This is a genomic window from Nocardioides sp. (assembly GCF_041393715.1).
GTDB lineage: Bacteria > Actinomycetota > Actinomycetes > Propionibacteriales > Nocardioidaceae > Nocardioides.
On sequence record NZ_JAWKJQ010000007.1, the window covers coordinates 169697 to 226272 of the forward strand.

The window sequence follows — 56576 nt, forward strand, 5'->3', positions numbered from 1 at the left end:
TGCTCTGCTGTGGGGGCTGCAGTTCGCGTTCCTCAACCCGACGATCGGGCTGCTCCTGGTGGTGCTGTACGACGCCACGCCGGGGCAGGTCGGCTGGTCGCTGATGGCCTACAACGTCAGCGGGTTCCTCTCGACGCTGGTGGTGCCGGTGCGGGCCGACCGGCGCGGCGACTATCTGCGGCCGATGCTGTGGTGTGGCGTGCTCACGGTCGCCCTGGTGACGGCGCTGGCCGCGGCCACCACGCTGCCGATGGCGGTCGTCGCGCTGGTCGCTCTGGGTGGTCCGGCGGGTGTCGGCATCGGTCTGCTGTTCGCCCACCAACGTCACGTCGGGGCGTCCGACCGTGAGGTGATGCGCACCCGCGCGATGTTCTCGTTCGCCTGGGTGGCCGGTCCGCCGCTGGCCGCGTTCATCGTCGGGTTCGCCGGCAACCGGGCCATCCTGGCGACGGTCGCGCTGGTGGCGCTGCTGACCATCGGCACGACGACGGTGATGATCCGGCAGCGGACCCGGGCCGGTCTGCCGCTGCAGCCGGCGGCGAGCGGTGAGCGGATGCTGGAGGTCGTGGCCCGTCCGCAGATCCTCGTGCTGGTGGCGGCGTTCGTGCTGCTGCAGTCGGCCAACTTCGCCGCGGTCTCGATCACCACGCTCTATGTCACCGCGCACCTCGGCCTCGACCCGCTCTGGGGAGGCGCGGCGCTCGGCACCGCCGCCGCGCTGGAGATCCCGGCGCTGCTGCTGCTCGGGCGGCTGACCGAACGGGTCCGCGGCAGCCGCCTGGTCATGGGGGCGGCGGTCGCCGGGCTCGGCTACAACGTGGCGATGGCGCTGCTCACCGGCCCGGTGGCGCTGCTCGCCGTCCAGCTGCTCAACGCGGCCTTCGTCGCCGGGGTGGCCGGGGTGGGGCTGACGCTCTTCCAGCGGGTGGTCCCGCGGCCCGGCCTGGCCTCGGGTCTGTTCATGAACACCACCCGGATCGGTGCGATCCTCTCCGGCGCCCTGATCGCGGTCGCCGGCCTGCCGGGCCTGGGCTACCCGTCGGTCTTCGTCGCCAGCGCCCTGGTCACCGCGGCGGGCGGCGGCCTGGTGGTGCTCGCGGTGCGGGTCCGCTGAGCCGCGTCCGTCGCTCGTCCGCGGCCCGGCGCCGGCTGGTCGCGGGATGGCTACTGGTGCGTACGACGCACCGGGTGCGCCGTACGCACCAGTAGACCTCGTCGTACGCACCAGTAGACATCGACACCCGACGACGCCCGGACTCAACCAGCCGCGCGAGGGGTGGGAGCATCGACGCCATGGACCCCGAGGGCTACCAGCTCGACGATGACCCCGGTCGGGTGGACGTCGAGGCGCTGTGGGAGTTCCTCTCGACGCAGGCCTACTGGGCCCGCTGGCGCAGCCGGGCCGATGTCGAGGCCCAGCTGGCCTCGGCCTGGCGGGTGGTCGGTGCCTACGACGAGAGGACCGGCGCGATGGTCGGCTTCGCCCGTGCGTTCTCCGACCACGTCTCGCTGGCCTACCTGGCCGACGTCTACGTGCTGCCGGGCCACCGGGGTCATGGGCTCGGGCACGCCCTGGTGACGACGATGGTCGACGAGGGCCCCGGGGCGGCGTACCGCTGGCTGCTGCACACCGAGGACGCCCACGGCCTGTACGCCGACCATGGCTTCGCCCCTCCCGACCACACGCTGCTGGAGCGGCCGCGACCGGAGTGACCGGCGCGTCAGCGCAGGCCGGTGACCAGCCACCGGTCGCCGCGCTCGCGGGCGAGCAGGACCACCGCCCGGGCGCCCATGAAGACCGCGGAGAAGACCACCCAGACCCAGACCAGCCCGCCGACGGTGGCCGCCACCGCGAGCACTACCGGCGCGAAGACCGCCAGCACCAGCAGCCCGGCCCAGGCGAGGTAGGTGCCGTCGCCGGCGCCGATCAGCACTCCGTCGAGGACGAACACCAGCCCGCACACCGGCTGCCCGGCGGCGGCGACGAGGAGCACCGGCACCACCAGGCTGCGGACGGCCTCGTCGGTGGTGAACAGTGCCGGCAGCCAGGGTGACAGGGCGGCGAGCGACGCCCCGGTGACCACGCCGGACGCGAGGCCCCAGCCCATCATCCGCCGGGTGACGGCTCGGACGGCGGCGACGTCGCCGGCTCCCAGGTAGCGCCCGGTGAGGGCCTGCGCGGCGATCGCGATCGCGTCGAGCGCGAAGGCCAGGAAGCTCCACAGCGTGAAGGCGAGCTGGTGGGCGGCGAGGTCGGCGGGGGAGCCGTCGGAGCCGAGCACCACGGCGTACGTCGTCACGATCAGCGCGGCCCGCAGGGTGAGAGTGCGGATCACCAGCGCGACGGCGGCGTGCGCGGCAGCCAGGATGCCGGCCCGGTCGGGGCGCAGCGAGGCGTACTCGCGGCGGGCACCGCGGACCACCACGACGACCAGCGCGGCGGCCGAGGCCACCTGGGCTAGCACCGACCCGAGGGCGGACCCGGCGATGCCCAGCCCGACGGGATAGACCAGGACCACGTTGAGGACGATGTTCAGCAGGTTGCCGGCGACCGCGACGAACAGCGGTGTGCGGGTGTCCTGCAGCCCGCGGAGCACGCCGGTCGCCGCGAGCATCAGGAGCAGGGGGGTGACGCCGAGGAAGGCGATCCGCAGGTACGTCGTGGCGTGGTCGGCGACCGCCGGGTCGGCGCCGAAGGCCGTCACGAGCGGGCCGGTGAGCGCGATGCCGGCGAGGGTGGCGACCGCGCCGATGAGCACCCCGAGCCAGAGGCCGTCGACGCCGAGGGCGAGCGCTCGGCGCCGGTCCCCTGCGCCGAGCGCACGGGCGACCGACGCGGTGGTGCCGTAGGCCAGGAACACGCACAGCCCGACCACGGTCTGCAGCACCACGGCCGCGATCCCGAGGCCGGCGAGCTGGGGGGTGCCGAGGTGGCCGACGATGGCGGCGTCGGCGAGCAGGAACAGCGGCTCGGCCACCAGGGCCAGGAACGCCGGCACGGCGAGCCGGACGATCTCCCGGTCGTGGGCGCGGCGCCCGGCCTGTCCCCCCGGGTCGTGTGTCGGAGACGTCGTACTCTCCGCGGGCCCAGACACACGACCAGGCTAGTCGGCCTCAGCCGACCAGCTGCGGCCTCGCCTCGAGCACGGTCAGGCCGACGGCGGTGCCGGGGACGGTGAGGGTGCCCGGGATGTCGGTCCAGCCGCCGCTGCCGCCGATCCGGTAGCGGCCGCCGTAGACGACGTCGACCGACGGCCCCACCTCGCCCTTGCGGAGGTAGGCGTGGGTGATCTCGAGGTGGGGGTACGCCGCGCCCGGCGAGGTGGTGCTCTGGTCGACGCCGTCGCCGAAGTGCCAGTGGTACTCCTGCGGGGTCGCCTCGATCTCCACGGTGATCCCCACCAGCGTGACGGTCTGGGTGGAGGCGTCGGTGAGCGTGGTGAAGAAGTTGGTGTCGAGGTTGACCAGGGTCTCGCCGTCAGGTGGCTGCACGCTGAGCTCGGCGGCCGGCCACTGCAGCCGCCGGAAGGCGCTGCGGACCATGCCCGGCGTCAGCGCCCCCAGCTCGCCCGCGTCGGCGTCGGTCAGGCAGGTCCAGCCGATGACCTCCCAGGCGATCGGTGACTCGGGTGAGCGCCACACGTCGAACTTGTGGGAACCGGGAGGATCGGCGCACTCCGCGGGCTGGTTGCAGGTGACCTGGCCGCCCACGTCGCAGGCCGGGGAGATGCGGTAGCGGTACTGCTCCGCGGCGCCGGTGGCGTACATGCTCTTCACTTCGTGGGTGGGTAGTAGCAGCCCACGTGCGCACTGTAGAGACAGAGTCCCCCTGCAGAGGAGACCGGGTGGGGCAACCACCAGGCCACCAGCAGGACTGGATTGCGAGCATACCCACGGCGGCGACGAACAGGCGGCCTCATGTGGTCGACTTCTGGGCGAGTCGGCGACCACGAAGTCCTGCTGCGTTTGCCTCGGAGACAGAAAGCATCGGGGCTTGCCTCCAGGCAAGGTGTGGACCTCGCCCCCGGCCTGACCGCGGAGTCTCGGTGTAGTTCGTGAGCTGCAGTCGTCAACCTCTATGACGTCGACGCGACCACCGCTCCGTTCGTTTGACGGAGGTGTCGACCACCCGTCGGTCTACGTATCCGCCCGATCGCGTAGTACTCGTCGATGAGGTCGGCAAGGTCGAGACAGGGCTGGCATCCACGGCTGAGCTTCCGGTACTCAGAGGTGTCCCCCGTGTTCTGCATTTCGTTGCGCACCTGAACCCACCGCTCGATAAACGCCTCCGGCGTCTCCTCCGCCGGCGGACTGCTCGACTCGGTGGGACTCACCGACTCCGACACCGGCGGACTCACACTGGGCGACGGCGACGGGTCGTCGCCGCCCTGGCACCCGGACAGCAGCGCGGCTCCGAGGGTCAGCCCGCACGCGAGGCCGAGCCATCGACGCATCCCCCGCACCTCCCCAAGAAAGCAGGCCCACCTCGTGGCCGAGAACCACCCGCACCCCCGGCGTACCGGGATGGCCACACCCTAGCCACGCTCCCGCCCCGGCGTCGCCCCCGAGATCCGCCCCTGTGGACGACGGTGGGGTCCATAGTCCGTTCGGACTATGGCGGGACCAATTCCACCGAGCCTGTGGGTAACCCTCATCTTCACGTGGAGAGAGCACGCTAAGTCGACAAACCGGCACGGTCGTCCAGATGACGAGAAGGTAAACAACCCCGCGGCCCGACTATTTTCGATCCACACCCGTGAACAGGCGTTTTCGCAGGTCAGAGGTCCTCAACCGGCGCACTGACGGGTGGCGTCCACAGCGCTACCCACAGGCAGTGCACAAACGCTTGCGTGTCGTCCACCCTCCTCCCCAGGTTATCCCCAGGCCCTGTGGATAACTACGCGTCCCGGGCTTCCGTGGAGCGCCCGGCTGCGCGTAGGTTCGCCCGGTCGTCGGTGCTCGCGCGAGCGCCTGCGAGGCCCCCCGAAGTCCTGCTCGGACCTGTCCCCACTCCGTCCGAGCCGGCCCCCTCCGGCCGCCCCCACAGCGGCCGGAGGGATGTCGGTGGCGCCCCGTAGCGTCGCTCGCGACGGGGTCGACGAGGTCACCAGCAGCACGCCACGCGGTCGGCGCGGGCGGGTCGGAGCGGGAGGAAGCCACAGGTGAGCGTCACCGGGCAGGACCGGGGTCAGGACCCCCGCGGCGGTTACCCGCCGGCGGACCCACCCTTCGACGAGCCCTACGACGGCGGCTGGGGTGACGGCCCGGCGCCCTACGCCCCCGGCGAGGCGCCGATGCGCCCCGGCGACCGCACGCCCCCGCAGGACATGGCGGCCGAGCAGTCGGTGCTCGGCTCGATGATGATCACCAAGGACGCCATCGCCGATGTGGCCGAGGTGCTCCGCGGCGCCGACTTCTACCGCCCCAGCCACGAGCTGATCCACGACGCGATCATCGACCTCTACGGCCGTGGCGAGCCCGCCGACCCGGTCACCGTCGCCGCCGAGCTCCAGCGTCGCGGCGAGCTGCAGCGCGTCGGCGGCGCCCCCTACCTCCACACCCTGTCGGCCAACGTGCCGATCGCGGCCAACGCCGGCTACTACGCCGAGATCGTCCGCGAGAAGGCCGTCCTGCGGCGGCTCGTCGACGCCGGCACCAAGATCGTCCAGCTGTCCTACGCCGGCGAGGGGCAGGTCGACGATGTCGTCGACCAGGCCGAGGCCGAGGTCTACAAGGTGACCGACCGGCGTACCGCCGAGGACTACGCCCCGCTGTCCGACATCATGGACGGCGTCCTCGACGAGATCGAGGCGATCGGCAACCGCGACGCCGGTCTCTACGGCGTCCCGACCGGCTTCGCCGACCTCGACGACCTCACCAACGGCCTGCACCCGGGCCAGATGGTGATCGTCGCGGCGCGACCCGCGATGGGCAAGGCGCTCGCGCTCGACACCCCGCTGCCGACGCCCGACGGCTGGACCACGATGGGTGAGGTCGCGGTCGGCGACACCCTCCTCGACGCCGAGGGCCGCCCGACGCAGGTGGTCGCCGCGACCGAGGTGCTCCTCGACCGGCCGTGCTACTCCCTGACCTTCTCCGACGGCGCGGTGGTCGTCGCCGACGCGGAGCACCAGTGGGTGACGGCTCCGCTGCTGGGCTCCGCGCCGTTCACCGGCTCGTCCCACGGCCGCCGCGCCGTACGACGCCCGGCCGGCAAGCGCGCGCTGCGTCCCGACTGGCAGCAGGTCGACGGCGCGATCCTGCCGCTCGGCACCCGCACCACCCGCGACCTGGCGGCGACCGTCGGTCAGCTGCACACCATCCCGATGCCCGACGGCGGGATGGTCAAGATCGAGAGCATCCGCCAGGTGCCGAGCGTGCCGGTGCGGTGCGTGCAGGTCGACAACCGCGCCCACCTCTACCTCGCCGGCCCCACCGGCATCCCCACCCACAACTCCACGCTGGCGCTCGACCTGTGCCGCGCGGCGTCGATCCACCACAACCTCGCCAGCGTCTTCTTCTCCCTGGAGATGACGCGCTCCGAGATCACCATGCGGCTGCTGTCGGCGGAGGCGAAGGTCCCGCTCAACCACATCCGCAACGGCCAGATGAGCGACGACGACTGGGCCAAGCTGGCCCGCAAGATGGGTGAGGTGTCGTCGGCGCCGATGTTCATCGACGACTCCCCCAACATGACGATGATGGAGATCCGCTCCAAGGCGCGCCGCCTCAAGCAGCGCCACGACCTGCGGCTGATCGTCATCGACTACATGCAGCTGATGACGTCGGGCAAGAAGGTCGAGTCGCGCCAGCTGGAGGTCTCGGAGTTCTCCCGCCAGATCAAGCTGCTGGCCAAGGAGCTCGAGGTCCCGATCATCGCGCTCTCCCAGCTCAACCGTGGCCCCGAGCAGCGCTCCGACAAGCGGCCGATGCTGTCCGACCTTCGCGAGTCGGGCTGCGTCACCGCCGACACCCGGGTGATGCGTGCCGACTCCGGCGCCGAGGTGACGATCGGTGAGCTGATGGCCTCGGGTGAGCGCGACGTACCTGTCTGGGCGCTCGACGACCGCCTCAAGCTGATGCCGCGCACGATGACCCACGCCTTCCCGTCAGGCACCAAGCCGGTCTTCGAGCTGACGCTGGCCTCGGGTCGCCGCATCCGCGCGACCGGCAACCACAAGTTCCTGACCTACGACGGCTGGATCCCCCTTGCCGAGCTCGCGCCCGGCGCCCGCCTCGGGTCGCTGCGTCACGTGCCGCCACCGCTGGAGGTGCGGCGCCGCGACGACGACGAGGTGCTGCTGCTGGGCCACCTGCTGGGCGACGGGTCCTTCGTGAGGCGGCAGCCGATCCGCTACGCCTCCATCGACGAGGCCAACCTCACCGCCGTCGCGGAGGCGGCCCGGCGCCGCTTCGGCATCACCGCGAAGCGCGACGACTACGCCGCGGCGCGGGTCAGCACGCTCCGCCTCCCCGCGCCCTACCGCCTGGCTCGCGGCCGCCGCAACCCGATCGCCGCCTGGCTCGACGAGGACGGGCTGTTCGGGCTGCGCAGCCACGAGAAGTTCGTGCCCGACTGGGTGTTCTCCCTGCCCAAGGAGCAGGTCGGCCTGTTCCTGCGGCACCTGTGGGCCACCGACGGCTCGGTGCGCTGGGACGAGAAGGCCGGCCAGGGCCGGCTCTACTACGCCTCCACCAGCCGCCGTCTCGTCGACGACGTCGCCCGGCTGCTGCTGCGGTTCAACGTGTTCGGTCGGGTCAAGCGGGTGCGCAAGAAGGGCTACCGCGACGGCTGGCACCTCCACATCTACGGCGCCGAGCAGCAGCTCCGCTTCCTCGACGACATCGGTGTCCACGGTGCTCGCGGTGAGCTGGCGCGGGCCCTGGCCGAGCAGCTGCGAGACAAGGCCGGCAACACCAACCTCGACACCATCCCGCGTGAGGTGTGGGGCAGGGTCCGCGAGCTGCTCACCGAGAAGGGCATGACCCACCGCGAGTTCGCAGCCGCGATGGGCACCCAGTTCTCCGGGTCGACGATGTGGAAGCACTCACCCAGCCGCGAACGGATGGCCAAGGTCGCCGACGTCCTCGGAGACGCCGACCTCGAGGTGCTCGCCACCAACGACGTCTACTGGGACACCATCGCCTCGATCGAGCCCGCCGGTGAGACCGAGGTCTACGACGCCACGGTCATGGGCGTGCACAACTTCGTCGCCAACGGCATGGCGATCCACAACAGCCTCGAGCAGGATGCCGACATGGTCGTCCTGCTTCACCGCGACGATGTCTACGAGAAGGAGTCGACCCGCCCCGGCGAGGCCGACCTGATCGTGGCCAAGCACCGCAACGGCCCCACCCGCGACATCGTGGTCGCCTTCCAGGGCCACTACTCGCGGTTCGTCGACATGGCCCACTGAGCGAGCAGATCCGGCATGACACCTGACCAGGCCGGCGACGAGGGCCCGGGACGGATGGGCGGCACACCCGAGCGGCCAGCGCGCTTCTTCGACACCCCCGAGGAGTTCGGCGCCTGGCTCGCGGCGCACCACGACACGGAGACCGAGCTCTGGATGGGCCTGAACAAGAAGCACGTGGCCGATCGCGGCCTGACGTGGGAGCAGGCGGTGCCCGAGGCGCTGTGCTGGGGCTGGATCGACTCGGTCGCCCAGCGCATCGACGACGACAGTCGCCGGCAGCGGTGGACCCCGCGCAAGAAGACCTCCCGCTGGAGCAAGGTCAACCTCGACCTGGTCGAGAGGCTGCGCGCCGAGGGTCGGATGCAGCCCAGCGGCCTCGCGATCTGGGAGCAGCGTCGTCGCGACGAGGCGGGCTACAGCTATCAGGGCCCGGAGACCGGTCTCCCCGAGCCCTACGCCGGTCAGCTCGCTGCGTCTCGCGCCGCCACGGCGTTCTGGGAGGCGTCGACGGCGAGCTATCGCAAGATCTGCACCGCCTGGGTGACGTCGGCCAAGCAGCAGTCCACCCGCGATCGCCGGATGGCCCAGCTGATCGAGTGCTCCGCCGCCGGCGAGCTCGTGCCGAACCAGCGGTACGGCGACACGCCCAGCTGGGTCGAGCGGGCCGCGACGGCGGCCGAGGCCGCGCGCCGACGGGGGACCGGCGGCGCGGCGCGCCCGTCAGCTCATGGCTGCTAGAACAGGTCGTCCCTGGTGTGGGGCATGAGCCATGCGATGGTCAGACCCAGGATCGCACCGGTGACGGCACCCACGAGCGCGCCGGTCGTCATCAACTGCGCCGTGTGGGGGTTCCCGAAGGCGTCGAGCGCTACCTCACCGAAGACGTTGGTGCAGGTCTTCGGTTCGATGAGCGACGAGGTGCACGTCGTGTTCCCGAACACGAATGCGCCCGCGAAACATCCGAGCAGGGCGAGCACCCCGCCGACCTTCAGCGCCAGGTCGGTCATGACCTTCATGCCGACGAGTGTGTGTCGCGCAGACCCCCGCGTCAACGATCGGAGCGCGGTGACTCAGGCCGTTGACCGCCCCCGATCGGCGTGCAGCAGACCGGCGGGGTTCACCTCCTGCAGCGGCTGAGCCCCGGTCTGGCCGACGTGTGCTGCGCGGAGTTGGATCGGCCCGCGGCGCGGTAGGAGCTGCCGCCTTGCGGTCGTCGGACATGGCCGCTTTTTGCACGGAGTGACTTGGCCGCCTTCGCGGCGGCGTGATGTGGCCGCCATGTCCACGAGTCGCGTTCGTTTGCGCGGTGGGTGCCGTTGTCGCTGGTCAGTTCAGCAGCCGGTCGTACTGCTCCCATGGGTCCTCGAGTTCGTCGCCGTGAGAGAAGAGCATCCGTGTGCCGCGGAAGGTGCCGAGCCTGGCGATCGACGTTTCGGCGGTGAGGGCGTCCGTCGTGAACGGCGCCGGGGCGCGCACGAGCCGGCCATCGATCGACCCGAGACAGTCGCCGATCAGTAGCTCGCCGGTTCCTTCGTCGATCAGGCTGAGATGTCCGGGAGTGTGACCGGGGGTCTCGAGCGCAACGAGGTGACCAGCGATGAGCTGCCGATCCAGCAGCGGTCTCGCCCCGTCGATCTGCTCCGCGGGATGGGCGAGCAGCCGTGCGGTCCTGGCGCGGTCGCGGACGTGTCCGAGGGCGCCGATGTGGTCGGGGTGGGCGTGGGTGATCACGATGTCACTGACATCCGCCCACGTCGCACCCGACGTCGCCAAGGCCTGGTCCAGCGCTGACCCGTCGACGTCCATCCCGGTGTCGACCAGGACCAGGCCACCCGAGTGGTGCAGCAGGAAGGCGTGCACCTGCATGGTGACCGGATCGGGACCGAGAATTCCCGCCGGAACCTCCAGTGGCATGGGCACGGGGACTGCGCTGCTGGTCATGAATGCCGGGGTAGGTAGGCCCAGTCGGGGCGGAAGTCCCACTCGGGCGCATCCGAGAGTTGCGTCTTGTGGGTTCCCTTCCAGGTCATGGCCCAGATGTCGGCTCCGTATCCCGGGTCGGCGTCGGTGCCGTCATACGCGTGGACGTAGGCGACGTGGGTTCCGTCGGGTGACCAGACGGGGTTGTAGTTCTCCGCCGGCGCATCGGGGTCGAGCAGGGTCGGGGTGAGGTACTTGACGCGGGCCATGCAGGCGGCGGGGGTGGCGCAGCCACTCGGGACGGTGGCAACGGCTTGTGCGATCCCTTCGGGTGCGCCGTGGCCGTAGGTCTCGAACACCACCAGGCCGGCGGTGGGTCCTGTCCTCGCGGGGGAGGGGTCGAAGATGTCGGCGGAGATGGCCCAGTCGGTGAGCGCGTGCTCACGTCCGTCCCGGCCGACGCGGACGAGGATGTTGGTCAGGTCGGCGTTCCGCAGCCGGAGGAAGACGCGGTCCCCGTTGGGGAGGAACTTCGCGGAGTACTCCTCGTAGGTCCCGGCGACTCCCTCCGGTGAGACCTGGTGGACGTTCGCTCCACCCAGGTCCGCTGTCCACAGGACTGCGGAGGCCGCCGTGTCATCGTCGTCGAACGGTCCGAGGACCCGGGTGAACCACACACTCGCGCCGTCGGGGCCCCAGGTGGGGGTGACGTCGCCGATGCATGGGTCCTGGCAGCCCAAGGGGACGACGTGCTCCCCGTGGCCGTCGATGCCGATCGTGACGACCTGGATGGCGTCGTCGGTGTCTCGTTCGAACAGGACGGTGCGGTTGTCCGGGGAGATCTGCGGGTCCAGGTCGTACCCCGTCGACAGGAGCGGTCAGGGCTCGCGGCTCGCCCTCATCGCCGTGGGCGATCATCAGGTGGATCCCGCTCCCGTCCGCCGACCGCTGGCTCCACACCAGGACGGTCCGGTTGCCGTTGTCCCGGCGGCCGGCCCTGGGGGCCGCGGGTGCGGCAGGGGTGCCGCCGTGGGCGGCGCGGAGCCCACGGTTCTCAAGGCTGTAGGGGTGCCCGTGCGCGGTCGTGGTGCCCACGGGACGTCGAGCGTCGGTGCCGCGCGCGGTCGCGGCGGGGCTCGACCCGACGACCAGGGTCAGGCCGGCGATGACGGCGAAGAGAGCCTTCACCGGCCGTGGGGCAAGTGACTGAGTGAACACGGTGGACCTCCGGGGTGCGGGCGGGCCTGGGACGTTGCATCGGGCCTGCAATTTCGATGCATCAAGAGTGCAATGAATAGGCGCATCTGTCAAACTTCGTCGTGCGCGCTCGAGCTGGAGTGCGTGACGGGAGGGTGATGTCCGAGAAGCGCGAGTATCGATCGGTGGTCCGCGACCAGCAGGCCAGGCAGACTCGGCGGCGCGTGGTCGACGCGGCCGCCGAGCTCTTTGTCGACCGCGGCTACACAGGTACCACGATCGATGCGGTCGCGGAGCGGGCATCCGTGAGCCGCCGAACGGTCTTCACCTCGGTCGGGTCCAAGGTCGAGCTGCTCAAGACCGCCTGGGACTGGGCCATCACCGGAGACGATCTGCCGATCCGCATGAGGGAGCGCCCCTCGGTCGAGCTGATGCGCGCGGAGCGGGATCCCGACACGCTGGTCGACCTGTGGGTTTCCCATGTGCTGACCGTCGCATCCCGAGCGGCACCTCTGGCCATGGTCCTGACGACTGCGGCAGACGTCGACGAGGAAGCCGCCGCGCTCCGAAGGCAGATCGACGACGAGCGGCACACGGGTGCCGCGAACTTCGTATCCAGGCTCGATGCCATCGGGGGGCTGCGTCCCGACGTGACCGTCGCCGAGGGTACGGACATGGCCTGGATCCTGATGGACCCGCTCTGGTCGCTACGGCTGCGCCGAGAACGCGACTGGAGCGAGGACCAGATCCGCGCGTGGCTGCGCCGCCTGACCCGTGCCTCCCTTCTCCGCTCGTAGCACGGACGGACGCAGGTTCCCCCGCGTCCATCTGGGCGCTGCGACGCACACCGCCGGCTGGCGACCGAGGGTCGTTCCGGGCGGCTGCCGGGCAATTCCGGATGCCGCGGACCACGCCTGCGGCCTAGGTTCACACCCATGCGCCCACCAGACGCGATCTTCGCCGACCCCCGCCAGGCGGCCCTGTACGACGTCTTCGACGGCGACCGCTCAGACCTGGACGCCTATGTCGCCCTCGCAGGGGAGCTGGCCGCCGACCGGGTGCTCGACGTCGGGTGTGGCACCGGCTGTCTGGCGATCCGGCTGGCCGACGAAGGGCTCGAGGTCATCGGCGTCGACCCGGCGGTGGCGTCGCTGGAGGTCGCGCGGGCGAAGCCGGGCGCAGAGCGGGTGAGCTGGGTGGAGGGAGACGCCACCACGGTCGCCGGCCTCGACCCGCCGGCCGACCTCGCCGTGATGACCGGCAACGTCGCCCAGGTGTTCGTCGCCGACGACGACTGGGCGGCCACGCTGAACGCGGTGCGCACGGCCCTCCGCCCGGGTGGTTGGCTCGTGTTCGAGACCCGGCGACCCGAGGTGCGCGACTGGGAGACGTGGGACATCCCGCCCACCGAGGTCGTCCTCCCCGACGGTCGCCGGGCAGTCGTCGAGCGCACCGTGACCGAGGTCGCGCCGCCCCTCGTCACGTTCCACGGCTCCACGACGATCGACGGCGAACGCCTGCACTCGACGTCCACGCTGCGCTTCCGCGGCCTCGCAGAGCTCGAGCGCGACCTGGACCGCCACGGCTTTACCGTGGTCGAGTTCCGCGACGCCCCCGACCGAGCGGGCAAGGAGATGGTGCTCCTCGCCCGACGGTCAGGCGCACCGACGCCGGGGCCTCGAGATCGGGGACCTGGCTAGCCTCCGTCGATCGGGGCCCCGGCGAAGAGGTCGATTCCGCCGTTCCTCCAGACGCGCACCACCTCACCCGTCCGAGGGTGCCTCCACCACGACGGCGGGATCCGCCGCGACTCGTCGAAGGCCCTGGTGACGCGCGTCCCCGGTTCGTAGTCCAGCTCGCAGGGGTAGGCCTTCTCACTGTCGTCCCCGCCGGGACGCTCGGTGCGGATCAGCACGGCGCGGATGTCCTTCCGTGGTCGCCGGCAGTCCCGGTCCTTGTAGATGGGCAGGCCCGAAGCCAGCACGGTGGTGGTCCACCGCACGCCCGCAAGGAAGCCCTGGACCCGGAGGCCGAACCCGACGATGCGCACGATGTCCGACTTCTCCAAGCCAGGGTTCGCCCGGCGGACGGTGTCCTGGAGCTCGGCGTACAGGAACAGGGCCGGAAGCACCGTGGGGGGAGACTCACTTAACCGATGGACCTCCAGCAGCTGGTACCACAGCTCGCCGGTTCCGTGAGACAGCTCCTCGCGCCAGTCGTTGCTCTCGGCAAGGTCCTGCACCGTGCGGCCGATCACCGACTGCAGGTCGGTCAGCGCCACCACCGGGTCCCGCTCGGCCCGGTCGAGGATCCGGCGCCGGAGCTGGTCCTGGTCGGGTTGGCCCAGGGACGGCGTGGCGACCTCCATCCGGTCCAGCAGGACCGCCAACATGTCCAGTCGCTCGCGGGCGATGCGGATCTCCTGCCCGGCGATGCGGACGCGCGTGGCGTTCTTGATCGCATATCGCAGCGGCTCGCGGAACAGCAGGAGACACCACACCGCCACCAGCGGCCAGACCAGGACGCCGACGAGGTCGATGGCGTCGCTCATCAGGTCCCGCCGACCGCGAGGGCTACGCCGGACATCTCCTCCGTCCTACGTCCGGTCGTCGACCGGCGCGGTCGGTGCGTTGACGCGCACGGACTCGATCCCGGCCTTGGCGCTCTGCTTGGAGGTGTAGCGCTCGCTGGTCGCGATCACCTCGCCGTTGCCGGCCTGGAGGTTGAACATGAACTGGTTGCCGCTCTTCTTGAGTACGAACTTGCCTGCCATCTCTGGTTCCTCTCGACCGGGGTCCTGCCCCGATGGGCAGGACGGCACCCCACGAAGAGGACCCCGGGGCAGTGCCTGAGATACGGCGGACCGGCCGGCTCCCGAAAAGGCCCACCGGTTCCTCAGTGCCGCCGCGGGCAGCGACCACGGACTCCGTGTCCCACCCTGCGGAAAGTTCCCCAGGGCAGCCTTGCCTCACCGGCCAAACGTCCGTACATTTCGAAAGCAGGGAGACCGACCACTCCGGGAGGGCGCATGACCGCGACCGCAGACCGCCCGACGAGCACCACGACGACCGAGACCCCGACGGGGCCGCCCGCCGCCACCTCGCCGCCGCGCACCCGCGACAAGATCGTCCTGGTCCTCACCTCGACCGACCACAAGCTGATCGGCAAGCTCTACCTCATCACGTCGTTCGCGTGGTTCCTCGCCGGCGGCCTGCTGGCGCTGCTGATGCGCGCCGAGCTGGCCTTCCCGGGCAACCAGCTGGTCAGCGACGAGCGCTACAACCAGCTGTTCACCATGCACGGCACGATCATGCTGCTGCTGTTCGCCACCCCGCTGTTCTTCGGCTTCGCCAACGTGATCATGCCCGTGCAGATCGGCGCCCCCGACGTCGCGTTCCCACGGCTCAACATGATCAGCTACTGGATGTACCTCTTCGGCTCGCTGATCGTCGGCTCGGGCTTCCTCACGCCGAGCGGCGCGGCCGACTTCGGCTGGTTCGCCTACGCGCCGCTCTCCGACGCCATCCACTCCCCGAGCGTCGGCGGCGACCTCTGGATCATGGGCCTGTGGCTGGCCGGTCTCGGCAGCATCCTCGGCGCGGTCAACTTCGTCACCACGATCGTGGCGATGCGCGCCCCCGGCATGACGATGTTCCGGATGCCGATCTTCACCTGGAACACCCTGGTCACCAGCCTGCTGGTGCTGATGGCCTTCCCGGTCTTCGGCGCCGCGCTGCTGGTGCTCGAGGCCGACCGGCAGTTCGGCGGCCACGTGTTCGACCCCTCCAGCGGTGGGCCGATCCTGTGGCAGCACCTGTTCTGGTTCTTCGGCCACCCGGAGGTCTACATCATCGCGCTGCCGTTCTTCGGCATCGTGACGGAGATCCTCCCGGTCTTCTCCCGCAAGCCGGTCTTCGGGTACGTCGGCCTGGTCGGCGCCACGCTCGGCATCGCCATGCTGTCGATGACGGTGTGGGCGCACCACATGTTCGTCACCGGGGCTGTCGACCTCAACTTCTTCTCCGGCATGAGCTTCCTGATCGCCATCCCGACCGGGGTGAAGTTCTTCAACTGGATCGGCACCATGTGGGGCGGCTCGGTCAGCCTGGACACCCCGATGCTGTTCTCGATGGGCTTCCTGACGACGTTCCTCTTCGGTGGCCTGACCGGCGTCATCCTCGCCTCGCCGCCGCTGGACTTCCACGTGTCCGACTCCTACTTCGTGGTCGCCCACTTCCACTACACCGTCTTCGGCACCGTGGTGTTCGCGATGTTCGCCGGCTTCTACTTCTGGTGGCCCAAGATGACCGGCCGGATGCTCGACGAGCGCCTCGGCAAGATCCACTTCTGGCTGCTCTTCGTCGGCTTCCACACCACCTTCCTGGTCCAGCACTGGCTGGGCGTGGAGGGCATGCCGCGGCGCTACGCCGACTACCTGCCCGCCGACGGCTTCACCACGCTCAACCAGGTCTCCACGATCGGGTCGTTCGTGCTCGGGGCCTCGACCCTGCCGTTCCTCTACAACCTCTATCGCGCCAGCCGATCGCCGCTCGTCGGCCTCGACGACCCGTGGGGCTGGGGGCGCTCGCTGGAGTGGGCCACCGCCTCCCCGCTCCCGCGCCACAACTTCCACTCGCTGCCCCGGATCCGCTCGGAGTCGCCGGCGTTCGACCTGCACCACCCCGAGCTCGCCCTCGGCGAGCTCGAGCGATCCACGGCCTAGCCGACGGGTGGCGGCCACCGGCCCGACACGGGCGGGCCCGGTGGCCGCTGCCCCTCGACCCGCGGCAGCTCGACCTCGGGGGCATGGCGGTTGAGGAGGCTCGCCATCTCGGGGAACAGCGGGATGCGCGCCAGGTAGAGCTGGTTGGTGCCCGGCACCCACACGACGCTCGGCTTCCCGGTGTCCCCGCAGCGCCACAGCGGCTCCTCACCCGCCATCACCCGGGTCAGCGGACCCTCGCGCCAGTAGGTCACCTTGACCTTCATCAACGCGACGCCGTCGTCGAGGTAGCAGCGCGTGGCCAGCGACCGCTGCCAACCCGGGAAGCGCATGGTGCCCTCGAACGGTCGCCAACCGCCCCTGGCGAGCAGCCGTCTGATCCGGAACCAACGCAAGGCGCCGGCGACCGACATCGCCAGCACGAAGACACTGGCCGTGAACAGCAGACTGGCGGCCGCGCCGAGCAGGAACTCGAGGTTCGACGTCACCGGCCCGGTCTTCTGGCCGGCCGGTGTGGCCGGGAACAGCGCCAAGGCAATGAGCATCAGCGCGCCCTGCGCGAGGCCGATCTCGACCCGGCGGCCCTGCCGCGACAGCGCGCCGCGCACCGCCGGGTTGTCGATCGCCACCCGGCTCGGCTGCCACCACACCGAGAACCTAGCCGCCCGGCAACGGCCGGTGCTCAGCCGGGCGGCAGCCCGTCGAGCAGCTCCGGGAGGTCGCGCCCAGGGCCCGAGCTGGTCCGCCGACAGCCGGTCGATGACCAGCCGGCGTACCACCTCGACATGACCGGGGCCGCCGCCCGCAGCACCGTCATGCCGGAGGCGGTGACCTCGACGGTGGTACGGCGGGCGTCGTCGGGGTCGACCGACCGGGCCACCAGACCGCGTCGTTCCATCCTGGTGAGCTGGTGCGAGAGCCGGCTGCGCTCCCAGCCCAGCACCTCGCGCAGCGCGGACATGCCGAGCCGGGGCGGGTCGTGCTCGGTGAGCGCCGCCAGCACGACGTACTCGGGATAGCTCAGCCCGTTGGCCCGCAGCTCCCGGTCGAGGGCCGAGGTCAGCCGCAGCTGCATGACGGAGAACGCCCGCCACGCCCGCTGCTGGTCGTCGGTCAACCACCGCGGAGACCCCACCCCCCGATCATGCCCGAAGGTTGACACCCCACCTATATTGGTTGATGTATCACCTAACCCAGGGAGCCCGTCCGTGATCCACCACCTCTCCGTGCCCGTGCGCGAGCCGCGGCACGCCGCGGAGGTGTTCCTGGAGCTCTTCGGCGGCGGCGTGGTGACGCCGTTCGGGCCCTACGCCGGGTCGTTCATCGCCTGGAGCGGCGACGCGCACGGCACGGCGGTGGAGTTCTATCCCGTGGGCACCGAGATGTTCCCGCCCGACGACGCGAGGGAGGCCCAGTTCCGGCACCGCGAGGGGAGTGCCGGACACACGGCCACGCATGCGGCCATCTCGGTCGAGCTGGAGGTCGCCGAGGTGCTGGCCGTCGCCGAGCGCGAGGGATGGCGTGCCCTGGTGCTGCCCCGGGGCGGCTTCGACGTGATCGAGCTGTGGGTCGACAACACGGTCATGTTCGAGCTGCTCACCCCGCGGATGACCGCCGACTATCTCGCGACGGTGCCGATGCTCCAGCCCGCGGGGAGGAGCTGACCTCCGCCGATGGCCGGACCGACGGACCGCGCCCGCACCGGCTGGCTGTTCGTGGCCGCCCAGGTGGTGCTGCTCGTCGCACTGGTCGCGCTGCCGACCGGCACGGCCTGGCCGATGCCGGGCTGGCTGCGCGGTGTGGCGCTCGGGCTGGTGGTCCTCGGGCTGGTCGGCATCGCCGCCGCCAGCCTGACCCTCGGTCGGGCGCTGACGCCGACGCCGGTGCCCAACGGCCGCGGCGCGCTGCGCACCGGCGGGCTCTATCGCTTCGTGCGGCACCCGATCTACACCGGCGTGCTGGCGGCCGTCCTCGGGGTCACCCTCGGCAGTCGCCAATGGCTGGGGCTGGCGCTCGGCATCGCGACGGTGACGTTCTTCGGGGTCAAGGCCCGCTGGGAGGAGGCCCGGCTGGCCGAGGCCTTCCCCGGGTACGCCGACTATGCGGCCGTGACTCCCCGGTTCGTGCCGTTCTGGCCGCGGGCCCTGATCCGGCCGTTGCGCTGACCCTGGAGACGGCCCTCCGGCGGCCGTCATATCCGCCCGCGGCCGGCCCGGCGGCCCTACGCTGACGCCATGAGGCGAAGGATGACGACCGCGGTGGCGGTCGCAGCGGTGGCCACGGTGTCCCTCGGGTCGACGGCGCAGGCGGCGCCCACCACGCTGGACACCGGGTTCAGCGGCGACGGTGTGCTGCCGCTGCTGTCCACGACCAACGAGAACCTCACCAACCTCGAGGTGCTGCCCAACGGCAAGGTGATGGTGGTGACGCTCACCGGCGACGAGCCGGCGATCGAGGTCCGCCGGCTGCGCGCCAACGGCACTCCCGACCCGACGTTCGGAGGCGGCGACGGCATGATCGGCCTCGCCCTCGGCGCGAGCTATGAGGACCTGGCCCTCACCGTCGACCCGAAGTCGGGCAAGACCTACGTCAGCACCTTCCTCGACGGCGGCTCCTTCCCGTCGACCGTGTGGCGGCTGACGGCCGACGGCAGCCTCGACCTGCCCTACGGCGGCGGCACCGGACACGTCGTGTTCAACCAGCGCCTGGTCAGCGACATCAAGGCCCTGCCCGGCGGCAAGCTGGTCATGTCGGGCACCGACTTCTCCACCAACGACGCCTCGGTGTGGCGGCTGCGCAACAACGGCACCCCCGACGCGACCTTCGGCTCGGGGGGCCAGGTCGTGCTCGCTGCCGCGACCACGACGGACACCGTCGCCCGGCTGGCCGTCCAGCCCGACGGCAAGATCGTGGCGGCCGGCAGCCGCTACGACCCCACCGCCTCCAAGCTCCTGGTGTTCCGGCTGAAGGCCAACGGCGCCCTCGACCCGAGCTTCAGCGGCGACGGCCGGGCGACCATCAACCCGAGCAGCACCACCGTCACCACCTCGACCGTGTGGGACCCTGCGCTGCTGATCCGCCCCGATGGCCGGCTGGCCCTCGTCGCCGGGCTCAACCAGCACGACACGGCGTACTTCAACTCCCTGCTGGTGGCCGGTCTGACCAAGGCGGGCAAGCCCGACCAGAAGCTCCGCAAGCGGGTGCTGACCTCGGTGACGTCCTTCTCCGCGGACGCAGTGCTGGAGCGGGATGGCAAGATCCTCGCGTCCGGCGCCCTCTCCAGCTCGACCTCCACCGGCGTCGTCCTGCGGCTCAACGCCAAGGGGACTCTCGACACCTCCTGGTCCGGCGACGGTGTTCTCGGCTGGTCCGGCCACGGCTCCCCCAACGGCATCGGGATCGCCGCCTCCGGGCGGGTGCTGGTCGGGAGCACCGACTACACGCCCACGCCCATCACCTCGGAGATCCGGGCCCTCAAGGGCACCCGCACCCCGCGCTGCCACGGCAAGCTGGCCACCCAGTTCGGCAGCGGCAAGGCCGACCGGATCGTCGGTACCGCCGGACCGGACGTGCTGGTCGGTCTCGGCGGCGGGGACGTCCTCGACGGCAAGGGCGGCAACGACGTGCTCTGCGGCAACGCCGGCAAGGACCTGCTCAAGGGTGGCCCGGGCAACGACTACCTGAACGGCGGGCCGGGCAAGGACACCCTGCGCGGCGGCTCCGGCCGCAACACGCTGGTCCCGTAGTCGAGGGGCCGGACGACGTCCCCGGCGTCCACCCACGCCTCGGCGAAAGGGCTCCGGGGCGTTTGGGACACTGGATCGATGACCGCGACCACCTCGGCACCCTCCGGCCTGCCCACCGGGTGGGTGGCGCGGACGCCGGCCGTCGGCGACGTGCCCGCCCTCACCGAGCTGACCACCGCCGTACGGCGGCGCTGCCACGACGCCGCCACCGTCGACGAGGAGGCGGTGTCGGCGCTCGTCGTCGGGCCGGGGTCGTGGACCCGCCGCCAGCTCGTGGTCGTCGATGCCGACGACGAGGTGCGGGCCTGGGTGGTGGTGCACGACCGGGCCGCCGGCCGCACCATGGTCGACCTCGTGGTCGCACCCGACCTGCCCGAGGGCGACGCGATCGCGCCGGGCCTGCTCGCCTGGGCCGCGGCCGCCGCGCGCGACCTGGCCGCGCTGCGGCAGCTCGGGTCCACCCAGCTCGACGCCAGTCCCTACGCCGACCAGACCCGCCTGCAGCGCTGGCTCACCGACGCGGGCTACCGCAAGCGGCGCACCTGGCTGCACATGACCCGACCCGTCGACGACGCCGACTCACTGCCGCCGGCGCGCGAGAGTCCGGCTGCGGCGGGTCCGCCGGCACGACGACGGTGCCGGCGGCGAGGGGATGCCGGTGGCCGAGGACCTCCAGCTGGTGCACCAGATGCTGGAGGAGTCCTTCGCCGACCACTTCAACAGCTATCGCGAGAGCTTCCCCGAGTTCGTGCAACGGCTCCGGGAGGACCCCGGCCACCGCTGGGACCACTGGTGGATCGCCGAGGTCGACACCGACGACGGCCCGATGCCCGGCGGCGCGCTGGTCTCCTCGCGGCTCACCCCCGACGACAGCGGGCGGCCCGGCAGCTACGTCGACTACATCGGCGTCCACCGCCGGGCCCGCGGCCGGGGCGTCGCGAAGGCGCTGCTGCACGCGGTGATCCGCGATGCCCACGAGCGGGGCCGCAGCCGGGTCGATCTCGAGGTCGACGCCGACTCGCCCACCGGCGCGGACGGGATCTATCGCTCGATGGGCTGGACCCTCGACCACGTCACCGAGTCCTGGCACGCCGACTGCCTCGTCGGCTGAGGTCGCCCCGGCGGGGCGTCTACTGGTGCGTACGACGCGCCTGGTGCGCCGTACGCACCAGTAGTCCCGAGCGGCGCCCGCCGGCTCAGACGAGGGCGCCCCCGCGCGGTGCGGCCCGCCCGCAGTGGGCCAGCAGCAGCGCCTCCGGGTCGCGTCGGGACCCGGGGCGGACGGCGCCGAAGCGATGCGGCCGGTCGGCCGCGCCGACCCGTCGTACGGCGGCCGGCAGCAGCGCGGCGGCGAGCTGGGCGGGCAGCCGGCGGCGAGGGGAGCAGACCTGCGCGACGTCCCAGCCGTGCACCGCGATCTCCAGAGCGGCGACCTCGAGCACCACTTCCGTCGGCAGCGGCAGCCCACACAGCACCCGCGCGCGGCCCGCCGGGGAGGCCCACTCGCCCAGCACCCCGCAGCCCAGGTCGAGCAGGTGACCGGCGAGCAGCGCGGGCTCGCGGGGGAGCCCGGCCGGCGGCTCGGGGGACACGACCCCGGCCGCGGCCTGCACGAACGCGGTGAACCCGTCGACCATGTGCGCGAGCAGGTCTCCGAGGTCCCAGTCGGCACACGGCGTGGCCAGGTCCGCCGGATGACCGGGCACCGCGACCAGCACCCCGCGCGCATAGGCGAGCGACCGCTCCACCAGCTCCAGCGGCCGCTCGGCCGGCGCGGCGGGGGCCGCCGAGGCGGCAGTCATCGCGGTCTCCTTCAGCGCGCCAGCGGGGCGATCGCGGCGACCTCGGTGGCCGTCAGCGCCATCGGCAGTCCGGCCAGCTCGAACGCCGCGCGGTCGAAGAACGCCACCACGTGCGACACCCGGTCGCCGTCGAGCTGGAGCACCTGCAGCTGGAACGGCACGAACAGGTCGGGCCGCCCCTCGCTGAGGCCGTAGGCCGCGGGGCCGACCATGCAGGACTCGCGCATGTAGAGGCCGAAGGCCGGTTGCCCGTTGCTCCGGGTCGGGAGCATCGGCATGTCGTGGGTCTGCCCGGGACAGTTCCAGTCGACCAGCTGGGCGATGGTGCGGGCGCCTTGGTACCACCCCTCCCAGGGCGGCATCTCCCACACGGCGTCGTGGGTGAGCAGCGCGGCGATGGCGTCGACGTCCTTGCGCCAGAACGCCGCGACATAGGCGTCGAGCATCTGGCGCTGGTGGTCGTCGAGCGGCGCCGGGGAGGCCGCCGCGTCGACCGAGCCCATCGTGGCCCGGGCACGCTGCAGGGCCGAGTTGACGGCGGGGACCGTGGTGTCCAGGGCCTCCGCCGCCTCCGCCGCGCTCCAGCGCAGCACCTCGCAGAGGATCAGCACCGCGCGCTGGCGGGCCGGGAGATGCTGGAGCGCCGCGACGAAGGCCAGCCGGATCGTGTCCATCTCCACCGCCACGTCGGCCGGGTCGGCCGGCGTCACCAGGGCATCGGGCAGCGGGCCCAGCCAGGCGATCTCGCGCTCGACCAGCGGCGCGTCGGCCGCCAGCGACGGGGCGCCCAGCCCGGTGGGCAGCGGGCGGCGGTCGCGCCCCTCCAGGTTGGTGAGGCAGACGTTGGTGGCGATCCGGTAGAGCCAGGTGCGCACCGAGGAGCGGCCCTCGAAGCCGTCGTAGGACTTCCAGGCGCGCAGGTAGGTCTCCTGCACCAGGTCTTCCGCCTCGCTCGCGGAGCCGACCATCCGGTAGCAGTGCGCGAGCAGCTCGCGCCGGTGCTTGCGGGTCAGCTCCTCGAACGCGGCGTCGGGTGTCGAGACGGTCATCGCTTCCTCCCGGGTCGAGCCTAGGTCCCTCTCACCGATGTCGACCCCGGTGGCCGCAGGATCTCATCGGTCGCGGCACCGATGACTTCGGCGCCGGCGGCCGGTCTGCACCCACAACACCACCACAGGAGGCCGCCATGACCACCCGGACCCGCACCAACCCCCGGACCCCCGGACCCCTCGACCTCACCTTCGAGGCGGAGCTGGTGCGCAGCGACGCCGACGGTGGCTGGACCTACGTCGTCTGGCCGGACTCGGTGGCCGTGTTCGGCACCCGCGGGCTGGTCCGGGTCACCGGCACCGTCGACGGCGTCGCGATCAGGACGTCGTTCATGGCGCTCGGCGACGGACGACACAAGCTGCCCGTCCGCGCCGACGTGCTCCAGCAGACCGGCCGCGTCGTGGGCGACACCGTGACCGTCCACCTCACCGAACGACGCTGACCCACCATCCCCAGGAGAACCCGATGACCGCCACCGTCGGCGACACCCCCGTCGCCCCGCCCGAGCCGACCGGCTCACCCGCCCCGGCGTCGTACCCCGTGCTGCGCTGGCTCACCCTGGCGACCTTCGTCGTCATCCTCAACGAGACGCTGATGGTCAACGCCATCCCGCGGCTGATGGCGCAGTTCGACGTCACCGCCCGGACCGGGCAGTGGCTGTCGACGGCGTTCATGCTCACCATGGCGGTGGTCATCCCCGTCACCGGGTGGTTCCTCCAGCGGGTCACCACCCGCCGCGCCTTCGGCACCGCGATGGCCCTGTTCGGGGCGGGGACCCTGCTCGCGGCGGCGGCTCCGGCGTTCTGGGTGCTGGTCCTCGCGCGGATCGTCCAGGCCAGTGGCACGGCGGTGATGCTCCCGCTGCTGATGACGACCCTGATGACGATCGTCCCCGAGCACGACCGCGGCCGGGTGATGGGCAACGTCACGCTGGCGATCTCCGTCGCGCCGGCGCTCGGCCCCACGGCCGCCGGCCTGGTGCTGCAGGTGGCCGGCTGGCGCTGGCTGTTCCTGGTGATGCTGCCGATCGCCGGCGGCGTCGCCCTCGCGGCGCTGCGCCGGCTGGAGAACGTCGGTGAGCAGCGCGCCGGCACGGTCGACGTGGTGAGCGTGGTGCTCGCCGCGGCGGGCTTCGGCGGCCTGGTCTATGGCCTCAGCGGCTTCGGCGCGCCCGAGCAGGCGGCCGTGTCTCCGTGGCTGCTGGTCGCCGCGGGCGCCGTCGTGGTCGCCCTGTTCGTGCTGCGCCAGGTGCGGCTGCAGCGCCGGCCGTCCGGCCCGCTGCTCGACCTGCGCACCGTCACCCACCGCACCTTCACCCTGGCGCTGCTGCTCCAGGCGGTCGCCTTCCTCACCCTGATGGGCGCGATGATCCTGCTGCCGCTCTATCTCCAGGGGCTGCGCGGGCTCACCCCGCTGCAGACCGGCCTGCTGGTCGCGCCCGGCGGCCTCGCGATGGGGCTGGCCGGCCCCCGGGTCGGACGGCTCTTCGACCGGGTGGGAGGCCGGCCGCTGCTGATCCCCGGGAGCGTGCTGGTGGCCGCCGGCCTGGGCGGGCTGGCCCTGCTCGACGCCACGACGCCGTACGCCGTGCTGGTCGGGCTGCACCTGCTGCTGATGACCGGGCTGGCCCTGGTGATGACGCCGGCGTTCACGATCAGCCTGGGCTCGCTGCCGAGGCACCTCTACGCCCACGGCAGCTCGCTGTTGGGGACCGTCCAGCAGGTGGCCGCCGCGGTCGGCACGGCGCTGTCGGTCACCGTCCTCACCGCCCGGGCGACCGCGTTGGCGGCGGGCGGCGCCGACCCGGCCGCCGCCTTCGTCGGGGGCATGCGGTGGGCCTTCGCGGTGTCGGCCGGGCTCGCCCTGGTCACGGTGGCCGTCGCGGTGGTGATGCCCGGCCGGCCCACCCCTGCCGAGCCGGAGCTCCAGCACGGCTGACCGCCCGTTCCCTGGACGCTGATTTGCGTTCACCCGGGCGTCTCCTCCAAGGTGGTCGTGACCGTTTCGTGACCTCGGGACTCACGTGACGCGGTCGAGCCGGCTCGTCCGACGACGGCACCCCCCCGACCCACCGCGCCTGCAGGAGCCCCACCCCCCGTGTCCCAGCACAAGGCCTCGCGCCGTCGTGGCGCGCCCGCGCGCTCGCGGACGACGAGTACGACGAGTGCGACGAGTGCCGCGGGCCAGTCGGGTGGCAGCCACCGCGCGGTCAAGGCCGCCCGGCCGCCCCGCCGGACGGCGGCGCTCACCGGCCTGGCCGTGGCGGCCACCGGCGTCGTGGTGACCGGCGGAGTGCTGGCCACCGGCACCGAGCCGGTGCCCGCCGCCCAGGCCGCCGACCTCGCCGGCCCGGCCGTGCTGGCGGGCGCGACCGCCGGCGCCGACCCGGCGGCCGACGTCACCGACGCCGCCACCGACGGCGCTGCGCTGGCCGACCAGCTCGCCGAGCGCCGCGCAGGCGGGGTCTCCCGGTCCGGCTCGCGGGCCGAGCTCGACCGGCGTACCGCCGTCGACCCGCAGAAGGCCGCCGCACTCGACGCCGTCGACGCACCCGCCGACGCCGGGGTGGAGGACCTCTCGAGCGCCGACCCCCGCGACATCGCCCGGGCGCTGCTGCCGGAGTTCGGCTTCGGCGCCGACCAGTTCGGCTGCCTCGACTCGCTCTACACCGGAGAGAGCGGGTGGCGCGTCAACGCCGACAACCCCTACTCCTCGGCCTACGGCATCCCCCAGGCGCTGCCCGGCTCCAAGATGGCCTCCGCCGGCCCCGACTGGGCGACCAACCCGGAGACCCAGATCCGCTGGGGGCTGGGCTACATCCACGACCGCTACGGCACGCCCTGCGGCGCCTGGTCCTTCAAGCAGAGCCACGGCTGGTACTGACGCCTCAGGTCGCCCGCGCTGCGTGCGAGAGACTGCCTCTCGGACGCAGCACGTCGGCTCGGAGGTAGGCCCATGGAGTTCCAGGACGTCGTCCGTCGCCGGCGGATGATCCGGCGCTACGACCCCGACCGTGCGGTCCCGCCGGAGCTGGTCGACCGGATCCTCGACAACGCGACCCGGGCGCCCTCGGCCGGCTTCTCCCAGGGCTGGGGCTTCCTGGTGCTCGAGGGCTCGGACCAGGTGGCGCGGTTCCGCGACGCGTGCACGCCTGCGCAGGACGCCGACCGCTGGTTCGCGGCCAACGTCGAGGCACCCCTCGTCGTCGTGCCCCACTCCAACAAGTCGGCCTATCTCGACCGCTACGCCGAGCAGGACAAGGGATTCACCGACCGCTCCGACGCCTGGTGGCCGGCGCCCTACTGGGACATCGACACCGGCTTCGCCTCGCTGATGATGCTGCTGACCGCCGTCGACGCCGACCTGGGGGCCTGCTTCTTCGGGATCCCGGTCGACCGGATCGACGTCTTCCGGGACGCCTTCGGCGTGCCCGCCGAGTTCCATCCGATCGGCGCGGTCTCGATCGGCTATCCCGACGACCCGCTGCAGCCGGGCTATCGCGAGGCGGTCTCGCGGCGCCGCAAGTCGACGGACGTCGTGGTCCATCGGGGGTCGTGGGGCGAGGGCTGACAGCGGCGCTCGGACCTCGGGGCGGCCTGCCCTCAGACAGGGGTTCCGTCAGGGTCTTCCCTCATGGTGACGGCCGAGACTTACGCCGTAAGGTCGCCTGACCACGTCAGGAAGGGAAGCCCGATGACCACCTCTGCCCACCCCACGACCTCCCCCGCTGCCTCGGCCCCCGACGCGCCCTATCGCCCCACGCGCCGCACCGTTCTCGGCGCGCTGTGGCTGTTCACGATCCTCAACTACGCCTACTGCGACGTGCTCGGCACGCACGACGTCGACTACCTCAACGGCATCCTGACCGGGGACGGCACCGGGGGTTCGGTGCAGCTCACGCCGACGATGCTGCTGGGGGCCTCGGTCCTGATGACCATCCCGATCAGCGCGGTGCTGGTCACGCGGGTCGCGGGCCGGGCGCTGGCGAGGTGGTGGTCGATCACGGCCGGCGTGGTGATGACGCTGGTGCAGACCGCGTCGCTCTTCGTCGGCGAGACGACGGTCTACTACGCGTACTTCTCCGCCATCGAGATCCCGACCACCGCGTTGATCGCGGTGATCGCGTGGCGCTGGACCCGGGAGGCCTGAGCCTCGCTCGGGGGCCGCGGGTCGCAGACCGAGGCCCCTGTCGCTCAGGCCTCGGCGGCCACCGTGCGGGTGCGGCGGCGACCCAGGAGCGCCTCGACCGCCCACAGCACCGCGGTGACCACGAGCCCGAAGACCAGGATCATCAGCAGCGTGAGCGTGACCGACCCGTAGCCGTGCGCCGAGACGTTGACGAAGTCGTAGGGGTAGGTGTCGGTCACCGCGCCGCGGGCCAGCATCCAGCCGATCCAGAGCACCGGCACCACCAGGGCGAGCGGCACCATCCGCAGCGTCACCCAGCCGCGCGGCCCCCAGCCGAGCCACACGGCCAGGGTCACGACCGGCGTGACGATGTGGAGGATCGGGTCGGTGAGTCGCGACCAGCCGGTGATCACGGCGCTGGGGGCCAGCAGCAGCTGGTAGACGATCGCGGTGACCGTGATCATCAGCAGCCCGTCGAGCCGCAGCACCCGCCGGGCCAGGCTCGCGCGCAGCGGCCGCGCGAGCAGCAGGGTCACCGAGACCGCCACCACCACGTTGGACCAGATCGTGAAGTAGCTGAACGTGTCGAAGAGCCGCCCGGCCGCCCCCGCCGCGCCGTACGGACGACCGCCGTAGAGGCCCGGCTCGGGCGGCAGGTCGTCGTACCACCCCATGCCGGAGAGGAACGCCGTCAGCAGCACGCCGAACCAGGCGACGCCGGCGTTGAGGAGGCACGCCGGCCGGGCGAGGCCGGCGGGCTCGGCAATGGACTCGGCAGCGGGCGTGGCGGTCACCAGGGGAGTATCGCCCCACCCGCGGGTCCGCGTCGACCGGCGCGACCGCCTCGCCGGGCGCCGAAAACCGGATGCGGCGGGGACGCCGGGCGGCGTACCGTCCTGCCCCGGTGAGATCAGTGGCAGGACCGGCGTGCCGGTCCGGTCCCACGCGTCGTACCTCACCGCCTGCCCTGCGAAGGCACAGGTGGAGCTGACATCTCCGATCGGTTCGAATCCGACTCACCGCGGTGGTGGCCGGTGGCGCCGCGCGGCGACGTGCCCTGCGGCGGGCTCCGGTCAGCACGACGGGCCCCGGCCCCGCACGACGTCGCGGCCACCCGCCACCACCGCACCCTGCCCCTCCACCACCCACCACGTCCGGCACCGTGCCGGCAGCACTCGGCCCACGACCCAGAAGGAGGTAGCCGAGATGACCCTGACGATCCGCGCCATGCTTCGACTGCGCAGCCTGCGCGTGCAGTCCTGGCAGGTGTGCGTGGAGCGCGTGCCCGGCCGCCCCACGGCGGTGCTGGGCCCCGGGCGGCACCGCCGGCGCCGGACCGCGACCTACCAGCTGCTCGACACCCGCGAGCAGGTGGTGACCGTGGCGCCGCAGGAGGTGCTGACGGCCGACGGCGTGACGGTGCGGGTCACCGCGTTCGCGCGGTGGCGCATCGGCGACCCGGTGGCCTACACCGAGCAGGTCGCCGACCCGCTCGGCTGGGTCTACCTGGCCATCCAGCTCGCGCTGCGCGAGGCGCTGTCGACCCGGGACGCCGACACGCTGGTGCGGGCGCCGCGGGCCACGCTCAGCGAGGACGCTGTCGAGCAGCTGCGGGTGGCCGCGACCGACGTCGGCATCCGGCTGGCCGAGGTCGTGGTCAAGGACGTGGTGCTGCCGCCCGACCTGCGCGCGGCCTACGCCGAGCTCGTCGTCGGCCGGCAGCGGGCCCAGGCCCAGCTGGAGGCCGCGCGGGCGGAGACCGCCGCGCTGCGGTCGATGGCCAACGCCGCGAAGCTGCTCGACGAGCACCCCGCGCTGGCCCGGCTCCGGCTGGTCCAGGCGCTGCCCGTCGGCTCGCGGGTGGAGCTGGTGCACGACGCCGGCGACCGCCCGGAGTAGCGCCGCGAGCGAGCCTCCTCGGGAGGGACCGCCCACGGCTACTGGTGTGTACGACGCAACAGGTGCGTCGTACACACCAGTAGTCCCGCAGGGCCCGCGACCCGTACCCTGCCCCTCATGGCCACCCTCGTGCTCACCCTGCTCGGCTCCGACCGTGCCGGCCTGGTCTCCGCGGTGTCCCGGGTCATCTCCGAGCGGGGTGGCAGCTGGGAGCGCAGCCAGATGGCCCACCTGGCCGGCGCCTTCGCCGGCCTGGTCGAGGTCGCCGTGCCCGGCGACCGCGTGGACGCGCTGCTCGCCGACATCGAGGCACTCGGCCAACAGGGCCTGCGGGTCAGCGTGGAGCGGACCGGCCCGGTCTCGACCGAGCAGCCGGCGGGCAGCCGGCTCGCCCTCCACCTGGTGGGCGCCGACCGGCCCGGCATCGTCGCCGAGGTCTCGTCGCTCCTGGCCGAGCACCGCGTCAACGTCGAGGAGCTGAGCACCGCCGTGGTCGAGGCGCCGATGGCCGGTGGCACGCTCTTCGAGGCGGACGCCGTGATCGTGGTGCCGCCCGACGCCGACACGGTCGCGATGCGGACCGCCCTCGAGGCGATGGCCGACGAGCTGATGGTCGACCTCGACCTGCACGACAGCGACTGACCCTTCCGGCCCCCGCGCGCTCCGGCGGCCGCCGCAGCGAGCGCGTCGAAAACCGGGCGACGCCCGTCGGTGTCCCCTGGGACACTCGGCGACGATGACCGCCACCTCCGTGCTCCGTCGCTTCCGCCCGCCCAGCCCGCTGGCCGGTCGGCTCGCCACGCAGTCGCTGCTCTTCGCGCTCGGCGAGGGCACCTTCATGACGGGCTCCGCGGTCTTCTTCACCCAGATCGTCGGGCTCACCGCCGCCCAGGTCGGGCTCGGTCTCACCATCGCGGGTGCCGCGGCCTTCCTGACGGCCCTGCCCGCCGGCAGGCTGGTCGACCGCTACGGCCCCAAGCGGATGTGGGCGCTCAGCGCGGTCACCCAGGCCGGGCTGTTCGCGATCTGGCCCTTCATCGGGTCCTTCACCGGCTACGTCGCCATGGCCGTGGTGATGGAGGTGGCGGGGTCGCTCGGCGGCGCGGCCTACGGCGCCTACACGATCGACGTCCTCCCTCCCGACGAGCGGGTGCGCTCGCGCGCCTTCATGTACTCCGCCCTCAACGTGGGGTTCACCCTCGGCTCGATGGTCGGTGGCATCGCCCTGGCGTTCGAGTCCAACCACGTGCTCCACGCGCTGCCGTGGTTCACGACCGTGGCCTTCCTCCTCAACGCCACGGCGATCACCCGGCTGCCCAACGCCCCCCACGACGAGAAGTCCGTCGAGGACCGCAGGGCGAAGGTCCCCGGCCCGGGGCCACTGCGCAACCCGGGCTGGATGCTCACCACCTTCTTCGGCGGCGTGCTGTGGACCAACCAGGTGCTCCTCAACCTGGTGATCCCGCTGTGGCTGGTCGAGAAGACCGACGCGCCCCGGGTGCTGCTGGCGTTCCTGTTCGGCACCAACACCGTGATGTGCATCTTCCTGCCGATGGCGGCCGCCCGTGGCGTCAAGGACGTCACCACGGCACTGCGCGCCATCCGGGTCTCCGGGGTCTTCTTCGTGGTGTCCTGCCTGATCACGCTGGCGACCCACGACACGATCGGCTGGGTCACCATCGCGCTGGTCTGGCTCGGTCACGTCACGGTGACCGGCGCCGAGCTCTATCTCTCCGCGGCCAGCTGGTCCTTCGAGGCCGAGCTGATGGACCCGCGCCGCCGCGGGCAGTACCAAGGCGCCGCCGAGGTGGGCGGCACGCTCGGCCGGGTCTGGGCGCCGGCCGTCTACACGTTCCTGGCGATGAGCTGGGGCGCGGCCGGCTGGCTGCTGATCGCGGCCATCGTGGTCACCGCCACCGCCGGTCTGCATCCCGCCACCCGGATGGCCCAGCGGTTCCTCGACCGCCACGGCCCGCCCCCCGACGACCCGGCCTGGGGACGGGGCGGCGCCGACGACGACCACCTGGTCGACGAGGCTCCGCCGGTGCCCGCGCCGTCCTGGCTCGAGGACCCGCCGATGTCGGCCGCCGGCGACGGGTTCGGGCCGCCCACCGCGCGCCGGGACTGACCCGGTCCGGGCGGCGAGGACCGACACCGACGACCTACGCTGACGGCATGGTCGACCACGAGCTGCGCGAGGCCGGGCCCGACGATGCCGGGGTGGTGGCTCGCCTGCTCCACGACTTCAACACCGAGTTCGAGGCCCCGACCCCGAGCGCCGACGAGTTCCGGGCGCGGTTCGCGGAGCTGCTCGACCGCGACGACCTGCTGGTGCTGCTGTCGGGGCCCGTCGAGGAGCCCACCGGCTTCGCCTACGTCACGCTGCGCCCGACGCCCTACTGGGACGGACCGCTGGCCCAGCTCGAGGAGCTCTACGTGCGGCCCGAGCTGCGCGACCGGGGCATCGGCACCGCCCTGCTGGAGGAGGTCGTGCACTGGGCCCGGCACCAGGGAGCCGAGGAGATGCACCTCAACGTCGACGAGATCGACACCGACGCCCGGCGGTTCTACGAGCGGCACGGCTTCGCCAACAACGAGCCCGGTGAGGACGACCGGATGCTGTTCTACATGTCGGTGCTCTGACGCCTGGCCGCAGCGTCGATACTGGTCCCATGCACACCCGTCGCGCGCTGGTCCGCCGCCCCTCGCCCCGGCTGGCCGAGGGCCTGGTCACCCACATCGAGCGCAGCGAGGTCGACGTCGAGCTGGCGCAGCAGCAGTGGCAGGGGTACGTCGACGCGCTGGTGGCCGCCGGCTGGGAGCCCCGTGAGGTCGACGCCGCGGCGGACTGCCCCGACTCCGCCTTCGTCGAGGACACCATGGTCGTCTACGGCGACCTGGCGGTGATCGCGCGACCGGGTGCGCCGGAGCGGCGACCCGAGGTGACCGCCGCCGAGGAGGCGGTCCGCGCCGAGGGCTACCGGGTCGCCCACATCGAGGCCCCCGGCACGCTCGACGGCGGCGACGTGCTCAAGCACGGTGGCACCGTGTGGGTCGGCCAGGGTGGCCGCACCAACGCCGAGGGCATCGCCCAGCTGCGCGCCCTGCTGGCCCCGATGGGTGCCCGGGTGATCGCCTGTCCGCTCGAGAAGGTGCTGCACCTCAAGTCCGCCGTCACCGCCCTGCCCGACGGCACCGTGATCGGCTACGAGCCCCTGGTCGACGACCCTTCGGTCTGGGGGGACCGGTTCCTCGCCGTCCCCGAGGAGGCCGGCGCCCACGTCGTCCTGCTCGGTGACGACCACGTGCTGATGGCCGCCTCCGCGCCGCGCACCGCCGCGCTGCTGCACCGCCGGGGGCTCAAGGTGACCCGGGTCGACATCTCGGAGTACGAGAAGCTCGAGGGCTGCGTCACCTGCCTGTCGGTGCGGCTGCGCCGCTGACGCCGGGTCGGCGGGGGCCGATCAGCGTCGCCCGAACCAGCGCCGGCGCGGCTCGGGCTCCGGCGGGCTCCAGAGCCCGTCGACGGAGACCACGAGGTAGACCGTGCCGTGGACGATGTTGCCGGGCACCGGCGGCGCGGGGTGGTCGGCCGCGGCCAAGCACAGGTCCAGCTCCATCCCCAGGCTCGCCAGCGACAGCCGCACGGCGTGGAACGCCTGGCCGGTCAGCTCGACGACCCGGGTGTCCGCGGTGAGCACCCGACCGGCCACGCCGGCGTGCGCATGGGGGGTGTCCCCGAACAGTCCGTAGGGGAAGAAGGACTCCGCAGCCTGGCGCACCGGCCAAGGGCTGTCGGGGTCCAGGTCGTCGGGGCGCGGGGCCGCGGGGTCGCCCATCACGCTCGCGTCGGAGGCCGCGAAGGCCGCCTCGTCGGCGTGGACCGTCACGTCGAGCCCCAGGGCCGTCACGCAGGCCAGTCCGGCCGCCGACTCCGCCGCCCCCACCAGCGTCCGCCACTGCTCGAGGTCGCCGGCGAGGCGGGTGCAGAGCTCGCCGTCCTCGTCGACGACGTCGGCGCTGACGGTGCCCTGGTCGTCGGCGAGGGTCAGCCCCGACAAGCGGACCCCCGGCACGCCGGCGTACGACGGCACGAGGTCGGCGGGCTCGCCCTCGGCCGTCACGCCCACCGTCAGCCGCGCGCCGCTCGGGTCGGTCCACCGCAGTGTGGTCGTCCCCCCGGTCATCGCCTGTTCCTCCATGGCCGGCCACATCCGCTGGATGAGGGCCGACAGCGCGTCACCGTCGGCGACACCGAGACCGAGGCAGTCGAGGTTGCTGGTCATGCCGGCATCCCATCACATGCACGCGGGTGGCGGGCCGCTGCGATCACCACCGCTTTGGTCTAGATCACACCGCGGAAGAGGCCCGCGGAATCGTCCGCGGAGGCCCGCGTCGCGTAGCGTCTCCCTCGGCGATTCCACCACGAGAGGTACGACTTCGAGGGCCCCGACCGGGGCGAAGTACGACGGCATCTGGGGGTCGGCAACGGCCGCAGCGAGCGGCCCGCGCAGGCCATGTCGCCACCCATCTGTCATCCACTTCGACCGGTGCCGGCCCCGTCAGGCCGGCTCGAGCCTGCCATGTCTGCCTTCCTCGACGCGGCCCTGTCCGCGCTGCTTCTGCTTGCCCTCACCGTCTCCAGCGTCGTGCTCTGCGTGCCCCAGCTGGTGCGCCTGGTCAAGGTCGGCCACCCCGCCGGCCTGTCCGGCACCGCGCTGCTGTTCGGGACCGTCAACTACACCGCCTGGAGCGGCTACCTCGCGTGGGAGCACGCCTGGGGTCTGCTCGCCGCCAACCTGGTGGCCTCGCTGGTGTGGTACGCCATCGTCGCGCTGGCGTTGCCCCAGATCGCGCCGAAGCGGTCGTGGTGGCTGCCGGTCGGCTGGGCCGCGACCCTCGGCCTGCTCGCGGTGGTCGATCTGGCGCTGCTCGGCCCGATCCTCGGCCTCGGCTCGCTGCTGACCTACACCCCGCAGGCGGTCGGCGTCTGGCGGGTCATCTCGCTGGCCGCCGTGTCGCCCGCGACCTGGGCGCTGACCGCGGTGGAGGGTTTCACCTGGCTGCTGCAGAGTGCCAAGGACCAGCTGGCCGGAGGGATCGTGTCCGGTGGCATCGCCACCGCCGCCGCGATCAGCGTGCTGACCGCACTGCTGATCCGTGGCGCCGCGGCGGGCGGTTCCCCGGACCAGCCGCCGGTGGATGACGACGCCGACGCGCTGACCCCCACCCCCTCGGTCGCGACCGCAGCCTGAGGCGGGTCAGGCGCTCATCCGGCTCAGCCGGTCGCCCCACTCCCGCAGCGTCTCGGTGACCTGGTCGGGCACCTCGACCAGCGTCACCGGCGCCTCGAGCACGCCGAGCCCGAAGGCGACCCAGCGCGGGTTGGGCGCCTCGATCTCCAGCAGGCAGCGGCCGTCACGCTCCTCCAGCACCCGCGACCAGGGGCCGATCCGACCCTCGACGTAGTCCCGGCTCGCCTCGACCTCGACCACGACCCGGTGTCGCTCGCCGCGCGAGAGGCCGGCGCGGACGTACGCCGCCGCATCGCCGCCCGGCACCTCCGGGGCCGGAAGGTCCACTTCGACCCGGCCGGGTCGCTGAGCCGGTCGAGCCGGAAGGAGCGCCAGTCGTCGCGCTCGACGTCGAAGGCCAGGAGGTACCACCGCCGGCCGACCGTGACCAGCTGGTGCGGCTCGACGTAGCGCTCGCGCGACTGCCCCGGCTCGGCGCCCCCGCGGGCGGTGTAGGAGAAGCGGAGGCGCTCGTGGTCGCGGATCGTCTGCGCGACGGTCGCGAGCACGCCGGCCTCCACCTCGGGCGCCTGGCTGAACGGCGACTCCACGGTCGCCGTACGCAGCGACTCGGCCCGGTGGCGCAACCGGGCGGGGAGCACCTGCATCACCTTGGCCAGCGCCGAGAGGGAGGACTCCGCCAGCGTGCCGGCGTAGACCGAGGCCGAGCCGCCGAGCGCGACGACCAGCGCGATCGCCTCGTCCTCGTCGACCACCAGCGGCGGCATCGCACCGCCGGCCGCGAGCTGGTAGCCGCCGTCGGTGCCGCGCGTCGAGCGCACCGGATAGCCGAGGTCGCGCAGCCGCTCGATGTCGCGGCGCAGCGTCCGCTCGGAGACCTCGAGCCGCCCCGCCAGCTCCTCGCCCGACCAGAACCGGTGGGTCTGGAGCAGCGACAGGAGGCGCAGGGTGCGGGAGCTCGTGTTGGCCATGGGCCCAGACTAGTTCTCCTTCCGGTCAGAAAGTGACCGGAGCGATCTCTAGCGTGGGAGGCGTCCCAGGAACCCACCAGAGGAGCCACGATGTCCGCCACCGACCTCTCCCCGGCGCCGGCCGCGACCGCCGCGCCGACCGGCCATGCCGGCCGCACCGCGGCCCTGATCAGCCTGCTGCTCGCCTCGATGATGGAGCTGATCGACACCACGATCGTCAACGTCGCGCTGCCGACCATCGAGCGCGACCTCGACGCCTCGGCCACCCAGCTGCAGTGGGTGGTCGCGGCCTATCCCCTGGCCTTCGCCGTCGCCCTGATCACCGGCTCCCGCCTCGGGGACGCCTTCGGCCGCAAGCGCCTCTTCCTGATCGGCCTGGCCGCGTTCACCCTGACGTCGGCGGCCTGCGGCCTGGCCACCACCGCCGACGCGCTGGTGGTGTTCCGCGCCCTGCAGGGCCTCGGCGCGGCCGCGATGATCCCGCAGGTGATGGCCAACATCCAGGTGCTCTACCCGCCCGAGGAGCGTGGCCGGGCGATGGGTGCCTTCACCGGCCTGGCCGGCCTGGCCGTCGTGGTGGGCCCGATCCTCGGCGCCGTGCTCACCAGCGCCGACATCGCCGGCTCCGGGTGGCGCCCCATCTTCCTGGTCAACGTGCCGGTCGGCCTGCTGGCGATCGTCGCCGCCGCCAGGTTCGTGCCCGAGTCGCGCTCCGACCGCCGGCCCGACCTCGCGCTGGTGAGCGTGCTCACCCTGGGTGCCGGCCTGCTCGCCGTGCTCTACCCGCTGACGATGGGCCGCGAGCAGGGCTGGCCGCTGTGGGTCTTCGTCACCATGGCGATCGGCGTGGTCGTGCTCGCCCGGTTCGCGCAGAGCCAGCACCGCCACGAGCGCCGGGGCGGCGAGCCGCTGGTCCCCGTCAGCCTCTACCGCATCCGCTCCTTCTCCGCCGGCTCCGCCGTCATGCTCGGGCTCTTCGTCTCGATGCCGGCCTACTTCCTGGCCCAGACGCTGTACTTCCAGATCGGCCTGGGCTGGTCAGTGCTGAAGTCCGGCCTGGTCGGCGTGCCCTTCGCCGTCGTCACCTCCGTCTGCGCCGGGGTCGGTGTCACCGTGCTGGCGCAGCGCATCGGCCGCCGGGTCCTGCAGTACGGCGCCGTCGTGCTCGCGGCCGGCGTGCTGCTCACCGGGGTCGTGGTCCACGCGGCGACGCCCGAGACGTCCTGGTGGTGGTTCATCCCGGCCATGGTGGTCACCGGAGCCGGCTTCGGCCTGATGGTCGCGCCGATCGGCCTCTTCACCGTCGCCGACGTGCCGGTCAGCCACGCGGGTGCCGCGTCGGGCCTGTTCAACACCACGACCCAGCTGTCCGCCGCCGTCGGTGTCGCCGGCCTCGGCACGCTCTTCTTCACGGTGGCCCAGCGTCAGGGCCGGGTGCTGCCGGTCGACGTGTTCGCCCCGGCCTACGAGGTCGTGCTGCTCGCGGTCGCCGCGTGCATGGCACTCGCGGTGCTCGCCGCAGCGGCCCTGCCCCACCACGCACCCGGGGACGCGCCCGTCGTCCACTGAGCGCCCGGTTGCCGCCGCGTCGCGGACGTCATCGTCCGTCGGTCCAGGCGCCACCCCGAAGCGAGTCGGCCCGTTCAGCGAGTCTGGGATGGGCCGACTCGGTGCCTCGCCGGTCGGGACGTCATCCACGACGCGCGCCGGGGCGAGCGATCCGTATGACGTCCTGGGGTGCGCGCCGGCCGGCCGGCGGGGAGGTGGGTTCGACCGGCCCCGCCGTACGGGGCGTGGCCGTGGGCGCACAGGCGGTGTCGTGTGTCCGCGCCCGCGGTGACGACGACGGCTGAGACACACGACCCGGGCCGGGCGAGGGCCGGGCGCGGGCAGCGTCAGTCGGCGTGGGGGACGGTGGCGGAGATGACGGTCCCGTCGGCGCGCACGGTGCCGGCCGGGTTGGGAGGCTGTCCCTCGATCCGCGGACCCTGGTCGGGGAGGGGTACGACGGTCACGGTGCCGCGCTCGACGACGTACTCGACGTCGCGCACGTGCACCGACACCGGGCCGGGACCGTCCTCGATCTCGAACCGGACCTCGTCGCGGGTGAGCAGCACGCCGATCCGGGTGCCGTGGAGGGTGAGGCGATAGTCGAGCGCCTCCCACTGGTCGGGGAGCCGCGGCTCGAAGGACCAGTGCCCGCGCCCCTTGGCGCGGAACCCGCCGAAGCCGTTGACCAGCGCGCACCAGACCCCGCCGACCGAGGCGACGTGGACACCGTCGGCGGTGTTGGCGTGCAGGTCGGTCAGGTCGACGTAGAGCGCCTGCAGGAAGTACTGCATCGCCAGCTCGTGGTAGCCCACCTCGGCCGCCATGATCGACTGCACCATCGCCGACAGCGTCGAGTCGCCGGTGGTGATCGGGTCGTAGTAGCGGAAGTCGGCGAGCTTCTCCTCGGCGCTGAACTCCTCGCTCTGCAGGAACAGCGCCAGCACCACGTCGGCCTGCTTGAGCACCTGGAAGCGGTAGATCACCAACGGGTGGTGGTGCAGGAGCAGCGGCCGGGAGGTGACCGGTGTGTTCTCGAGGTCCCACATCTCACGGTCGAGGAACCGGGAGTCCTGCGGGTGGATGCCGACCTTCTCGTCGAAGGGGATCGTCATGCCCTGGGCCGCGGCGGCCCACTCGACGACCTCGTCCTCGGTGAGTCCGGTGCGCCGCACCAGCGAGGCGTAGGCCTCCGGGTCGCCCTCGCGGATCTCGTGCACCGCCTCGGCGGCGCGGCGCAGGTTGAAGCGGGCCATCGTGTTGGTGAACATGTTGTCGTTGACGACGGTGGTGTACTCGTCGGGCCCGGTGACGCCGTGGATGTGGAAGCTCGAGGTGCCGTCGTCGCGCCGCCAGAAGCCGAGGTCGGCCCACAGCCGCGCGGTCTCGACGAGGATGTCGACGCCCTCGCGCCAGAGGAAGTCGGTGTCGCCGGTGGCGTCGACGTACTGGCTGATGGCATAACAGATGTCGGCGTCGATGTGGTACTGCGCGGTGCCGGCCGCGTAGTACGCCGACGCCTCGTGACCGTTGATGGTGCGCCAGGCGAAGAGGGCTCCCTCCTGGGAGACCTCGCGTGCGCGCCGGCGGGCGTGCGGGAGCAGCTGGTAGCGGAAGCGCAGCGCGTTGCGGGCGGCGTAGGGCGAGGCGTAGGTGAGGAACGGCAGGACGTAGACCTCGGTGTCCCAGAAGTAGTGGCCGCCGTAGCCCGACCCGGTGACGCCCTTGGCGGAGATGCCCTGGTCCTCGGCGCGCGCGGCCGCCTGCATCACCTGGAAGAGGTTCCAGCGGACCGCCTGCTGCAGCGCGGGCTGGCCGGGGATGCGGACGTCGGACCGCTTCCAGAACGCCGCCAGCCAGGCCTCCTGGTCGGCGTAGAGCCGCTCGATGCCCTCCTCGGCGACCCGGTCCAGCGTCCGCTCGCACCGGTCGAGCAGCTCGCGGGCGGGCACCCGCTGGGCGGTGTGATAGCTGACCTGCTTGGTGAGCTTGAGCGTCTGGCCGGCCTCGAGATGGAGGCGGTAGATCACCTTGCCCTCGTCGTCGGCGCTGTGTGCCTGCGTCGACACCTCGACCGGTGCCTGCAGGGTGTGGTCGACGGCGACGCCGAGCGTCATGCCGCTCTCGGCGCAGCGGTAGCCCAGCCGGATGCGCCCGGTCTCCTCGTCGGTGCTGGAGACCTGCGGAAGCAGCACCCGGCGCCCGAGCTTCTCGGCCTTGCGCGGGTCGGCGATGGTGCCGGCCGGGGTCTCGATGGCCGGGTGCTCGAGGTCGCGGTCCTGACGGTTGACCAGCTGGGAGGAGATCTGCACGGGCGCGCGGCCGTCGAGCAGGGTGACCTCGAACTGCATGGCGGCGACGTGCTTCTGGGTGAACGACACGATCCGTCGGCTGGCGACCTTGACCCGCTTGCCGCTGGGCGTGCGCCAGACCAGGTCGCGGGTGAGGACGCCGGTGCGGAAGTCGAGGCGGCGGCGGTACTCCAGGAGGTCGGCGCTCGACAGCTCCAGCGGCTCGTCGTCGACATAGAGCCGGATCACCTTGGCGTCGGGCACGTTGACGATGTTCTGGCCGATGCGCGCCAGCCCGAAGGCCTCCTCGGCGTGCAGGATCGGCCAGGTCTCGTGGAAGCCGTTGATGAACGTGCCGTCGACGTGGGCGTCGCGGCTCTCGGAGTAGTTGCCGCGGAGCCCGAGGTAGCCGTTGCCCACGCTGAACAGCGACTCGGTGACGCCGAGGTCCTCGGCGCTGAACCGGGTCTCCTCCAGCGCCCACTCGTCGACCGGGAACCGGCTGCGGTCGATCGGGTCGCCGGTGATCGGCGCGTAGGGCCTCACAGCAGCCCCTCCAGGTCGTCGACGACGACGTCGGCGCCGGCGTCGGTGAGCGCCGCCGCTCCGACGCCGCGGTCGACCCCGACGACCAGCCCGAACGCGCCGGCCCGGCCGGCCGCCACGCCGCTCAGCGCGTCTTCGAGCACCACGCTGGCGGCGGGGTCGGCGCCCAGGTCGGCGGCCGCGGCCAGGAAGGTGTCGGGCGCCGGCTTGCCGGCGAGGCCGCGCTCGCTGGCCACCCGGCCGTCCATCACGACCGGGAAGTACGACGCCACGCCGGCCGCGGCGAGCACCTCGGGGGCGTTGCGCGACGACGACACGATCGCCATCGGGACGCCCCGCTCACGGAGGGCGTCGAGCAGCCTGACGGAGCCGGCGTACGGCTGGACGCCCTCGTCGCGCAGGACCTGCCGGAAGGCGTCGTTCTTGCGGTTGCCCAGCCCACAGACCGTCTCCCGGTCCGGAAGGTCGGCCGGGTCGCCGTGGGGGAGGGTGATCCCGCGCGACTCCAGGAACGACGCGACGCCGTCGTAGCGGGGCTTGCCGTCGACATAGGAGAAGTAGTCGGCCTCGGTGTAGGGCGGCTGACCCTCGTGGTCGCCCAGGAAGCCGTTGAACATCACGTCCCAGGCCCGCATGTGCACCTCGGCCGTCGGCGTCACCACGCCGTCGAGGTCGAACAGCGCCGCGTCGTAGCCGCTCCAGTCCATGCGGAGACGATAGGGCCATCCGCTCCCCGCTGCAGTCGGGTTGGCCACAGGGTGGGCGGTCCACCCCCGCCGACCCGGTTGGCCGGCGGTGCCAGGATGGCCACGTGTTCGACGCGCTCTCCCCGCAGCGCCGGCGGCTGGCCCTGGGGCTGGTCGCGGCCGCGGTGGTCGCGGCCCTCGCGATCGTCGTCGCGGTGCTCGCGCAGCGCGGGCCCGAGCCGGCGGTGGCCACCCAGGGGGAGGGGCCCGTCCTCCTGGTGCCGGGGTACGGCGGCGACGAGTCCGGTCTGCAGAACCTCGCGCGCCCTGCGGCAGGCCGGCCGGACCGTCGAGATCGTCAGGCTGATCGGTGACGGCCGCGGCGACCTGCGCGACCAGGCGACCCGGCTGGGGAGGTCGCCGACCGGGCGATGGCGTCGTCGGGTGCCGACAGCGTGGACGTGGTCGGCTACTCCGCGGGCGGAGTGGTGGCCCGGTGGTGGGTCCGGTTCGACGACGGCGCACCGGTCGCCCGGCGGGTGGTCACGATCAGCTCCCCCCACCACGGCACCCAGGTCGCGCTGTTGGCCGCCGGCCTCGCTCCCGACGCCTGCCCGGTCGGCTGTCAGCAGCTCGCCCCCGACAGCGACCTGCTGCGCCGGCTCAACGCGGGCGACGAGACGCCGGCCGGTCCGACCTGGGTCTCGCTCTGGTCGGCCGACGACCAGACGGTGACCCCGCCCGACTCGGCGGTGCTCGACGGCGCGCTCGACATCCGGATGCAGGACATCTGCCCCGACCTGACGCTGAGCCACGGGCAGATGCCGCAGGCGGGGGCCGTCGTCGGATCGTCGTCGCCGCCCTCGACGACACCGCGGTGTCGGCACCGACCGGCGCCGTGTGCCGCGCGGGCTGAGCCGCGACCGTCCGGTCAGTCGGTGATGTCCTTGGTGACGAAGTTGGCCCAGGCCGCGCCGAGGAACACCACCAGGTAGCCCAGCTGCAGCAACGAGCCGCGCACCACGTCCCGCCAGTGGATCGGGTCCCGGAACAGGTCCACGAACGCCAGCCAGTAGCGCGTCGGCAGCCACGGCTTGAGCACGTCGGCGGCGTCGAGGGTGAGCAGCAGCGTCGACGCGACCAGCAGCCCGAGCGCGCCCAGCGCGGCGGCCAGCGGCGAGCGCACCACCGTCGACAGGAAGAGCGCGATCGAGGCGACGCCCAGCATCGACAGGATCGCGTAGGCCAGCGCCAGCAGCGTCCGCAGGGCCAGCTCGCGGCCGGTCAGCGTGGTCCCCGAGACGCTGCTGACGGCCTGGCTGGCGTTGCCGAGCAACCCCAGCCCGACGACGTACGCCGTGGCCGCGACGACGGCGACCGCCAGCACCGCGAATGCCACGATCGACACCAGCTTCGCCACCAGCAGGTGGGTCCGGCCGACGGGACGGATCAGCACGTAGCGCAGCGTCCCGAGCTGGCCCTCGCCGGCGACCGTCTCGCCGGCCATCAGGCAGACCGCGATCGGCAGCAGCAGCGGCACGACGATGCCGAGCGCCGCCAGCGGGAAGAGCTTGCCGTCGGTCAGCACCGCCGAGAGGAAGGCCGGGCCGGTCCCGGGCCGGGGGCCGAGGTCGGTCCAGGCCAGGAGTACGGCGACCAGCACGGGGAGCGCGTCGATCATCAGGATCGTCACCCAGGTCCGCCGACTCCGCACCAGCCGGCGCAGCTCCACCCGGATCACGTCAGCACCTCACGCACGCCACCGGGACCGTCGTCGTCGAACCCGTCGTCGTCGAACCCGTCCTGGAAGCCCTCGTGGAGGTCGTCCCCGTCGTCGGGCAGCCGGGCGACGCGGGGCTGGGCCGGCGAGCCCGATCCGCCCGCGCCGCGCGCGATGACGTCGAGCACGATCTCCTCCAGGGTGCGTCGCTCGGGCTCCAGGGCGGTCACCCGGATGCTCTCGCGCACGAGCCGGGCGTTCGTCGCCGCCGGGTCGGAGAGGCGGGCCAGCAGCGCGCCGCCGTCCGGCCCGTCGACGACGCTGTCCACGACACCGTCGAGGAGCGCGAGCGCGCGACCGACGTCGGGCGTCTCGATCCGGTAGCGCCCGGTCGACCGGTCCAGGTCGGCGACGCGCTCCTGCAGCACCATCCGGCCCCGGTCGAGGACGCCGATGCGGGTGCAGAGCTGCTCCACCTCGGCGATCAGGTGGCTGGACAGGAAGATCGTGGTCCCGTCGGCGTGCAGCTGGGTGAGCAGCGTCCGGATCTCGTGGATGCCCTGGGGGTCCAGCCCGTTGGTCGGCTCGTCGAGCACCAGCAGCCGAGGCCGGCCGAGCAGCGCCTGGGCCAGACCGAGCCGCTGACGCATGCCGAGGGAGTAGGCGCGCACCGGCCGGCGGTCGACGCCGGCCAGGCCGACCCGCTCCAGCGCCTCCTCGATCCGCGCGCCCCGGCTGGCCCGGCCCCGCGAGGGGCCCATCGCGTCGACAGCCGCCAGGTGGGCGCGGCCCGACATCGACGGGTAGGCCGCCGGGCCCTCGACCAGGGCGCCGACCTGCGGCAGCACCGCCCGCGCGTGCTGGGGTATCGCCTGCCCGAGCAGCTCCACCGAGCCCTCCGTCGGCAGCACCAGGCCGAGCAGCATCCGGACGGTGGTCGTCTTGCCCGACCCGTTGGCGCCGAGGAAGCCGTAGATCTCGCCCTCCGCGACGTCGAGGTCGAGGTCGTCGACGGCCTGCACCGCGCCGTAGCGCTTGGTGAGTCCTCGGGTGCGGATCACCGGCCACCGTCCGGGGCGATGACGTAGCCGCCGTCGGCCAGGGTGCGGGCGGCGCGGCGCAGGGTGTCGGGGGTGACGGTGCCGGCGAGCAGGGTGTGGGAGTCGAAGCCGTCGTGCGAGGTCACCAGCACCGACAGCGGGCCGAGGGTCGCGAAGGTCCCGCGCGCGTCCTCGGTGGAGCCGGGGGTGACCCGGAGCTGGTCCTTGAGCGGCTCGGCCACCCGCTCGAGCATCGGCATCGCGATCAGCCAGGTCGGCCCGCGACGATAGACGCCGACCCCGCGCTGCTCGTCGGAGCTCCGCGGCAGGCCGGCCAGCTCCGCGGGGAAGGTGTAGGGCGCGAACCGGTCGGCGCCGTCGGCGAGGTCGAGGGTGTCGCCCCGGTGGACGTCGGCCCCCGGCGGCGGCTCGAAGGCGATGTCGTCGGGCGTCGGGAGGGTCAGGTCGACGGTGACCAGCTCGCTGCGGAACGACGGCCGCACGGCGCCGACGCCGAAGAGCTCCACGCGCAGCGGCAACCCGGTCTCCCGGTCGCTCCAGAGGTCGACGTGGCCCACCGTGGAGCCCGGGGTGCTCGGCGTGACCCGCAGCCCCAGGGCGTCCCGGCCGGCGACCCGGGCGGCGGGCAGCCGGCTCAGCTCCTCGTCGGTCACGCCCGCGAGCGCCTGTCGCGCCAGCGCGGGTGGGACGACGTCGGAGGCGCGTGGGAGGCGCGCGACCGGATCGGCGTACTCGGTCACCTCCTGGCCGTCGTACACCCAGCGGGTGAGGCGGTCGCCGATCTTGACCGTGTCGGTCTCACCGGTCGGGTCGAGCACGTCGACCCGCCAGAACGTCGGGGTGCGCCACCACACGCGGAGCCGCGACGGTCCGGCGAACAGCGAGGTCACCTCGCCGAAGCCGCGGGCGTCGGGCAGCGGCAGGTTGCCCTGGGTCTCGACGTAGCCGGAGTACGCCGTGCTCGCGGCCGCCGCGACCTGCTCGCGCAGCTGCTCGGCGGAGATCGGGGCGTCGTCGGCCGGCCGATGGGCGACCGCCGTCGGCACCCCCACCAGCAACGCTGCCAGCGCGACCACCAGGGCCCACCGCACGACGGGCGTCACCACGTCCACGGTAGTCACTACGTGGAGCGCGGCCCCGCGGTTCGGTCCGGAGCGGTGGCTGAGGGGGTTGTTGCTTCACCATGCTGGGTAGGCGAAGACGCACTTCGCACGGTGAGTTCGCCGTGCGAAGTGCGGTCGTACCAGGTGAACGTGGTGAAGCAGCCCCACCCGTCACCCCACCAACGCAGAGCGCCCCCGCTTCACCAGCTGGTCGGCCACGATCACCCGCTGCAGCTCGGAGGCGCCCTCCCAGATCCGCTCGACGCGCAGCTCGCGGGAGAAGCGCTCCGCGACGTTCTCGCGCATGTAGCCGCGGCCACCGAAGACCTGCACGGCCCGGTCGGCCACCCGGCCGGCCATCTCCGAGGCATACAGCTTGGCCATCGAGCAGCGGCCGTGGGCGACCTTGCGGGCCTCCTCGGCCTCCGCACCGGCCAGCGAGGACGCCTCGTCGAGACCCCGCGCCACCTCGTAGACCAGCGACCGCGCCGCGAACAGCTCGGTCAGCGAGTCGGCGAGCATCCCCTGCACCAGCTGCCGCGAGGCCAGCGGCTCACCGCCCACGATCCGGCCGGCGGCGAACGCCGACATCTCGTCGACCAGCCGCTCCGCTGCCCCCAGACAGCGCGCCGCGACCATCAGCCGCTCGAAGCGGAACCACTCGTAGGAGAAGCGCATCCCGTCGCCCTCCGCGCCGACCAGGTGCGTCGCCGGGACCCGCACTCCGTCGAAGCGGACGATCGGGTGCTCGTGGGCGAAGGTGTGGGAGTACGCCGGCGTGCGCACGACCTCCATGCCGGGCGTCGGCTTGTCGACGACCAGCAGCACGTGCTCGCCCTCGTTCTCCCCGCCCACCAGCACCGCCTGGACGAACACGTAGTCCGCCTCGTTGTAGGACGTCACGTGCCACTTCTCGCCGTCGACGACGTAGTCGTCCCCGTCGCGACGCGCGGTCGCCTGCAGGTCGCTGACGTCGGAGCCGGCGTGCTCCTCGGTGATGGCGTAGCACTCGGTCTTCTCGCCCCGGACCGTCGGCCCGAGCCAACGCTCGCGGGCGAGGTCGGAGGCCACCTCGGGCCACCATGCCGGCGGCGTCGCGAGCACCCAGGCGAGGGCGTTGGTGACCCGGCCGCCCTGCTCCTGCACGAGCACCTGCTGCAGGGAGGTGGCGCCGGTGCCGCCGTGCTCCACCGGGATGTTGGTGGCGTAGAGGCCGTCGGCGACCGCCCGCTTGCGGTGCTGGTCGGCCATCCCGTCGGGCAGGTGGCCGCCGTGCGCCTCGGCGTACTCCTCGTGGGGGATCAGGTCGTCGGCGAATGCCCGGGCCTTGGCCTGCAGGGCGAGATCGGCGGCGGTCAGGCCGTACATGGGCGCTCCCTCGAAACGATTGACTGGCCGTTCAGTCTAGGCCTAGCGTCGGCTCCGTGACGAGCGTCGAAGGCGTCGATGTGGTCGTCGTGGGTGGCGGCACGGTGGGTGGCTGGGCCGCCTGCTTCCTGCGCGAGGCCGGGCTGTCCGTGCTGCTCCTCGAGGCCGGCACGCTCGGCCGTGGCGCCAGCTCCCGAGCCGCCGGGATGGTGCGCGCCCAGGGCGGCACCGAGCCCGCGGTGCGGCTCGGGATGTGGAGCCAGGAGTTCTACCGCGGCCAGGCCGAGCGGTACGGCGTCGACTCGGGGTTCGTCGCGACCGGCTACTACATGCCCTGCTTCGCCGAGGCCGAGGTGGCCGCGGCGCACGAGCGAATCGCCATGCAGAACGCCCTCGGGCTCGCCGCCCGGTGGGTCGAGCCCGAGGACGTCGACGCCGGCAACCCGGCGATGGCGCCGGGCCGGACCCTCGGGGCGTCGTACTTCCCCGGCGACGGATGGATCGACCCGCCACGCAACGTGCTGGCCTATGCGACGGTGCTGGCCACCAGTGGCGTGCAGGTTCGAGAGCGGACCTCCTTCACCGGGCTGCTCACCGAAGGTGGACGGGTCACGGGGGTGCAGACGTCTCGGGGTGAGGTCGGGTGCACCGCAGTGGTGCTGACCGGAGGTCCCGGTCTGGCCGCGGTGGGGGCGGCCGCAGGTGCGCGGCGGATCTGGTCGGGCGGGACCCGCCACCAGGTGGTGGTCACCGCCGCGCACCCCGATCTCGCTCCCGAGCGGCTGCCGATGGTCTTCGACGTGACCTCGGGGATCTACTGGCGCCCCGAGGACGGCGGCCTGCTCTGGGGGATGTCGAACCCCGACGAGCCGCCCGGTGAGGCGGCCGACTTCGACCAGGGCTACTTCGCCCTCATGCGGGCCCGGATGGCCGAGCTGGTGCCGGTGACCGCGCACCTCGGGCTGCGCCGGCAGTGGGCCGCGACCATCGACTACACCCCCGACCACCTGCCGATCCTCGGCCCGATGCTGGCGGCCGACGGGTCGCCCGTCGCGGGTGCCTGGGTGGCCGCTGCCGGAGGGCACGGGATGATGTGGGGGCCCGGCGTCTCGCGCGCCGCCGCCGACCTGGCGCTGGCCGGCACCACGTCGGTCGTCGACGTCACCGACCTCGGCATGGACCGCTTCGACGACTCCGGGCGCTCGCGGCTGGCCGCCGACCCGATCGCGCTGCCCTTCCCGCAGCAGGCCTGAGGGCGCTCCGCGGCGGGTCGCCGCGGGTGTCGTTGGTTGCGGCTTGGCCCTACTGGTGCGCCGTTCTGGTGGGTTAGTGCGCGCTCGACGAGGCACTCACCCACCACACGGGCGCGGGAGATGGGAAACGACGGCGACCCACGCTCGTCCGAGTCCCAGGCGCTACTCCACCAGCGCGTCGACGGCGACCAGGCCGTCAGCGGTGAGGATCAGCGGGTTGACGTCGAGCGCGGCCAGCCAGCCGGCGTGGTCGAGTGCGAGCCGGGCGACGGCCGCGGCGGCGTCGGCGAGTGGCTGGACGGCGGCGTCGAGGACGCCGCCCAGCCTGGTGACCAACCGGGCCGGGTCGGCGAGCACGGCCTCGGGCAGGGCCAGCGCACGCGAGCCCAGCTCCTCGATCAGGCTGCCACCGTGGGCGACCAGCACCAGGGGGCCGAGCTGTGGGTCGGGGACGACGCCGAGGGCGTACTCCGCCTGGCCGGTCACCATCGGCTGCACGACGACGCGGGAGCCGAGGGCCTCGCGCAGCCGTGAGTAGACCGCCCGCAGCGACGGCTCGTCCGGCACGCCGACCACGACGCCGCCCAGCCGGGCGCGGTGGTTGATCCCCGGCTCGTCGGTCTTGAGCACCACGGGGTAGCCCACGACCTCGGCGGCGGCCACCGCGCCGTCCTCGTCGCTCGCGGCCAGCGTCGTGACGACCGAGACGCCGTAGGCCGCCAGCAGGCCCAGCGTCGTCACGGCGTCGCGCCAACCGGTGGGCTCCGGCACCGATCCGGCGGGGCCGGAGGAGGCCGCCGGCAACCTCGGCGGGTCCGCGTGGTCGCGCAGGTGGCCGAGCGCCCGCAGTCCCGAGCGGGCGCCCTCCAGCACCGGGATGCCGGCCTCCCGCAGCTGTGCGGCCCGGGGCTGGTGGATCGCGGCCGGCACGGCGGAGAGCACGACCACGGGCTTGTCGGTGGTGGCGTGCACCCGGGCCGCCGCGTGGGGGTAGGACTCGTCGCCGTCGTACTCCTCGACCAGGTCGACCGCCAGGGCCACCACGTCGACGCCGTCGTCGTCGGCGACCGCGTCGAGGGCGGCAGTGAACAGCTCCTCGGTGTCGGCGCCGCGACCCCAGACGTCCACCGGGTTGGCGACCACGAGCCCGTCGTCGAGCAGCTCACCCAGCCGGGCCACCGTCTCGTCGGCCAGGGCCGCGAAGGGGACGTCCTCGGCCTCGCCGATGTCGGCGACCAGCGTCCGCTCGGCGCCGGAGTCGTGGACCGTCGCGATGCCCGCCGACCGGTGTCGGAGCCGACGGCCCACGGCGAACAGCTCGAGGGTGTCGACCAGCTCCTCGACGTCGCGCACCCGGTGCACGCCGTACGACGCGAACAGGGCCTCCCAGCCGGCGTCGTCACCGGCGATCGCCCCGGAGTGCGCGGTGACCAACGCCCGGCCCGCCGACGACGCGCCGACGGTCAGGGCCACGACGGGCACGTCCCGCTCCAGGGCCAGTGCCAGTCCGCGGCGGAGCGAGCCGGCGTCGCGGATCGTCTCGAGGAACAGGCCGACGACCCGGGTCTCCTCCCGCTCCAGGGCCCAGCAGAGGTAGTCGCCCGCGGTCAGCCCCAGCTCCTGCCCGGAGGAGACGGCGAGCGCGTACTCCAACCGCCGGTGGGTGCGCAGCATCGCGGAGAACAGCGAGCCCGAGTGGGTGACCAGGGCGATCGAGCCGGCCGGGATCGGGTCGCGCTCGAGGTAGCCGATGGCTCGCACGCCCGCCACCGGGTTCACGAACCCCATGCAGCCGGCGCCGCAGAGCGCCAGGCCCTCGGCCGCCCGGCGCACGTCCGCGGCCAGCCCGGGCACGTTGCCGAAGACGACGGCGCCACCGGCGCCGGCGGCGGCCGCGGCCGCGAGCTGCTCGGGGATCACCCGGTCGGGCACCCCCATCAGCACCAGGTCGGGCGCGTGGTCGAGGTCGCCGAGCGTGGGCGTCGTACGCCGGCCCTGCACCTCGGCGTGCTGCGGGTGGATCAGGTCGACCCGCGACACCCCGGCGCTGCGCAGCGCCTCGATCGCCAGCCGCTCGCCGAAGGAGCCGGGGCGCGCGGAGGCGCCGACGACGGCCACCGAGGTGGGAGTGAGCAGCCGGTCGAGCGGCGTACGTCTCATGGCGGGATCATCCTGACTGACCGTTCAAGGGCCGACGACGAGTACGGTAGCGCCACATCGTGCTCACGACGAGAGAGGCACCATGGCGAAGTCTCCGGCGCCGGCTGCGGCGTCAGCCGAGCCGGGCGAGGTTGCCCAGGACTCCCGCCGCGCCCAGATGCTCGAGGCGGCCGCCGAGCTGATCGCCGAGCGCGGGCTGGCCCGCACCCGGATCGCCGACGTCGCAGCCCGGGTCGGCATCAGCCCCGCGCTGGTCGTCTACTACTTCCAGACCAAGGAGGCGCTGCTGATCGCGGCGCTGCGTGACTCGGAGACCGGCTTCTACGCCGCCGCCGAGGGGCTGCTCCGCAACCAGGGGTCGCTGCGCGACCGGCTCGAGACGCTGGTGGAGCTGACCTTCTCCGAGGAGAGTCAGGGCGAGGTCCGCGGCCAGTGGGGGCTGTGGTTCGACCTGTGGAACGAGGCCTTCCGGCACCCCGAGGTGGCCGCCGACCGGCGTGCCCTCGACGAGCAGTGGCGGGGCCTGATCGGCCGGATCGTGCGAGCCGGCATCGACGAGGGCCAGGTGGCCGCCGACCTCGACGTCGACACCTTCTCCGTCACCTGGGCGGCCCTGCTCGACGGGCTGTCGGTGCAGGTCGCCCTCGACGACCCGGTGGTCACCCGTGACCGGGCGATCGGGATCGCCCTCGACTTCGCCCGGCGGGAGCTCGGGCTGGTCTAGGCGCCCCGGCGGTCGCGGGTCAGCGGTCCAGCACCCGCAGCGCGGTGGAGGAGATCCGCAGGCACACCGGGCCGCCGGCGACCAGCCAGTCGGGGGCGGAGCCGTGCATGTTGGCCACCTCGGCCTCGACGCGCAGACCGGCGGCCGCGACCCGCACCGAGGTCTGCGCCCCCTGGTAGGTCATCGACTCGACGGTGGCGGGGAACACGTTGACCCCCTCCAGCGGGGCCGACGCGGGCGCGAGCTCGACCCGCTCGGGGCGCACCATCAGCCGCACCGGGTCGCCCGTGGCCGGGGGGCCGTCGACGTGCAGGGTCTGCTCGCCGACGCGGTAGGCCGCCAGCCCGGGCTCCGGGCCGGCCCCGGCCGGGACCGCGTCGAACAGCGTGGCCTGGCCGAGGAACGTGGCGACGTAGGCGCTGGCCGGCTCGGCGTAGACCTCCGACGGCGTGCCGACCTGCTCCACCCGGCCGTCGACGATGACCGCGAGCCGGTCGCTCATGGTCAGCGCCTCCTCCTGGTCGTGGGTGACGTAGATGAAGGTGGTGCCGACCCGGTCGTGCAGGGCGCGGAGCTCGCGCTGCAGCGCCTTGCGCAGCCGCGCGTCCAGCGCGCCCAGCGGCTCGTCGAGCAGCAGCACCCGCGGCTCGAGCACGAGTGCCCGCGCGAGCGCGACCCGCTGCTGCTGGCCGCCGGAGAGCTGGTGCGGCTTGCGTTTCGCCAGCTTCTCGAGCTCGACCAGCTCCAGCGCGGCGTTGACCCGCGAGGACTGCTCGCCACGCCCGGCCTTCTGGTAGCGCAGACCGAACGCGACGTTCTCCGCCACCGTCATGAACGGGAACAGCGCATAGGACTGGAACACCGTGTTGACCGGGCGCTTGTGGGCCGCCACCGAGGTCAGATCGGTGCCGTCGAGCAGGATCTCGCCCTCGGTGGGCTCCTCGAAGCCGGCGATCATCCGCAGCGTCGTGGTCTTGCCGCATCCCGACTCGCCCAGCAGCGAGAAGAACTCGCCCGCCCCGATCTCCAGCGACAGCCCGTCGACGGCGCGGACGTCGTCGTACTCCTTGACCAGTCCCTGCAGGCTGACCGCGCCCCCGGCGGCCGCCACCGGGCCGGTCAACGGCTCACCGGCCCACCGCGTCGGCCAACGTCGCCACGTTGGCCACGAAGCGGTCGATATCGGCGTCGGTGTGTTGCACGGAGATCAGCCACTGCTCGATCTTGCCCCATGGCGGGAGGAAAACCCCACCGTTGTGCTGGACCAGCCAGTGCGCCTCGCCGAGTCGCGAGTCGACGCCCAGGAAGTCGCGGAAGTTGTGGATCGGCTCCTTGCGGAAGGCGACACAGCCCTTCGCGCCGGCGGTCACGACGTGCCACGGCAGGTCGCGCTCGGCGATGACCTCCTCGATGCCGGCGCGGATCCGGGCGGTGAGCCGGTCGAGGTGCTCGTAGGCCTCGGGCGTGGCCACCTCGGTCAGCATCGCCTTGGCCGCGGCCATCGCCAGCGGGTTGCCGTTGAACGTGCCGACCTGTTCGTAGGTGCCGTCGGCGATCCGGCCCATCAGCTCCTCGGTGCCGCCGACCGCCGCCGTCGAGACACCGCCGCCGATGGCCTTCGCCAGCGCCACCAGATCGGGGGTGACGCCGGAGAGTGCGGTCACGCCTCCGGGCCCGACCGTCAGCCCGGTCTTCACCTCGTCGAAGCCGAGCAGGGCGTCGTGCTCGTGCAGCAGCTCCTTGAGGCCGGCGAGGTAGCCCGGCAGCGGGTGGATGATGCCGGCGTTCATCATGATCGGCTCGAGGATCATCCCGGCGACCTCACCGCGTCGCTCCTCCAGCACCCGGCGCACCGCGTCGAGGTCGTTGAACGGCACGATGTCGACCAGGTCGACGATCGCCGCGGGGTAGGCCGCTCCCTCGCTCACGCTGTGCGGCCGCTCGGCGGGCCCGATGTCCCCGGCCTCCGGCATCACGGAGACCTCCACCGAGTCGTGGTGCCCGTGGTAGCAGCCCTCCACCTTGATGATCCGCATCCGGCCGGTGGTCGCGCGCATCAGGTGGATGACGTCCATGGTCGCCTCGGTGCCGGAGTTGGCGAACCGCCACAGCGGCAGCCCCCAGCGGCGCTGCAGCTCCTCGGCCACGATGATGGCGTCCTCGGTGGGCTGCGCGAAGTGCGTCCCCTTGGTCACCCGGTCCTGCACCGCACGGACGATCGCCGGGTGGGCGTGCCCGGCCAGCCCGACGCCGTACCCGCCGTGGAAGTCGGAGTACGACGTCCCGTCGACGTCGTAGAGATGCGGCCCCCAGCCGTGGCTGATCCACACCGCCTGGGGGTCCGCGATCTGCCAGTTCGACGTCGCCCCGCCGGCGAGCACGCGCGCCGAGCGCTCGATCATCGCGGCCGACGCGGGCTGCCGCTGCAGGAAGATCTCGGACTGCTCCTCGATGAAGGCATCCAGGTCCATGCCCGGCAGTGAACCATTGAATGAGCGTTCAGTCCAGGACGAGCGCCCGGGTCCACGGGTCGCCGGGGTTCGCGGAGGTAACGAATCCGACCCCCGGGCCCGACCGTCGTTGACTGGTCATTCAGTCCGTGTAACTCTGACCGGACCGTCAGCGAAGGGAAGCCAGATGGTGTCACCCCGACGTCAACCGCAGTTCTCTCGGCGCTCCGTCCTCCAAGCCGGTCTCGCCACCGCCGCGACCGGCACGCTCCTCGCCGCGTGCGGCAGCAACGGTGGGTCGGGCGGCTCGAGTGGCTCGGGAGGAGGGGGGACCCAGCTCAAGATCGCGAGCCCGTCGAGCCCGATCAGCTGGCCCGTCGACGAGAGCCTCATCATCGAGTCCGGCCTCAAACCCGAGCCGGGCAGCACCCTCAAGATCTACAACTACGCCGACTACCTCTCTCCCCGGGTGATGAAGAACTTCACCAAGGAGTTCGGGGTCAAGGTCGAGCTGTCGACGTTCAACGACACCGAGGAGGCCATCAGCAAGCTGGCCTCCGGCTCGCTCGAGTACGACGTCTACTACCCGTCGTACGACCAGATCGCGAAGCTCGTCCAGTCCGGGCTGGTGCTGCCGCTCAACCAGGACTACATCCCCAACATCAGCAACTGCTGGGACCAGTTCACCGACCCGTTCTACGACCAGGGCTGGCACTACTCCGTCCCCTACACCACCTACACGACCGGCATCGGCTGGAACACCGACCTGGTGCCCGACGACATCGCCACGCTCGACAACCCCTACGACTCGCTGTGGGACAGCCAGTACGCCGGCAAGACGGCGGTCATCGACGACTGGCACACCATGATGGCGATGGTGCTGCAGCGCAACGGCATCCACGACATCAACACCGAGTCCGACAAGGACATCGAGCTGATGCGCACCCAGATGGCCGACCTCGCGCAGGCGACCGACCCCAAGGTCACCATCACGATGTACAACGACCTGCCGGCCGGCCAGATGGGGCTGTGCCAGATGTGGTCGGGCGACGCGGTCAACGCCGTCTACTACCTGCCCAAGGGGAAGAAGCCCGACATCCTGCGCTACTGGTTCCCGCCCGACGGCAAGGGCCAGGTCGACAACGACCTGATGCTGGTGCTGGCGCAGGGCAAGAACCCGGTGGCGGCGCACTACTGGCTCAACTACCTCCTCGACGAGAAGGTGTCGATCCAGAACTTCGGCTTCACCGGCTACCAGCCGCCGCAGCAGTCGATCAACCCCGAGCAGATGGTCCAGGACGGCTTCCTGCCCGAGAACCTCAAGGAGGCCACGGTCCTACCGGAGTACTTCGACGTGGGCGACCGGCTCCTGGGCATGCCGATCGAGGTCGAGCAGAAGTGGCTGGCGGTCTGGCAGGAGTTCAAGGCCGGTGCCTGAGGCGCCGCCACCGGGTGGCAGCGAGGACGAGGCCGTCAGGGACGCCGGCGCCCGGCTCTCCGCGGCGGTGGGCGACCCGGCGACCGCCGTCCGCCAGCGGCGCAGGCGACGGTCCGACTCCTGGCTCTGGCGGGCGCTGGCGGCGCCGGGCAGCCTGTGGCTGCTGGCCTTCCTGGTCGCCCCGATGTACGTCGTGCTGGCGATCCTCTTCGGCACCATCGACCCGATCCTGCGCCGGCCGATCCCGGTGTGGAACCCGCTGGACTGGGACAGCAGCCAGTTCACCTACGTGCTCACCCGGCTGGTCGGCCAGGACGCCATCTTCCAGCCGGCGCTGGTCCGCACCGCCGTCTACGTCGGCGTGGCCAGCGTGCTGTGCCTGCTGATCGCCTACCCGGTCGCCTACTACGCGGCAAGGATCGCCGACCGCCGGCGCGGGCTGCTGCTGGCCGCCCTGATCGCGCCGTTCTGGATCTCCTACATGATGCGGATGCTGGCCTGGGTCAACCTGCTGCAGAACGACGGGCTGGTCAACAAGGTGATCACCCTCGGCGGCGTGTGGGACACCCAGGTCGACTGGCTCAACGGGCACTCGGCGGTGGTGATCATGGGGCTGGTCTACGGCTACGTCCCCTACATGATCCTGCCGCTCTACGCCGGCCTCGACCGGATCCCCGACTCCTTGCTCGAGGCCGGTCGCGACCTCGGGGCCAGCCGGTTCCAGACCTGGCGGCGGGTCACCTGGCGGATGTCGCTGCCCGCGGTGATCACCGCGATCATCCTGACCTGCCTGCCGATGCTGGGCGACTACTTCACCTCCGACCTGCTCTCGGGCAACCCGAAGACCTCCATGGTCGGCAACCTCATCAACGCGGCCGTGCTCACCCCGGGGCAGACCGGGCAGGCGGCCGCCTTCGTGCTGCTGGTGCTGCTCGTCTCGCTGGTGCCGATGGCGATCTACGTCCGGGTCGCCCGTGAGGGAGAGGGGCTGCGCTCATGAGCTCGCCCGCCGCGCCGCGCGCCCGCAAGCGCCGGCGTACCGCCCCCTGGCTGGCGACGATCACCGGCCTCTACCTCTTCTGGTCGCTGGCGCCGGTGCTGATCGCCGTGCTGTTCTCCTTCAACGCCGGCCGTTCGCGCACCAACTGGCAGGGCTTCTCGCTGCAGTGGTACGCCGGTGACCCGCTGCGGTCGGTCTGGTCCGACCCGGCCCTGCAGCAGGCGGTGCTGCACACCTTCCGGCTCGGGGTGATCGTCACCGTGCTGACCGTGCCGCTGGGGACGATGCTGGCGCTCGGCCTCGACCGGTGGCGGGGCCCGCTGCCGGCCTCGTCGAACTTCCTGGTGCTGCTGAGCTTCGTGCTGCCCGAGGTGCTGCTGGCCGTCGCGCTGCTGTTCGTCGCGACCACGATCCAGGCGTGGACGCCGGTGCAGCTGGGCACGGTGGGGCAGGTGATCGGGTTGATCACCTTCCAGGTGTCCTATCCCGTGATCATCGTCAGAGCGCGACTGCTCACCATCGGCCGGCAGTACGAACAGGCGGCGATCGACCTCGGCGCCTCGCCGCTCGGCGCGGTCCGGCGAGTGCTGCTGCCGATGATCACCCCCGCCGTGATCGCCTCCGCGGTGCTGGTCTTCGCCGACGTGATCGACGACTTCGTGCTGGCGCGCTACCTCTCGGGCGGGTCCACCACCGAGCCGGTCTCGGTGAAGATCTACAACACCGCGCGCGCCGCACCCACCCCCGCGCTCAACGCGGCCGCCACGATCGTGCTGGTCGCCTCGCTGGTCGCCGTGGCCCTCGGCTACCTCGCGTGGCGGCGGATGACCCGCGGGGAGTCGGACCAGGGCGTCGACGCGTTCGTGGGGTGACCGCGGACCGTCGCGGGCGGCTCTGCTCGGCGCGTCCGGTGGGCGCCTCCGAGGAGCCATTTCGTCCATTTCGGGCCGGATTTCTGCAATCTCGCTCCTCGGAGGAGACCTCCCGACGCTCGACACGGCGTACCTGGGCTCCTATCCTGAATGGGTGTTCAAACCCGCCCCGGTCGACCAGAACCAGCTCGCTGACGCCCTGAAGCCCTTCGGACAGAGCAGGATGCTGCCCGTCGGTGCCTACCTCGACGAGGCCGTCCTCGCCTGGGAGCGCGAGCATCTGTTCGCCGGCTGGGTGGCGCTCGGCCGCAGCGAGGAGATCGGCAAGCCGCGACAGATGAAGGCCTTCGGGCTGGGCAGCAGCGGCGTGCTGGTGACCCGCGGCGACGACCTGGAGCTGCGCGGCTTCGAGAACGCCTGCCGGCATCGCGGCCACGAGCTGCTCGCCTGCGACGCCACCGCCGAGGCGCGGGCGATCGTCTGTCCCTACCACGCCTGGGCCTACCGGCTCACCGGCGAGCTGATCGGCGCGCCCGGCCACAAGGAGGCCGAGAGCTTCGACCCCGCCGACTACCCGCTGCACCCCGTCGACGTGCGCGAGTGGCACGGCTGGCTGTTCGCCGACCGCGGCTCGAGCAAGACCTTCGAGGAGCATGTGCAGGGGCTCGACGCGATCCTGGCCAACTACGAGGGCCAGGAACTGGTCACCGTGGAGACCCACGAGTACGACGTCGCGGCCAACTGGAAGGTCGTGGTCGAGAACTACCAGGAGTGCTACCACTGCTCGTCGATCCACCCCGAGCTGTGTGTGGTGAGCCCGCCCGAGTCCGGCGACAACATCGACCCCCAGGGCGACTGGATGGGCGGCGACATGGACCTGCGCGACTTCGCCGCGACCATGTCTCTCGACGGACACAGCGACGGCATCGTGATGGCCAAGCTCGACGAGCGCGAGCAGCGGACGGTGATGTACCTCGCGCTGCTGCCCAACATGCTCCTCTCCCTGCACCCCGACTACGTGATGACGCACCTGCTGACGCCGCTCGCTCCGGGGAAGACCCGGATCCGCTGCTCGTGGGCGTTCCCGCGGCAGGTCGCCGAGCGCGCCGGCTTCGACCCGGCGTACGCCGTGGACTTCTGGGACCTCACCAACCGTCAGGACTGGGCGGCCTGTGAGTCGGTCCAGCGAGGCATGTCCACCCCGGGCTACGTGCCCGGGCCGATGGCCCCCGCCGAGGACGGCGTCTA

Annotated in this window: 54 protein-coding genes (2 of these 54 running past the window's edge); 31 read left to right on the forward strand and 23 right to left on the reverse strand. The window is 72.4% G+C overall.

Going from position 1 to position 56576, the window contains the following annotated elements; translation table 11 throughout:
- Positions 1-1114, forward strand: partial view of an MFS transporter gene (locus R2740_RS12990; protein ID WP_371303108.1) — the 3' portion only. 53 nt of this gene lie to the left of the window's left edge; 1114 of the gene's 1167 nt are visible here — the last part of the coding sequence; its start codon lies off the left edge, out of view; the stop codon is at positions 1112-1114.
- A gap of 179 nt (positions 1115-1293) precedes the next feature.
- The gene (locus tag R2740_RS12995) at positions 1294-1713 is read left to right on the forward strand and encodes a GNAT family N-acetyltransferase (RefSeq protein WP_371303109.1); all 420 of its coding nucleotides are present in this window, start codon (positions 1294-1296) and stop codon (positions 1711-1713) included.
- An 8-nt stretch (positions 1714-1721) separates the two neighbouring features.
- Here the strand turns inward: R2740_RS12995 and R2740_RS13000 are convergent, their stop codons facing one another.
- Together R2740_RS13000 and R2740_RS13005 are read right to left on the reverse strand one after the other, a co-directional pair.
- On the reverse strand, positions 1722-3095 hold the full coding sequence (locus R2740_RS13000) for an MATE family efflux transporter (protein ID WP_371303110.1): 1374 nt from the start codon (positions 3093-3095) through the stop codon (positions 1722-1724).
- A gap of 19 nt (positions 3096-3114) precedes the next feature.
- Positions 3115-3777, reverse strand: a complete 663-nt coding sequence (locus R2740_RS13005; RefSeq protein ID WP_371303111.1) for a hypothetical protein — start codon at positions 3775-3777, stop codon at positions 3115-3117.
- A gap of 1517 nt (positions 3778-5294) precedes the next feature.
- On the opposite strand from R2740_RS13005, the gene R2740_RS13010 reads away from it, so the two are divergent.
- Positions 5295-8417: a replicative DNA helicase gene (locus R2740_RS13010; RefSeq protein ID WP_371303200.1), complete on the forward strand. Its 3123-nt coding sequence runs from the start codon at positions 5295-5297 to the stop codon at positions 8415-8417.
- 15 nt (positions 8418-8432) lie between these two features.
- Positions 8433-9155: a YdeI family protein gene (locus R2740_RS13015; protein WP_371303112.1), complete on the forward strand. Its 723-nt coding sequence runs from the start codon at positions 8433-8435 to the stop codon at positions 9153-9155.
- Here R2740_RS13015 and R2740_RS13020 read toward each other — a convergent pair.
- The 3 genes from R2740_RS13020 to R2740_RS13030 all read right to left on the reverse strand — a co-directional run bounded on the left by R2740_RS13020 (position 9152) and on the right by R2740_RS13030 (position 11077).
- Positions 9152-9433: a hypothetical protein gene (locus tag R2740_RS13020; protein WP_371303113.1), complete on the reverse strand. Its 282-nt coding sequence runs from the start codon at positions 9431-9433 to the stop codon at positions 9152-9154. The two genes, R2740_RS13015 and R2740_RS13020, sit on opposite strands and share 4 nt — an antisense overlap.
- A gap of 310 nt (positions 9434-9743) precedes the next feature.
- Positions 9744-10400 (reverse strand): MBL fold metallo-hydrolase, encoded by a 657-nt coding sequence (locus tag R2740_RS13025; protein WP_371303114.1) that lies wholly within the window; start codon positions 10398-10400, stop codon positions 9744-9746.
- Complete coding sequence (locus R2740_RS13030) at positions 10355-11077, reverse strand: hypothetical protein (RefSeq protein WP_371303115.1); 723 nt, start codon at positions 11075-11077, stop codon at positions 10355-10357. Before R2740_RS13030 ends, R2740_RS13025 begins: the two co-directional genes overlap by 46 nt.
- 615 nt (positions 11078-11692) lie before the next feature.
- Between R2740_RS13030 and R2740_RS13035 the strand changes: the two genes are divergently transcribed.
- Positions 11693-12331 carry a TetR/AcrR family transcriptional regulator gene (locus R2740_RS13035; RefSeq protein WP_371303116.1) on the forward strand — a complete coding sequence of 213 codons (639 nt, stop codon included), beginning with the start codon at positions 11693-11695 and terminating at the stop codon, positions 12329-12331.
- 138 nt (positions 12332-12469) lie between these two features.
- A complete protein-coding gene (locus tag R2740_RS13040; RefSeq protein ID WP_371303117.1) occupies positions 12470-13234 on the forward strand; it encodes a class I SAM-dependent methyltransferase in 765 nt (254 codons plus the stop codon).
- On the opposite strand, the gene R2740_RS13045 is transcribed toward R2740_RS13040, so the two are convergent.
- Together R2740_RS13045 and R2740_RS13050 are read right to left on the reverse strand one after the other, a co-directional pair.
- Entirely contained in the window at positions 13231-14085 is an 855-nt protein-coding gene (locus tag R2740_RS13045) for a hypothetical protein (RefSeq protein ID WP_371303118.1), read from the reverse strand. The two genes, R2740_RS13040 and R2740_RS13045, sit on opposite strands and share 4 nt — an antisense overlap.
- Positions 14086-14130: 45 nt before the next feature.
- Complete coding sequence (locus tag R2740_RS13050; protein ID WP_371303119.1) at positions 14131-14307, reverse strand: YegP family protein; 177 nt, start codon at positions 14305-14307, stop codon at positions 14131-14133.
- Between the two features lie 255 nt (positions 14308-14562).
- Between R2740_RS13050 and ctaD the strand changes: the two genes are divergently transcribed.
- A complete protein-coding gene (gene ctaD, locus R2740_RS13055; RefSeq protein WP_371303120.1) occupies positions 14563-16257 on the forward strand; it encodes a cytochrome c oxidase subunit I in 1695 nt (564 codons plus the stop codon).
- On the opposite strand, the gene R2740_RS13060 is transcribed toward ctaD, so the two are convergent.
- Positions 16254-16907 (reverse strand): hypothetical protein, encoded by a 654-nt coding sequence (locus tag R2740_RS13060; RefSeq protein ID WP_371303121.1) that lies wholly within the window; start codon positions 16905-16907, stop codon positions 16254-16256. The genes ctaD and R2740_RS13060 overlap by 4 nt on opposite strands.
- A gap of 32 nt (positions 16908-16939) precedes the next feature.
- Positions 16940-17392, reverse strand: a complete 453-nt coding sequence (locus R2740_RS13065) for a MarR family winged helix-turn-helix transcriptional regulator (RefSeq protein ID WP_371303122.1) — start codon at positions 17390-17392, stop codon at positions 16940-16942.
- A 73-nt stretch (positions 17393-17465) separates the two neighbouring features.
- On the opposite strand from R2740_RS13065, the gene R2740_RS13070 reads away from it, so the two are divergent.
- The 4 genes from R2740_RS13070 to R2740_RS13085 all read left to right on the forward strand — a co-directional run bounded on the left by R2740_RS13070 (position 17466) and on the right by R2740_RS13085 (position 21114).
- Entirely contained in the window at positions 17466-17921 is a 456-nt protein-coding gene (locus tag R2740_RS13070; RefSeq protein WP_371303123.1) for a hypothetical protein, read from the forward strand.
- A gap of 9 nt (positions 17922-17930) precedes the next feature.
- On the forward strand, positions 17931-18422 hold the full coding sequence (locus tag R2740_RS13075) for an isoprenylcysteine carboxylmethyltransferase family protein (protein WP_371303124.1): 492 nt from the start codon (positions 17931-17933) through the stop codon (positions 18420-18422).
- A 69-nt stretch (positions 18423-18491) separates the two neighbouring features.
- The gene (locus tag R2740_RS13080; protein ID WP_371303125.1) at positions 18492-20003 is read left to right on the forward strand and encodes a hypothetical protein; all 1512 of its coding nucleotides are present in this window, start codon (positions 18492-18494) and stop codon (positions 20001-20003) included.
- Between the two features lie 607 nt (positions 20004-20610).
- Positions 20611-21114, forward strand: coding sequence for a GNAT family N-acetyltransferase (locus R2740_RS13085; RefSeq protein ID WP_371303201.1), 504 nt, complete (start codon positions 20611-20613; stop codon positions 21112-21114).
- A gap of 85 nt (positions 21115-21199) precedes the next feature.
- Here the strand turns inward: R2740_RS13085 and R2740_RS13090 are convergent, their stop codons facing one another.
- Both R2740_RS13090 and R2740_RS13095 read right to left on the reverse strand, forming a co-directional pair.
- Positions 21200-21805: a maleylpyruvate isomerase N-terminal domain-containing protein gene (locus R2740_RS13090; RefSeq protein WP_371303126.1), complete on the reverse strand. Its 606-nt coding sequence runs from the start codon at positions 21803-21805 to the stop codon at positions 21200-21202.
- Positions 21806-21816: 11 nt separating this feature from the next.
- Positions 21817-22854 (reverse strand): sigma-70 family RNA polymerase sigma factor, encoded by a 1038-nt coding sequence (locus tag R2740_RS13095; protein WP_371303127.1) that lies wholly within the window; start codon positions 22852-22854, stop codon positions 21817-21819.
- A gap of 137 nt (positions 22855-22991) precedes the next feature.
- On the opposite strand from R2740_RS13095, the gene R2740_RS13100 reads away from it, so the two are divergent.
- From R2740_RS13100 to R2740_RS13120, 5 genes are all read left to right on the forward strand, one after another.
- Complete coding sequence (locus R2740_RS13100) at positions 22992-23297, forward strand: DUF1905 domain-containing protein (RefSeq protein WP_371303128.1); 306 nt, start codon at positions 22992-22994, stop codon at positions 23295-23297.
- Between the two features lie 23 nt (positions 23298-23320).
- The gene (locus R2740_RS13105) at positions 23321-24793 is read left to right on the forward strand and encodes a DHA2 family efflux MFS transporter permease subunit (protein WP_371303129.1); all 1473 of its coding nucleotides are present in this window, start codon (positions 23321-23323) and stop codon (positions 24791-24793) included.
- Positions 24794-24952: 159 nt separating this feature from the next.
- Complete coding sequence (locus R2740_RS13110; protein ID WP_371303130.1) at positions 24953-25738, forward strand: lytic transglycosylase domain-containing protein; 786 nt, start codon at positions 24953-24955, stop codon at positions 25736-25738.
- Positions 25739-25810: 72 nt separating this feature from the next.
- A complete protein-coding gene (locus R2740_RS13115) occupies positions 25811-26425 on the forward strand; it encodes a nitroreductase family protein (RefSeq protein ID WP_371303131.1) in 615 nt (204 codons plus the stop codon).
- Between the two features lie 123 nt (positions 26426-26548).
- The gene (locus R2740_RS13120) at positions 26549-27004 is read left to right on the forward strand and encodes a DUF6326 family protein (protein ID WP_371303132.1); all 456 of its coding nucleotides are present in this window, start codon (positions 26549-26551) and stop codon (positions 27002-27004) included.
- A 44-nt stretch (positions 27005-27048) separates the two neighbouring features.
- Here the strand turns inward: R2740_RS13120 and R2740_RS13125 are convergent, their stop codons facing one another.
- A complete protein-coding gene (locus tag R2740_RS13125) occupies positions 27049-27777 on the reverse strand; it encodes a Pr6Pr family membrane protein (protein WP_371303133.1) in 729 nt (242 codons plus the stop codon).
- 412 nt (positions 27778-28189) lie between these two features.
- Here R2740_RS13125 and R2740_RS13130 point away from each other — a divergent pair, with 412 nt between their 5' ends.
- The 5 genes from R2740_RS13130 (at position 28190) to ddaH (ending at position 32325) form a co-directional block, all read left to right on the forward strand.
- Positions 28190-28882: a slipin family protein gene (locus tag R2740_RS13130; protein ID WP_371303134.1), complete on the forward strand. Its 693-nt coding sequence runs from the start codon at positions 28190-28192 to the stop codon at positions 28880-28882.
- A gap of 117 nt (positions 28883-28999) precedes the next feature.
- The gene (locus tag R2740_RS13135; protein ID WP_371303135.1) at positions 29000-29524 is read left to right on the forward strand and encodes a glycine cleavage system protein R; all 525 of its coding nucleotides are present in this window, start codon (positions 29000-29002) and stop codon (positions 29522-29524) included.
- Positions 29525-29618: 94 nt separating this feature from the next.
- Positions 29619-31010, forward strand: coding sequence for an MFS transporter (locus tag R2740_RS13140; protein ID WP_371303136.1), 1392 nt, complete (start codon positions 29619-29621; stop codon positions 31008-31010).
- Between the two features lie 47 nt (positions 31011-31057).
- Complete coding sequence (locus R2740_RS13145; protein WP_371303137.1) at positions 31058-31525, forward strand: N-acetyltransferase family protein; 468 nt, start codon at positions 31058-31060, stop codon at positions 31523-31525.
- A 29-nt stretch (positions 31526-31554) separates the two neighbouring features.
- Positions 31555-32325, forward strand: a complete 771-nt coding sequence (gene ddaH / locus R2740_RS13150; protein WP_371303138.1) for a dimethylargininase — start codon at positions 31555-31557, stop codon at positions 32323-32325.
- Between the two features lie 21 nt (positions 32326-32346).
- On the opposite strand, the gene R2740_RS13155 is transcribed toward ddaH, so the two are convergent.
- Positions 32347-33168 carry a hypothetical protein gene (locus R2740_RS13155; protein ID WP_371303139.1) on the reverse strand — a complete coding sequence of 274 codons (822 nt, stop codon included), beginning with the start codon at positions 33166-33168 and terminating at the stop codon, positions 32347-32349.
- Between the two features lie 297 nt (positions 33169-33465).
- Here R2740_RS13155 and R2740_RS13160 point away from each other — a divergent pair, with 297 nt between their 5' ends.
- The gene (locus R2740_RS13160) at positions 33466-34137 is read left to right on the forward strand and encodes a hypothetical protein (protein WP_371303140.1); all 672 of its coding nucleotides are present in this window, start codon (positions 33466-33468) and stop codon (positions 34135-34137) included.
- Positions 34138-34220: 83 nt separating this feature from the next.
- Here R2740_RS13160 and R2740_RS13165 read toward each other — a convergent pair whose 3' ends face one another.
- Positions 34221-35108, reverse strand: coding sequence for a helix-turn-helix transcriptional regulator (locus R2740_RS13165; protein ID WP_371303141.1), 888 nt, complete (start codon positions 35106-35108; stop codon positions 34221-34223).
- Positions 35109-35198: 90 nt separating this feature from the next.
- Between R2740_RS13165 and R2740_RS13170 the strand changes: the two genes are divergently transcribed.
- Positions 35199-36677: an MFS transporter gene (locus R2740_RS13170; RefSeq protein WP_371303142.1), complete on the forward strand. Its 1479-nt coding sequence runs from the start codon at positions 35199-35201 to the stop codon at positions 36675-36677.
- A gap of 326 nt (positions 36678-37003) precedes the next feature.
- Here the strand turns inward: R2740_RS13170 and R2740_RS13175 are convergent, their stop codons facing one another.
- Complete coding sequence (locus R2740_RS13175; protein WP_371303143.1) at positions 37004-39493, reverse strand: glycoside hydrolase family 65 protein; 2490 nt, start codon at positions 39491-39493, stop codon at positions 37004-37006.
- Positions 39490-40200: an HAD family hydrolase gene (locus R2740_RS13180; RefSeq protein WP_371303144.1), complete on the reverse strand. Its 711-nt coding sequence runs from the start codon at positions 40198-40200 to the stop codon at positions 39490-39492. The genes R2740_RS13175 and R2740_RS13180 overlap by 4 nt, the downstream gene beginning before the upstream one ends.
- A 104-nt stretch (positions 40201-40304) precedes the next feature.
- Here R2740_RS13180 and R2740_RS13185 point away from each other — a divergent pair, with 104 nt between their 5' ends.
- Together R2740_RS13185 and R2740_RS13190 are read left to right on the forward strand one after the other, a co-directional pair.
- A complete protein-coding gene (locus R2740_RS13185) occupies positions 40305-40553 on the forward strand; it encodes a hypothetical protein (RefSeq protein WP_371303145.1) in 249 nt (82 codons plus the stop codon).
- Positions 40554-40610: 57 nt separating this feature from the next.
- The gene (locus tag R2740_RS13190) at positions 40611-41174 is read left to right on the forward strand and encodes a lipase family alpha/beta hydrolase (protein WP_371303146.1); all 564 of its coding nucleotides are present in this window, start codon (positions 40611-40613) and stop codon (positions 41172-41174) included.
- On the opposite strand, the gene R2740_RS13195 is transcribed toward R2740_RS13190, so the two are convergent.
- From R2740_RS13195 to R2740_RS13210, 4 genes are all read right to left on the reverse strand, one after another.
- The gene (locus R2740_RS13195) at positions 41111-41920 is read right to left on the reverse strand and encodes an ABC transporter permease (RefSeq protein WP_371303147.1); all 810 of its coding nucleotides are present in this window, start codon (positions 41918-41920) and stop codon (positions 41111-41113) included. The two genes, R2740_RS13190 and R2740_RS13195, sit on opposite strands and share 64 nt — an antisense overlap.
- Positions 41917-42960, reverse strand: coding sequence for an ABC transporter ATP-binding protein (locus R2740_RS13200; RefSeq protein ID WP_371303148.1), 1044 nt, complete (start codon positions 42958-42960; stop codon positions 41917-41919). Before R2740_RS13200 ends, R2740_RS13195 begins: the two co-directional genes overlap by 4 nt.
- Positions 42957-44063 carry a hypothetical protein gene (locus R2740_RS13205; protein WP_371303149.1) on the reverse strand — a complete coding sequence of 369 codons (1107 nt, stop codon included), beginning with the start codon at positions 44061-44063 and terminating at the stop codon, positions 42957-42959. The genes R2740_RS13200 and R2740_RS13205 overlap by 4 nt, the downstream gene beginning before the upstream one ends.
- A 171-nt stretch (positions 44064-44234) precedes the next feature.
- Positions 44235-45431, reverse strand: coding sequence for an acyl-CoA dehydrogenase family protein (locus R2740_RS13210; protein WP_371303150.1), 1197 nt, complete (start codon positions 45429-45431; stop codon positions 44235-44237).
- A gap of 56 nt (positions 45432-45487) precedes the next feature.
- On the opposite strand from R2740_RS13210, the gene R2740_RS13215 reads away from it, so the two are divergent.
- A complete protein-coding gene (locus R2740_RS13215; protein ID WP_371303151.1) occupies positions 45488-46684 on the forward strand; it encodes an NAD(P)/FAD-dependent oxidoreductase in 1197 nt (398 codons plus the stop codon).
- Between the two features lie 162 nt (positions 46685-46846).
- Here the strand turns inward: R2740_RS13215 and R2740_RS13220 are convergent, their stop codons facing one another.
- Entirely contained in the window at positions 46847-48844 is a 1998-nt protein-coding gene (locus tag R2740_RS13220) for an acetate--CoA ligase family protein (protein WP_371303152.1), read from the reverse strand.
- An 82-nt stretch (positions 48845-48926) separates the two neighbouring features.
- On the opposite strand from R2740_RS13220, the gene R2740_RS13225 reads away from it, so the two are divergent.
- The gene (locus tag R2740_RS13225; RefSeq protein ID WP_371303153.1) at positions 48927-49568 is read left to right on the forward strand and encodes a TetR/AcrR family transcriptional regulator; all 642 of its coding nucleotides are present in this window, start codon (positions 48927-48929) and stop codon (positions 49566-49568) included.
- 19 nt (positions 49569-49587) lie between these two features.
- Here R2740_RS13225 and R2740_RS13230 read toward each other — a convergent pair whose 3' ends face one another.
- The gene (locus R2740_RS13230) at positions 49588-50679 is read right to left on the reverse strand and encodes an ABC transporter ATP-binding protein (protein ID WP_371303154.1); all 1092 of its coding nucleotides are present in this window, start codon (positions 50677-50679) and stop codon (positions 49588-49590) included.
- A 16-nt stretch (positions 50680-50695) separates the two neighbouring features.
- The gene (locus tag R2740_RS13235; protein WP_371303155.1) at positions 50696-52039 is read right to left on the reverse strand and encodes an aspartate aminotransferase family protein; all 1344 of its coding nucleotides are present in this window, start codon (positions 52037-52039) and stop codon (positions 50696-50698) included.
- 166 nt (positions 52040-52205) lie between these two features.
- On the opposite strand from R2740_RS13235, the gene R2740_RS13240 reads away from it, so the two are divergent.
- From R2740_RS13240 to R2740_RS13255, 4 genes are all read left to right on the forward strand, one after another.
- Positions 52206-53456, forward strand: coding sequence for a spermidine/putrescine ABC transporter substrate-binding protein (locus R2740_RS13240; protein WP_371303156.1), 1251 nt, complete (start codon positions 52206-52208; stop codon positions 53454-53456).
- Positions 53449-54456, forward strand: a complete 1008-nt coding sequence (locus tag R2740_RS13245) for an ABC transporter permease (protein WP_371303157.1) — start codon at positions 53449-53451, stop codon at positions 54454-54456. The genes R2740_RS13240 and R2740_RS13245 overlap by 8 nt, the downstream gene beginning before the upstream one ends.
- On the forward strand, positions 54453-55328 hold the full coding sequence (locus tag R2740_RS13250; RefSeq protein ID WP_371303158.1) for an ABC transporter permease: 876 nt from the start codon (positions 54453-54455) through the stop codon (positions 55326-55328). Before R2740_RS13245 ends, R2740_RS13250 begins: the two co-directional genes overlap by 4 nt.
- Positions 55329-55482: 154 nt before the next feature.
- On the forward strand, positions 55483-56576 hold the 5' portion of the coding sequence (locus tag R2740_RS13255; protein WP_371303159.1) for an aromatic ring-hydroxylating dioxygenase subunit alpha. It continues 43 nt past the right edge of the window; only the first 1094 of its 1137 coding nucleotides appear in the window; it begins with the start codon at positions 55483-55485; the stop codon falls past the right edge of the window.

Coding starts and splice junctions, on each gene's coding strand:
- R2740_RS13015 (WP_371303112.1), top strand. CDS start 8,433: ATGACACCTGACCAGGCCGGCGACGAGGGCCCGGGACGGATGGGCGGC.
- R2740_RS13050 (WP_371303119.1), bottom strand. CDS start 14,307: ATGGCAGGCAAGTTCGTACTCAAGAAGAGCGGCAACCAGTTCATGTTC.
- R2740_RS13155 (WP_371303139.1), bottom strand. CDS start 33,168: ATGACCAGCAACCTCGACTGCCTCGGTCTCGGTGTCGCCGACGGTGAC.
- ctaD (WP_371303120.1), top strand. CDS start 14,563: ATGACCGCGACCGCAGACCGCCCGACGAGCACCACGACGACCGAGACC.
- R2740_RS13210 (WP_371303150.1), bottom strand. CDS start 45,431: ATGTACGGCCTGACCGCCGCCGATCTCGCCCTGCAGGCCAAGGCCCGG.
- R2740_RS13090 (WP_371303126.1), bottom strand. CDS start 21,805: ATGACTGCCGCCTCGGCGGCCCCCGCCGCGCCGGCCGAGCGGCCGCTG.
- R2740_RS13115 (WP_371303131.1), top strand. CDS start 25,811: ATGGAGTTCCAGGACGTCGTCCGTCGCCGGCGGATGATCCGGCGCTAC.
- R2740_RS13095 (WP_371303127.1), bottom strand. CDS start 22,854: ATGACCGTCTCGACACCCGACGCCGCGTTCGAGGAGCTGACCCGCAAG.
- R2740_RS13075 (WP_371303124.1), top strand. CDS start 17,931: ATGGCCGGACCGACGGACCGCGCCCGCACCGGCTGGCTGTTCGTGGCC.
- R2740_RS13105 (WP_371303129.1), top strand. CDS start 23,321: ATGACCGCCACCGTCGGCGACACCCCCGTCGCCCCGCCCGAGCCGACC.
- R2740_RS13140 (WP_371303136.1), top strand. CDS start 29,619: ATGACCGCCACCTCCGTGCTCCGTCGCTTCCGCCCGCCCAGCCCGCTG.
- R2740_RS13035 (WP_371303116.1), top strand. CDS start 11,693: ATGTCCGAGAAGCGCGAGTATCGATCGGTGGTCCGCGACCAGCAGGCC.
- R2740_RS12995 (WP_371303109.1), top strand. CDS start 1,294: ATGGACCCCGAGGGCTACCAGCTCGACGATGACCCCGGTCGGGTGGAC.
- R2740_RS13080 (WP_371303125.1), top strand. CDS start 18,492: ATGAGGCGAAGGATGACGACCGCGGTGGCGGTCGCAGCGGTGGCCACG.
- R2740_RS13135 (WP_371303135.1), top strand. CDS start 29,000: ATGGCCACCCTCGTGCTCACCCTGCTCGGCTCCGACCGTGCCGGCCTG.
- R2740_RS13100 (WP_371303128.1), top strand. CDS start 22,992: ATGACCACCCGGACCCGCACCAACCCCCGGACCCCCGGACCCCTCGAC.
- R2740_RS13220 (WP_371303152.1), bottom strand. CDS start 48,844: ATGAGACGTACGCCGCTCGACCGGCTGCTCACTCCCACCTCGGTGGCC.
- R2740_RS13165 (WP_371303141.1), bottom strand. CDS start 35,108: ATGGCCAACACGAGCTCCCGCACCCTGCGCCTCCTGTCGCTGCTCCAG.
- ddaH (WP_371303138.1), top strand. CDS start 31,555: ATGCACACCCGTCGCGCGCTGGTCCGCCGCCCCTCGCCCCGGCTGGCC.
- R2740_RS13040 (WP_371303117.1), top strand. CDS start 12,470: ATGCGCCCACCAGACGCGATCTTCGCCGACCCCCGCCAGGCGGCCCTG.
- R2740_RS13180 (WP_371303144.1), bottom strand. CDS start 40,200: ATGGACTGGAGCGGCTACGACGCGGCGCTGTTCGACCTCGACGGCGTG.
- R2740_RS13045 (WP_371303118.1), bottom strand. CDS start 14,085: ATGAGCGACGCCATCGACCTCGTCGGCGTCCTGGTCTGGCCGCTGGTG.
- R2740_RS13235 (WP_371303155.1), bottom strand. CDS start 52,039: ATGGACCTGGATGCCTTCATCGAGGAGCAGTCCGAGATCTTCCTGCAG.
- R2740_RS13020 (WP_371303113.1), bottom strand. CDS start 9,433: ATGAAGGTCATGACCGACCTGGCGCTGAAGGTCGGCGGGGTGCTCGCC.
- R2740_RS13225 (WP_371303153.1), top strand. CDS start 48,927: ATGGCGAAGTCTCCGGCGCCGGCTGCGGCGTCAGCCGAGCCGGGCGAG.
- R2740_RS13145 (WP_371303137.1), top strand. CDS start 31,058: ATGGTCGACCACGAGCTGCGCGAGGCCGGGCCCGACGATGCCGGGGTG.
- R2740_RS13160 (WP_371303140.1), top strand. CDS start 33,466: ATGTCTGCCTTCCTCGACGCGGCCCTGTCCGCGCTGCTTCTGCTTGCC.
- R2740_RS13190 (WP_371303146.1), top strand. CDS start 40,611: ATGGCGTCGTCGGGTGCCGACAGCGTGGACGTGGTCGGCTACTCCGCG.
- R2740_RS13170 (WP_371303142.1), top strand. CDS start 35,199: ATGTCCGCCACCGACCTCTCCCCGGCGCCGGCCGCGACCGCCGCGCCG.
- R2740_RS13130 (WP_371303134.1), top strand. CDS start 28,190: ATGACCCTGACGATCCGCGCCATGCTTCGACTGCGCAGCCTGCGCGTG.
- R2740_RS13120 (WP_371303132.1), top strand. CDS start 26,549: ATGACCACCTCTGCCCACCCCACGACCTCCCCCGCTGCCTCGGCCCCC.
- R2740_RS13010 (WP_371303200.1), top strand. CDS start 5,295: ATGCGCCCCGGCGACCGCACGCCCCCGCAGGACATGGCGGCCGAGCAG.
- R2740_RS13240 (WP_371303156.1), top strand. CDS start 52,206: ATGGTGTCACCCCGACGTCAACCGCAGTTCTCTCGGCGCTCCGTCCTC.
- R2740_RS13250 (WP_371303158.1), top strand. CDS start 54,453: ATGAGCTCGCCCGCCGCGCCGCGCGCCCGCAAGCGCCGGCGTACCGCC.